Source organism: Desulfallas thermosapovorans DSM 6562 (assembly GCF_008124625.1).
Taxonomy (GTDB): Bacteria; Bacillota; Desulfotomaculia; order Desulfotomaculales; family Desulfallaceae; genus Sporotomaculum; species Sporotomaculum thermosapovorans.
In genome coordinates this window covers 1-54949 of sequence record NZ_VNHM01000017.1, presented here as the reverse complement: position 1 = coordinate 54949, position 54949 = coordinate 1, and the positions used below count along the sequence as shown (strand labels likewise).

The 54949-nt window shown below is 50.3% G+C and carries 47 protein-coding genes, 4 tRNA genes, 1 rRNA gene, 2 other RNA genes and 2 pseudogenes; 40 read left to right on the top strand and 16 right to left on the bottom strand.

Features of this window, described 5'->3' with window-relative positions:
- Nucleotides 1–209 precede the first annotated feature (209 nt).
- The 9 genes and pseudogenes from rrf (at nt 210) to LX24_RS12720 (ending at nt 7074) form a co-directional block, all read left to right on the top strand.
- A 5S ribosomal RNA gene (gene rrf / locus LX24_RS12765) occupies nt 210–324 on the top strand.
- Between the two features lie 302 nt (nt 325–626).
- On the top strand, nt 627–1085 hold the full coding sequence (locus tag LX24_RS12760) for a hypothetical protein (protein WP_166512533.1): 459 nt from the start codon (nt 627–629) through the stop codon (nt 1083–1085).
- 388 nt (nt 1086–1473) lie between these two features.
- Nucleotides 1474–2298, top strand: coding sequence for an electron transfer flavoprotein subunit beta/FixA family protein (locus tag LX24_RS12750; RefSeq protein ID WP_243131736.1), 825 nt, complete (start codon nt 1474–1476; stop codon nt 2296–2298).
- Nucleotides 2288–3298 (top strand): electron transfer flavoprotein subunit alpha/FixB family protein, encoded by a 1011-nt coding sequence (locus LX24_RS12745; protein ID WP_166512530.1) that lies wholly within the window; start codon nt 2288–2290, stop codon nt 3296–3298. The genes LX24_RS12750 and LX24_RS12745 overlap by 11 nt, the downstream gene beginning before the upstream one ends.
- A 1-nt stretch (nt 3299) precedes the next feature.
- Nucleotides 3300–4403 carry an FAD-binding oxidoreductase gene (locus LX24_RS12740; protein WP_166512529.1) on the top strand — a complete coding sequence of 368 codons (1104 nt, stop codon included), beginning with the start codon at nt 3300–3302 and terminating at the stop codon, nt 4401–4403.
- A gap of 240 nt (nt 4404–4643) precedes the next feature.
- A complete protein-coding gene (locus LX24_RS12735; RefSeq protein WP_341473575.1) occupies nt 4644–5429 on the top strand; it encodes a PAS domain-containing protein in 786 nt (261 codons plus the stop codon).
- A 125-nt stretch (nt 5430–5554) separates the two neighbouring features.
- A pseudogene (locus LX24_RS12730) lies at nt 5555–5641 on the top strand (acyl-CoA dehydrogenase family protein); the annotation flags it as partial.
- Nucleotides 5642–5680: 39 nt separating this feature from the next.
- Nucleotides 5681–6160 (top strand): annotated as a pseudogene (locus tag LX24_RS12725) (3-hydroxyacyl-CoA dehydrogenase NAD-binding domain-containing protein); the annotation flags it as partial.
- Nucleotides 6161–6363: 203 nt separating this feature from the next.
- Nucleotides 6364–7074: a Crp/Fnr family transcriptional regulator gene (locus LX24_RS12720; RefSeq protein ID WP_166512526.1), complete on the top strand. Its 711-nt coding sequence runs from the start codon at nt 6364–6366 to the stop codon at nt 7072–7074.
- Between the two features lie 142 nt (nt 7075–7216).
- On the opposite strand, the gene LX24_RS12715 is transcribed toward LX24_RS12720, so the two are convergent.
- The 4 genes from LX24_RS12715 to LX24_RS12700 all read right to left on the bottom strand — a co-directional run bounded on the left by LX24_RS12715 (nt 7217) and on the right by LX24_RS12700 (nt 11342).
- Nucleotides 7217–7918, bottom strand: coding sequence for a spore coat protein (locus tag LX24_RS12715; RefSeq protein ID WP_166512525.1), 702 nt, complete (start codon nt 7916–7918; stop codon nt 7217–7219).
- A gap of 210 nt (nt 7919–8128) precedes the next feature.
- Nucleotides 8129–8890: a fumarate reductase iron-sulfur subunit gene (locus LX24_RS12710; protein ID WP_166512524.1), complete on the bottom strand. Its 762-nt coding sequence runs from the start codon at nt 8888–8890 to the stop codon at nt 8129–8131.
- Entirely contained in the window at nt 8890–10713 is a 1824-nt protein-coding gene (locus LX24_RS12705; RefSeq protein ID WP_166512523.1) for a fumarate reductase flavoprotein subunit, read from the bottom strand. Before LX24_RS12705 ends, LX24_RS12710 begins: the two co-directional genes overlap by 1 nt.
- The gene (locus LX24_RS12700) at nt 10710–11342 is read right to left on the bottom strand and encodes a succinate dehydrogenase/fumarate reductase transmembrane subunit (RefSeq protein ID WP_243131735.1); all 633 of its coding nucleotides are present in this window, start codon (nt 11340–11342) and stop codon (nt 10710–10712) included. The genes LX24_RS12705 and LX24_RS12700 overlap by 4 nt, the downstream gene beginning before the upstream one ends.
- A gap of 593 nt (nt 11343–11935) precedes the next feature.
- Between LX24_RS12700 and spoVT the strand changes: the two genes are divergently transcribed.
- Nucleotides 11936–12469 (top strand): stage V sporulation protein T, encoded by a 534-nt coding sequence (spoVT, locus tag LX24_RS12695; RefSeq protein WP_166512522.1) that lies wholly within the window; start codon nt 11936–11938, stop codon nt 12467–12469.
- Nucleotides 12470–12854: 385 nt separating this feature from the next.
- Here spoVT and LX24_RS12690 read toward each other — a convergent pair whose 3' ends face one another.
- Genes LX24_RS12690 through LX24_RS12680 form a run of 3 tightly spaced genes read right to left on the bottom strand, consistent with a single transcriptional unit; the run spans nt 12855 to nt 16342 of the window.
- Nucleotides 12855–13019, bottom strand: coding sequence for a hypothetical protein (locus tag LX24_RS12690; RefSeq protein WP_166512521.1), 165 nt, complete (start codon nt 13017–13019; stop codon nt 12855–12857).
- A 39-nt stretch (nt 13020–13058) separates the two neighbouring features.
- Nucleotides 13059–15827 carry a 1,4-alpha-glucan branching protein domain-containing protein gene (locus LX24_RS12685; protein ID WP_166512520.1) on the bottom strand — a complete coding sequence of 923 codons (2769 nt, stop codon included), beginning with the start codon at nt 15825–15827 and terminating at the stop codon, nt 13059–13061.
- A 14-nt stretch (nt 15828–15841) separates the two neighbouring features.
- Nucleotides 15842–16342, bottom strand: coding sequence for a DUF4912 domain-containing protein (locus tag LX24_RS12680; protein ID WP_166512519.1), 501 nt, complete (start codon nt 16340–16342; stop codon nt 15842–15844).
- Between the two features lie 193 nt (nt 16343–16535).
- Between LX24_RS12680 and glgP the strand changes: the two genes are divergently transcribed.
- A complete protein-coding gene (glgP, locus tag LX24_RS12675) occupies nt 16536–19106 on the top strand; it encodes an alpha-glucan family phosphorylase (protein ID WP_166512518.1) in 2571 nt (856 codons plus the stop codon).
- Nucleotides 19107–19241: 135 nt separating this feature from the next.
- Nucleotides 19242–19820, top strand: a complete 579-nt coding sequence (locus LX24_RS12670; RefSeq protein WP_166512517.1) for a uracil-DNA glycosylase — start codon at nt 19242–19244, stop codon at nt 19818–19820.
- An 89-nt stretch (nt 19821–19909) separates the two neighbouring features.
- On the opposite strand, the gene LX24_RS12665 is transcribed toward LX24_RS12670, so the two are convergent.
- Nucleotides 19910–20320: a putative ABC transporter permease gene (locus LX24_RS12665; RefSeq protein ID WP_166512516.1), complete on the bottom strand. Its 411-nt coding sequence runs from the start codon at nt 20318–20320 to the stop codon at nt 19910–19912.
- A 124-nt stretch (nt 20321–20444) separates the two neighbouring features.
- Between LX24_RS12665 and LX24_RS12660 the strand changes: the two genes are divergently transcribed.
- The 3 genes from LX24_RS12660 to cooS are packed head-to-tail and all read left to right on the top strand — an operon-like array spanning nt 20445 to nt 24133.
- Entirely contained in the window at nt 20445–21692 is a 1248-nt protein-coding gene (locus tag LX24_RS12660; protein ID WP_166512515.1) for an NAD(P)/FAD-dependent oxidoreductase, read from the top strand.
- Nucleotides 21693–21730: 38 nt separating this feature from the next.
- Complete coding sequence (locus LX24_RS12655; protein ID WP_207706614.1) at nt 21731–22219, top strand: 4Fe-4S dicluster domain-containing protein; 489 nt, start codon at nt 21731–21733, stop codon at nt 22217–22219.
- A gap of 48 nt (nt 22220–22267) precedes the next feature.
- On the top strand, nt 22268–24133 hold the full coding sequence (cooS, locus tag LX24_RS12650; protein WP_166512513.1) for an anaerobic carbon-monoxide dehydrogenase catalytic subunit: 1866 nt from the start codon (nt 22268–22270) through the stop codon (nt 24131–24133).
- 58 nt (nt 24134–24191) lie between these two features.
- On the opposite strand, the gene LX24_RS12645 is transcribed toward cooS, so the two are convergent.
- From LX24_RS12645 to LX24_RS12630, 4 genes are all read right to left on the bottom strand, one after another.
- Nucleotides 24192–24368, bottom strand: a complete 177-nt coding sequence (locus LX24_RS12645; RefSeq protein WP_166512512.1) for a hypothetical protein — start codon at nt 24366–24368, stop codon at nt 24192–24194.
- 143 nt (nt 24369–24511) lie between these two features.
- Nucleotides 24512–24754: a hypothetical protein gene (locus LX24_RS12640; protein ID WP_166512511.1), complete on the bottom strand. Its 243-nt coding sequence runs from the start codon at nt 24752–24754 to the stop codon at nt 24512–24514.
- A 252-nt stretch (nt 24755–25006) separates the two neighbouring features.
- Nucleotides 25007–25672, bottom strand: a complete 666-nt coding sequence (locus LX24_RS14835) for a hypothetical protein (protein ID WP_207706613.1) — start codon at nt 25670–25672, stop codon at nt 25007–25009.
- A 103-nt stretch (nt 25673–25775) separates the two neighbouring features.
- The gene (locus LX24_RS12630; RefSeq protein WP_166512510.1) at nt 25776–27377 is read right to left on the bottom strand and encodes an ABC transporter substrate-binding protein; all 1602 of its coding nucleotides are present in this window, start codon (nt 27375–27377) and stop codon (nt 25776–25778) included.
- Between the two features lie 214 nt (nt 27378–27591).
- Here LX24_RS12630 and LX24_RS12625 point away from each other — a divergent pair, with 214 nt between their 5' ends.
- Nucleotides 27592–28446, top strand: coding sequence for a TIM barrel protein (locus LX24_RS12625; protein WP_166512509.1), 855 nt, complete (start codon nt 27592–27594; stop codon nt 28444–28446).
- Nucleotides 28447–28665: 219 nt separating this feature from the next.
- On the opposite strand, the gene LX24_RS12620 is transcribed toward LX24_RS12625, so the two are convergent.
- Nucleotides 28666–29139, bottom strand: a complete 474-nt coding sequence (locus LX24_RS12620; protein WP_166512508.1) for a general stress protein — start codon at nt 29137–29139, stop codon at nt 28666–28668.
- A gap of 178 nt (nt 29140–29317) precedes the next feature.
- Between LX24_RS12620 and LX24_RS12615 the strand changes: the two genes are divergently transcribed.
- The 18 genes from LX24_RS12615 to LX24_RS12530 all read left to right on the top strand — a co-directional run bounded on the left by LX24_RS12615 (nt 29318) and on the right by LX24_RS12530 (nt 42911).
- Complete coding sequence (locus LX24_RS12615; protein ID WP_166512507.1) at nt 29318–29776, top strand: pyruvoyl-dependent arginine decarboxylase; 459 nt, start codon at nt 29318–29320, stop codon at nt 29774–29776.
- 20 nt (nt 29777–29796) lie between these two features.
- Nucleotides 29797–30633, top strand: a complete 837-nt coding sequence (speE, locus tag LX24_RS12610) for a polyamine aminopropyltransferase (RefSeq protein WP_166512506.1) — start codon at nt 29797–29799, stop codon at nt 30631–30633.
- Between the two features lie 339 nt (nt 30634–30972).
- Nucleotides 30973–31833, top strand: coding sequence for an agmatinase (gene speB, locus LX24_RS12605; RefSeq protein WP_207706615.1), 861 nt, complete (start codon nt 30973–30975; stop codon nt 31831–31833).
- 115 nt (nt 31834–31948) lie between these two features.
- Nucleotides 31949–32025, top strand: a tRNA-Asp gene (locus LX24_RS12600).
- Between the two features lie 6 nt (nt 32026–32031).
- Nucleotides 32032–32107: transfer RNA gene (locus LX24_RS12595), tRNA-Phe, on the top strand.
- 3 nt (nt 32108–32110) lie between these two features.
- Nucleotides 32111–32185: transfer RNA gene (locus tag LX24_RS12590), tRNA-Gly, on the top strand.
- Nucleotides 32186–32206: 21 nt separating this feature from the next.
- Nucleotides 32207–32281, top strand: a tRNA-Cys gene (locus tag LX24_RS12585).
- A gap of 228 nt (nt 32282–32509) precedes the next feature.
- Nucleotides 32510–33670, top strand: a complete 1161-nt coding sequence (locus tag LX24_RS12580) for an isochorismate synthase (RefSeq protein WP_166512505.1) — start codon at nt 32510–32512, stop codon at nt 33668–33670.
- 15 nt (nt 33671–33685) lie between these two features.
- Nucleotides 33686–35338, top strand: a complete 1653-nt coding sequence (gene menD / locus LX24_RS12575; RefSeq protein ID WP_166512504.1) for a 2-succinyl-5-enolpyruvyl-6-hydroxy-3-cyclohexene-1-carboxylic-acid synthase — start codon at nt 33686–33688, stop codon at nt 35336–35338.
- 34 nt (nt 35339–35372) lie between these two features.
- A complete protein-coding gene (locus LX24_RS12570) occupies nt 35373–35555 on the top strand; it encodes an alpha/beta fold hydrolase (RefSeq protein WP_166512503.1) in 183 nt (60 codons plus the stop codon).
- A gap of 128 nt (nt 35556–35683) precedes the next feature.
- On the top strand, nt 35684–36523 hold the full coding sequence (menB, locus tag LX24_RS12565; protein ID WP_166512502.1) for a 1,4-dihydroxy-2-naphthoyl-CoA synthase: 840 nt from the start codon (nt 35684–35686) through the stop codon (nt 36521–36523).
- A gap of 26 nt (nt 36524–36549) precedes the next feature.
- Nucleotides 36550–37908: an o-succinylbenzoate--CoA ligase gene (menE, locus tag LX24_RS12560; RefSeq protein ID WP_166512534.1), complete on the top strand. Its 1359-nt coding sequence runs from the start codon at nt 36550–36552 to the stop codon at nt 37906–37908.
- Nucleotides 37902–39011 carry an o-succinylbenzoate synthase gene (menC, locus tag LX24_RS12555; protein WP_166512501.1) on the top strand — a complete coding sequence of 370 codons (1110 nt, stop codon included), beginning with the start codon at nt 37902–37904 and terminating at the stop codon, nt 39009–39011. The genes menE and menC overlap by 7 nt, the downstream gene beginning before the upstream one ends.
- A 162-nt stretch (nt 39012–39173) precedes the next feature.
- Nucleotides 39174–39635 carry a LysM peptidoglycan-binding domain-containing protein gene (locus LX24_RS12550; protein WP_166512500.1) on the top strand — a complete coding sequence of 154 codons (462 nt, stop codon included), beginning with the start codon at nt 39174–39176 and terminating at the stop codon, nt 39633–39635.
- A 253-nt stretch (nt 39636–39888) separates the two neighbouring features.
- Nucleotides 39889–41076, top strand: a complete 1188-nt coding sequence (locus tag LX24_RS12545; protein ID WP_166512499.1) for a THUMP domain-containing class I SAM-dependent RNA methyltransferase — start codon at nt 39889–39891, stop codon at nt 41074–41076.
- Nucleotides 41077–41109: 33 nt separating this feature from the next.
- Complete coding sequence (locus LX24_RS12540; protein ID WP_166512498.1) at nt 41110–41541, top strand: peptidylprolyl isomerase; 432 nt, start codon at nt 41110–41112, stop codon at nt 41539–41541.
- Nucleotides 41542–41625: 84 nt separating this feature from the next.
- On the top strand, nt 41626–42252 hold the full coding sequence (locus LX24_RS12535; protein ID WP_166512497.1) for a hypothetical protein: 627 nt from the start codon (nt 41626–41628) through the stop codon (nt 42250–42252).
- A gap of 395 nt (nt 42253–42647) precedes the next feature.
- Nucleotides 42648–42911, top strand: a complete 264-nt coding sequence (locus tag LX24_RS12530; RefSeq protein WP_166512496.1) for a hypothetical protein — start codon at nt 42648–42650, stop codon at nt 42909–42911.
- Between the two features lie 111 nt (nt 42912–43022).
- Here LX24_RS12530 and LX24_RS12525 read toward each other — a convergent pair whose 3' ends face one another.
- The gene (locus LX24_RS12525; RefSeq protein ID WP_166512495.1) at nt 43023–43172 is read right to left on the bottom strand and encodes a hypothetical protein; all 150 of its coding nucleotides are present in this window, start codon (nt 43170–43172) and stop codon (nt 43023–43025) included.
- 22 nt (nt 43173–43194) lie between these two features.
- Nucleotides 43195–44061: a Gmad2 immunoglobulin-like domain-containing protein gene (locus LX24_RS12520; protein ID WP_166512494.1), complete on the bottom strand. Its 867-nt coding sequence runs from the start codon at nt 44059–44061 to the stop codon at nt 43195–43197.
- Between the two features lie 234 nt (nt 44062–44295).
- Here LX24_RS12520 and LX24_RS12515 point away from each other — a divergent pair, with 234 nt between their 5' ends.
- Nucleotides 44296–45528, top strand: a complete 1233-nt coding sequence (locus LX24_RS12515) for a methyl-accepting chemotaxis protein (protein WP_243131737.1) — start codon at nt 44296–44298, stop codon at nt 45526–45528.
- A 90-nt stretch (nt 45529–45618) separates the two neighbouring features.
- Here LX24_RS12515 and LX24_RS12510 read toward each other — a convergent pair whose 3' ends face one another.
- Nucleotides 45619–45780, bottom strand: coding sequence for a hypothetical protein (locus LX24_RS12510; protein WP_166512492.1), 162 nt, complete (start codon nt 45778–45780; stop codon nt 45619–45621).
- Between the two features lie 195 nt (nt 45781–45975).
- On the opposite strand from LX24_RS12510, the gene rnpB reads away from it, so the two are divergent.
- From rnpB to LX24_RS12485, 5 genes are all read left to right on the top strand, one after another.
- Nucleotides 45976–46320: RNase P RNA component class B (rnpB, locus tag LX24_RS12505), an RNA gene on the top strand.
- Nucleotides 46321–46459: 139 nt separating this feature from the next.
- Nucleotides 46460–46640, top strand: a non-coding RNA gene (ssrS, locus tag LX24_RS12500) — 6S RNA.
- A gap of 66 nt (nt 46641–46706) precedes the next feature.
- Nucleotides 46707–50252 (top strand): helicase-exonuclease AddAB subunit AddB, encoded by a 3546-nt coding sequence (addB, locus tag LX24_RS12495; RefSeq protein ID WP_166512491.1) that lies wholly within the window; start codon nt 46707–46709, stop codon nt 50250–50252.
- Nucleotides 50245–54144 carry a helicase-exonuclease AddAB subunit AddA gene (gene addA / locus LX24_RS12490; RefSeq protein WP_166512490.1) on the top strand — a complete coding sequence of 1300 codons (3900 nt, stop codon included), beginning with the start codon at nt 50245–50247 and terminating at the stop codon, nt 54142–54144. The genes addB and addA overlap by 8 nt, the downstream gene beginning before the upstream one ends.
- Nucleotides 54145–54661: 517 nt before the next feature.
- On the top strand, nt 54662–54949 hold a 288-nt coding region (locus tag LX24_RS12485; protein WP_207706611.1), incomplete at its 3' end, for a transposase.

The following is a 54949-nucleotide window of genomic DNA, read 5'->3' as shown; positions in this document are numbered from 1 at the left end:
CCGGTACTAATAGGTCGAGGGCTTGACCAGCAAAAGGCGGAGGTTGGAAATTGGAGGTTAGAAGTTGGAAAGACTACTAGCGCCAAGGATAATCCAACTAAAGTGAAAAAGCCTGGGCTTTAAAAAAACAAATCGCTGTGCAGTTTTGAAGGGATAAGGAGTTTGGTTATCCAATTTCCAATTTCTAAATTCAAACGTCTAATAAGTTTTCCGGTGACCATACTGGAGAGGATACACCCGTTCCCATCTCGAACACGGAAGTTAAGCTCTCTAAGGCCGATGGTACTTGGGCTTATGCCCCGGGAGAGTAGGTAGTTGCCGGAATTAATTTTAGTAAGCCTCCTGGTTTTAGACCAGGGGGCTTATATATTATCCAGCACCTAAGTGTTTGACACATTAACTTTTATGTAAGCGTTAATTAGAAAAGTATAAAATATAAAAAGCCCGTCACACATCCCCGCAGGGACGAAAGCGACGGGCTGCTTCCGCGTTGCCACCCTGGTTGACCCACCAACAGCTTATAAATGATTCTTCAGCCATGTATTGAAAATCCGGGGTATGGCTATGATAAATATGGTTTGTAAAATTTGTTATGTTACGAATAGAAAAGGATTGGTGGGTTACAAATGAAAATTGAAAATGATAGGCTTGCCAGGGGTTTAATTGCGGGATTAGCAGGCGGTGTAATTATGAACATCATTAACCTAACGTCATATTATCTTAATATTGCTGAGTTGCGCTTTTTAGATTGGGCGTCACTTGTAATATATGGTACCAAGCCTTATAGTGTGTTAGAGGCAATTTTTGCCCAAATGGCACAGCTTGTATTTGTAGGTTTGCTGGGGATAATCCTGGCTTATCTGATACCCGTTGTAACAAGTAAAAACTATCTTTTGCGCGGCTGGCTATACGGTGTGTTGATATGGTTTTCATTATATGGGCTGTCTTATTTATTCAAAATACAGGCAACCATTCCGCTGCGCCTTGACTCTGTGTTAACAGATCTGATAGCTGCTTCGGCCTTTGGGTTGGTGACGGTAGAAATATTATGGCGGCTTGACGTGGACCGGGTCAATAAAGCCTGATAAGCTGATTTATATGTTTAACGATTTTGGCCATCGTAGTGTTCAGACATGTTCACCACTTGTAAGTTATTATTGATTAGAACTGTCCCGGTAAAGGGGTAGGAGAGCAGGTCGTTGCCGGAGATAATTCCAAATAGACCTCTTTCGAAAAAATGAGAGAGGTTTGGAATGGCTTGGGCCATTCCAAAACCTCTTGGAGAACTGGTGTACTGCGATATGCGTAAAATTAGTCAGTTAAAATACGTTCCTCCCCTGTAATAGATGGGCTGTGGTAAATATGTGATCAATATCATAGCAATCAGCTATAATATACTTTAAAATATTAGTGAATAGCGACGTGCAGCTCCCGGCTAAAAGAGCTAAAAACAAATTGCCGAAAGAGGTTTTGATGATGAAAATAATTGTTTTAATAAAACAAGTACCGGGAACGGCAAATACCCGCATGGATCCAAAAACCGGGGTAATGATTCGTGACGCGGGCGAAACCATATTAAACCCGCTGGATGAACATGCCCTTGCTGAAGCTGTTGTAATCAAAAAAAGGAATCCCGGTGCCGAAGTTATCGCCCTCACCATGGGACCTCCATCCGCGCAAAAAGTGCTCAGGGAAGCTTGCGCCAGGGGCGCCGATAAAGGAATTCTACTTTCCCACAAAGCCTTTGGCGGCTCTGATACCGTGGCCACGTCCCGGGTTCTGGCGGCGGCCATTGGTAAAATTGGCGCATTTGATATTGTTCTGGCTGGAGAAAAAGCCACCGACGGGGAAACCGGGCAAACAGGCCCCATGACTGCGGCATTGCTGGATATTCCGGTGGTAACCTTTGTGCACCGGCTGGAAGTAAATGATAATCATATAAACGCCCGGCGTATCTTGGAGGAAGGCGTAGAAGAAGTTAGGGTCAAACTGCCGGCACTGGTGACAGTGGTTAAGGATATTAACAACCCCCCGCTGCCTACCTTAAGGGGCTACATAACGGCCAAAAAATTATCCTTTCCGGTATGGGGGCCTGCCGAGCTGGGGGTTGAAGAGAATACCCTGGGTCTAAAGGGTTCCCCCACACGGGTGGTAAAAGTATTTACCCCCAAGCTATCCAGGCAGACTACCTTTTATACTGCCGATACGGAAGAAAAGATGTCCGAAGCGGCCCAGACCATATTAACGGCACTCCAAAGCCGTGGTCTAATGGGAGAGGGGGATAGTTATGGAAGCTAATCCGAATGTAATGGTGCTGGCGGAAATACGCAACGGAAAAGTGCACGACTTGACCTGGGAAATGATCACCTGGGGGAGAAAACTTGCCGGTAAACTTGGCGTAAAGGTGGACTGTGCAGTGCTGGGTGCCCGGCAGGATGATTTTCAAAAGCTGGTTCACTGGGGGGCGGACCGGGTGCTGGTGGTAACCGGCGGTAAGCCGGACGGTTTTCTGGTCACCTCTGCGGCCCGCCTGCTGCTGGAAACTATCCGCGCCGAGCAGCCCGGCATAGTAATAGCACCGGCCACCACTTTTGGGAGAACGGTTATGCCCATCACGGCGGCAAGGCTGGCTACGGGTCTAACCGCTGACTGCACCGAGCTGGATATAGACCCTAAAGACAATTTGCTGTTGCAGACTCGACCGGCTATTGGCGGTAATATTATGGCCACCATTAAAACCGCCCGTACCAAGCCCCAGATGGCCACCGTCCGGCCCCGCTCCATAAAACCCGGCGTATATGACCGGTCAAGGAGGGGTGAGGTGATTACCAGGCAATATAACACCGGTGATAATTGGCAGGAGAAATTAGTATCCTTTGTACGCCATGAGGAAAAGGATATTAACCTGGAAAATGCCGATATTGTGGTTACGGGCGGTAAAGGGATGAAAAATAAAGAGAATTATCTACTGTTGGGGGAGCTGGCCGATTTGCTGGGTGCCGGCCTTGGCGCCACCAGGGTTGCCGTGGAAGCCGGTTGGGCCCCCTTTGCCCGCCAGATAGGGCTTACAGGTAAAACTGTGTCTCCCAAAGTATATATTGCGGCCGGGGTATCGGGCAAAATACAGCACCTGGCAGGTATGATTACCTCGGAATATGTCATTGCCATCAATGAAGATGTCGACTCACAAATTTTTAATGTGGCCGACCTTGGTATAATTGGCGATGCCCCCACGGTGATCGCTCATTTAATCCAGGCCGTTAAAGCCCAAAAGAAAACAAACGGGAGGCACGGTTAAAGTGGATGATAAATTTGCTCACATAGCCCCAAAGCTCACAGCTTTACTGGGCCGGCAAAATGTTACCTTGGATAAGGAAAGGATTGTGGCCAGGCCGGCTTCAAGTGAAGAAATAGCGGCTGTATTCAACCTGGCCAGGCAATCGGGTATGACCGCCTGTGCGGCCAAATACGCAGTGGGTCCCGGCACAGGGGCCGCCCGCCAGGAAGATATTTTAATATCTTTGGATAGAATGGACCAAATCCGCCTGGACCTTGACCAGCTTATTATTGCTGCCCAGCCCGGTGCTGAGGTGGATGAAATTATTGACACGGCTCGAGAGACAGGATATTTTTTCCCGGGTAGAAATTGCCAGCATAAACAGGCAACCGTTGGGGACAACGTGGCCGCTTGTTTTACCGAAGGCGAACCCGACTTTAAGTGCCTCACCGCCTGCCTGTGCGGCCTGGAACTGGTACTGGCCAGTGGTAATATAATAACCGTGGGCGAACGATCAGCCAGGGATTTGGATAATTACCAGCTTACCTATATTTTAGGGGGCTATAGGTATGAATACGCGGTGATCAGCGGCATTTACCTGAAACTGCTGCCCGGGCGCAGGGAACAGTACTGGCTGGTCATGAAGTACCGGGATATGGATATGGTTCCCGGCGTGTGGCCATTGCTATGGCAACAATACCGCCGGGAACTGGATGCCGTTGTTGCCGTGAAACTGGACAATTACCCGGAACTGGCGGACATAATGCGCCGATGGGCACCCGATCTTGCACCTGAATTTTATGAAACCGGTGGGCCACCACCGGCAACTTGCATGCTGGTGTCCATAAACTGCCCGCCGGGGGAGTTGGAGCTGGTTATGGAGATGCTTGCCGGTGGCGGGGGCAGCTTTGCTGATGCTGTAATAGCCGGGGACACGTATCAGAGGCAATTGATGACCAGTTTTTACGACACCTTACTGGAAAGTCTTGAAGCGGATCCCGAGTTATCACGCAGTAGTGTAGAGGAACAGAATCACCAGCAAATTGAAACCGGGCGGTTGGCCGCCGCATACTGGCTTAAAGACGCGGGCAAAGTGCGGTTATTTTATAGGGGCGAAAGACCATGAAGATATTATAAGTTGATTTTTAAAAAGACCTCCTGGTTTTGTGCCGGGGGGTTTTTAGTATGACTGTGTATAGCAGGATTTCACGGTTTTTGTTTTTAAAGAAAGCATCATACTTGATAAATTTTGTTTAATGATCATAACCCCTACTTTTAAGTATAATATCATTGTTATACTGACCGGTATTTTTATGGATAAAATCAATTGTAGTTTTGCAAAGTTTTCTGTGCGGTATATTCACACATATTAATTGGGGGATTAGAAGATGCATATAAAAAAAGTTCCGTATCCATAAACGATATTTTAAACAGTACTAGCAACTCCATTGTTGCCATAGACAGAGATGGTGTTATTATTTACTGCAATAAAATGGTTGCTGATTTTTTGGAACTTCCCGTAAATAGTATTATAGGCAGGCACGTAAAAGAGTTTTTTCCCGCCACCGGTATTCTCGATGTCCTGCGGGACGGTATACCGCAATTGGGTCGCAGGTTGAAACTTAAAGGCGGCACCTATATTACCAACCGTAATCCAATTAGGATAAATGGTGAAATTTTGGGGGCTGTAGCAGTTTTCCACGATATTACCAATTTACAAGTACTAATTAACGAGTTACATAGCGAAAACGAAAGGGTACGGGAACTTCAGGAAAGATTGCAGACTATTCTGGAGCTCTCCACCGACGGAGTTATAGCTGTAAATAAAAATTACATCATTACCATGGTTAACCAGGCTTTTGCCAGTTTGTTAAATAAAAAGGCTTCCGATTTAATTGGCAGGAATGTTTATGATTGCTATCCTAACCCACAATTCCCCCGGGTTATGGAAAAGGGAGTGCCCGAGTATGGATACATTATGAATGTAAACGGGCATGATATTGTGGCCAACCGGGTGCCAATAAAAAAAGGCGACGAAATTGTCGGTGCCCTGGGTGTGGTGGCTTTTAAAAATGTCAACGACCTTTATGCCCTGGCGAAAAAAGGTGGACAGGCTCCGGGAGGAGTTGGATTATTACGAGGGCGAGCTTGACCGTGTATACAAGGAGAGGTTTGGTTTAGATAAAATCATTGGTGAAAGTCCGGAAATCAAATTATTAAAAGAAACCACTGGACGGGCGGCTAAAACCAGTTCTACGGTACTTATAAGGGGCGAAAGTGCGGGACGCCAAAATAACCCAAATTTATGAGGGTACTAACCAGATTCAGCGCAAAGTGATAGCGAAAAACTTGCTTAAAGATTGATAAGTAAAATAAGCATTATAAAGGGGAGAAAAGAACGGTATGCAAATAAATAAAGTAATGGTAGTAGGAGCAGGGCAGATGGGTTCGGGCATTGCCCAGGTAGCTGCAGTTGCCGGGTTGGAAGTGTTACTCAACGATATTAAAGATGAGTTTGTCCAGCGCGGCCTGGGTATTATAGAAAAAAACCTGAGTAAAAACGTTAGCAAGGGAAAAATGGACGCGGCGGAAAAGGAAGCTATTTTAAACCGGATCAGCCCCTCCACCAGCCTTCAAGATGCTGCTGGCATTGATATTGTAATTGAAGCGGCTGTGGAAAACATGGAAATTAAGGGCAAGATATTTAAAGAATTGGATGAGATTACACCCAAGCATGCTATTTTAGCCACCAACACTTCTTCCTTGCCCATTACGGAAATTGCCGCCGTCAATGGTCGCCCGGAGAAGGTAATCGGGATGCATTTTATGAACCCGGTACCTGTGATGAAGCTTGTTGAAACAATTTCAGGTCTAAATATTTCTATAAGTTATTGCTGAATGTTTACTTTGTCAAAGGTTAATTGTATTGTCACAAGTTGAAATATAGCAATGTCGCGCAATTGACAAATTATATGTCCGCCAAGAGACTGAATTCTTGTCACCAATGCGACATAATTAATTTGAATTATCTGATATTTTCATCACAGTTATAAGAAATAATAATTATTGAGTATAGGGGTACGGGTATGGGAATAGCAATACAAATAAACGAAACGGAATTTACCGGCAATACTGTATACAAAGCGGACCCTGTACTAACCGGTGCGGAAAAAACCTTAATCAGGCAGGCCGGGACAGTGGTGCGTTATCCCAGGGGGCATGTATTATTTGCAGCCGGGGATATTGCAGACAGGGTATACCTGCTGGAAAGCGGGTGGGTAAAGATATACAGAATCTCAGCCGACGGCAAGCGGGTGAATGTGGGCAGTATGCGAAGCCCGGGGGAGCTTATGGGACTGGCAGAAACTCTGTTGGGCGTTGAACGCCTTTGCTTTGCCGGAGCGATTAGTAACGTGACCGTGGTGGTGCTAACTAAAAATAATTTTGAAAGGCTAATGGCCAAACACCCTTCCCTGGCCGTGAAGGTAGCCACGTTATTAGCCATCAGAATGCGGGAGGCCGAGGGTATCATCCATGAGATGGTATGCCACCAGGCTCCCAGCAGGCTTGCCCATATACTGATCAAGATGGCGGAGCGGATGGGCGAGCAAACCAAGAATGGTATTAAAATCAATCTCCAGTTAACCCACGAGGAACTGGCCAGTATGGTGGGGACATCCAGGCAAACAGTAACCTCTTTGTTAAATACCTTCAAAAATGAGAATAGCATAGTTTACGAGGGGAGAACGATTAAAATTATTAACCCGGACAAATTGGCCAGGTGGCTTGATTGTTAATCCAATGTACGCAAGCGGAACTCGCGCTTAAATTTTCGACTTCCCGTGTATTTGGTTAACATTATGGCATCACCGGCAGTGGATAAAACAGCTGGTCCCCGCCAAAGGCGGTGACCAGCTGCTCTTTTTGTCGTAGGCCATGTTATTGTTGGGGGTACTGCTGTTGCTGCTGCATTGGTGCATGGGAAATAAAGTTTTGCGGAGTATCAGGCAGTTGATACCAGCCCCGCTGAGACATGTAGGTATAAAGTTCGTAAGACATTTCAATGCAGTTGCGGGCCATGCTGGTTAACGCAGTGCGGATATGCGGCTCCGAGCATTCCAGAGCGGCCCGGGTGACTGTACTGGCACCGTGCTTGTGGAGCTGCAGTGCCCCTTCCGCGATGGCACGGTCGTTGAAACTAGCGGTGGTGGGCTGGGTGCCGGTTTGAGTTTGCATACCCATCCGGACATCTGTGTGGGTGGGCGTTGACATGCTCATCCCCTGGTTGCCGGTGGTGTACTGCATGGAGTAGGGCGCGGCACCGGTTTGCCCGGTAGTGTACTGTGGCGCAGTCCACTGGGTGCCGTAGGTGGCCGGTGCGGAGGCGGTGGTAGTCATGGTGCCGCTTGTTATGGACATGGTGGTGGGCATGGGGATATTGCTGGTGTCCAGCCCGTGGTTTTGCATCATTTGGGTCAGTCTCTGGAAACTGTCCAGGGCATGCCTTTGCTGGCGGTCCAGTATGGAACGCAGTTGCTGGTCCTGGCAGTTGCCCATGTAGAGATTGTAATGGTCAATCATGCTGGCGCTGCTGCGCAATACTTCACTGATTACCATTGCTTCGCGGGTTCCTGTTTTCATGGAATTCCTCCCTTTGCATAGTGATAGCATTGTCGCTGTTTATTATTCAGGTATTTGCCGGAAATTATGCAGGGAAGGGAGAAGTTCACTGTGAGAGCAGTGATTTCGGGCTATATTTTATATATTGAACTATTAAGATAATGTGGTTACTTTAATAAACTTTAAGCCTGACCCCGTTACGGGAGCCAGGCTTTTTAAGGGGTGCGGTGATTAACCGATACCCATCTTGATTTTTTTCTCTTGCTTTATACCCAGGCCGATGGAGGCTATTTTGCGCCGGACAAAGGCCAGCTGCATTTGCAGGGGCAGTTCCATGGGACAGTTGTCGTCACAGGCCATCAGACCCATGCAGCCGAAGGCACCTTCCTCGGAACCCACCACTTCAAAATATTCCTCAGGGGTGCGCTCGTCCCGGGGGTCTACCATGAACCTGGCCACCCGGTTGATGCCTGCTGCGCCCAGAAACTCGTCCCGGATATTGGCGGTGGCGCAGCCTGCTATGCAACAGCCGCACTCAATGCAGCGCTCCGCTTCATAAATTTCCAGGGCGATTTTGTTATCCATGCGTTCTTCCTCTTTCGTGGGGTCAAAGGTCTTACTGGTATGCACCCAGGATTCGGTCCTTATGGACAGGTGCCTGAACCAGGTGCCGGTGTCCACGGACAAATCACCGATCAATTTAAACACTGGCAGCGGGAACAATTTAATTGTCCGGGGCAGTGTACTGGTCAAGGTTTTACAGGCCAGCCGGGGACGACCGTTTATAATCATGGCGCATGAACCGCAAATGGCGGCCCGGCACACAAAATCAAACATCAATGACGGATCCTGTTCTTCCCGAATCATATTCAGGGCCACAAATATGGTCATGCCCGTGGTTTCCTTTAGTTTATACGTTTGCATACGCGGCTTGATTTCGGGTTTGGCAGGATTATAGCGAAATATTTCAAAGGTTAACTCACGATCAGCCATTATTTGCCTCCTTTTGATTGAGCCGAGGATTCGCCGTAACCGCGGTCTCCCGGTGGCAGTTCGGTGATCTTGACAGGCTCATATTTCAATTCGGGCAGATCCGCGCCGTCCGGCCAGTAAGCCAGGGTGCGCTTCAGCCAGTTGACGTCGTCCCGTTTGGGGTAATCCTCCCGGGCATGACTGCCGCGGCTTTCGGTACGCATCAGCGCGCCGTAGGCTATGCACAATGCCAGGCGTACCATACCGGGCATGCGCAGCGCTTGAGCCAGTTCCGGGTTGGGTCCTTCTCCGTTGGACCTTAAGCCAATCTTCAGTGAGCGATGGTATACTTCCCGCAGGTTGTCGACTGCTTTTTGCAGGTCTTTACCGTTGCGGAAAATGCCCACGTAATCCATCAGGTTCTTTTCCATGGCGTTGCGGACTTCGTAAACGTTTTCTTTGCCGTTCCAACCGTGCACCAGTGCTTTGATGCGGTTTTCCTGTTCTTTAACGGCGTCATCAACCAGTTTGTAATTATATGATATGGTGGCGTCCTTGGTGTACTCGGCCACCTTTTTACCGATAATCCGGCCGGCGGTAATGGTTTCAGCCAGGGAGTTGCCGCCCAGGCGGTTAAATCCGTGCAGGTCCCAGCAGGCCGCTTCGCCTGCGGCAAACAGGTTTTTAAGGCCATAGGCCGCGCCGTCTTTGTTGGTACGCACGCCGCCCATGCTGTAGTGCTGGGTGGGGCGCACGGGTATTAAATCTTTCACCGGGTCTACACCGGCAAAGTTGCGGGCAATGTTGGCGATTTCCCGCAGGTTGGTATTAATGTGCTGGGCGCCCAGGTGCCGGATGTCCAGCCACAGGTGCGGCCCGTAGGGGCTGTCTACACCATAGCCGGCCCGCATGTGTTGAGTCATGCGGCGGGATACCACGTCCCGGGAGGCCAGTTCCTTTTTCTTGGGCTCGTAATCGGGCATAAACCGGTATAAATTTTTATCCAGCAGGTAACCGCCGTCGCCCCGGGCACCCTCGGTGATCAATATCCATACCGGCACCATGCCCGTGGGGTGGAACTGCACGGCTTCCATGTTTCCCAGGGGTACAACGCCCGTGTTCAAGGCCACGAACATACCGTTACCTTCGTTGATTACCGCGTTGGTGGAGGCGCTGTACAGCCGTCCGTAGCCTCCGGTACAGATGACGGTTGTTTTGGCAATGTATACCCTTAAGTCACCGGTGCGGAGGCAGCGGGCCACCACGCCGATGCACTGTTCTCCATCGTGAATAAGGGAGATGGCCTCGGTACGGTCATGTACCGTAATGCCCAGTTTGAGCACCATGCTGTCCATGGTGTACTGCAGGGTATGGCCTGTGCCGTCGGCGGTATAACAAGTCCGCCATTTGGCGGTGCCGCCGAAGTCCCGGGCAGTGATTAAACCCTCTTTTTCCTTTTTCTCTTCAATCACCCGTCCGTCGGGCAGTTTACGCTGGCCCGCCACCACCCGGCTCCAGGGTACGCCCCAGATGGCCATCTCCCGCACCGCCAGGGGTGCGTTTTCCACGAATAGTCTGGCCACTTCCTGGTCACAGCCCCAGTCGGAACCTTTGACGGTGTCTGCAAAGTGTACGTCGGGGTTGTCGCCTTCACCCATGGCGCAGTTGCCCAGAGAGGCCTGCATACCGCCTTGAGCCGCGGTGCTGTGGGAACGTCGCGGCGGTACCAGGCTGAGCAATATTACGTCATGTCCATGCATAGCCGCTTCCACGGCAATTCTCTCACCGGCCAGGCCCGCACCTACGATTAGTACATCTGTGATATGGGTTTGGTATATGCTCATAGGGTACCTCCTAACTGGACAAAGACCACCATTGCCGCCAGTCCCAGAACAAGTATAACGGCGGTGATAGCTTTGGAGACATAGCTGATGGGTTTGCGGGGGAACCAGCCCCACTTGACGAATTGACGGTAAATGCCGAACCCGGCGTGGTATTCACCTACAAGAAGCAGCACCAGGTAGAACCACCAAAAGGCTTCCATACGCTGGGCGCTGGTGAAATCGCGAATGGGCCAGCCTGTCACCACTAACCAGACGTGGATACTGGCCAGCACCAAAATGGCCATGCCTGTGATGGCTTGGAAAACCCAGGTCCAGGTGTCGGTGTGGCGCAGCATTTTAGCATGCTGCCAGATAATGCGCTGTTCCTGCATCCGGGTGGGTATACGGCGTCCCGCGATAACAAAATGCATGAGGGCAACCACAACAACAAACGGGATGCCGATGTAGGAAAGATAATAAGTATCCAAAAATTCGGATAATGAATTAAATGTTTCCGGTGAGATCAAAATAGTGGCTACGAAAAGCATATGGGTCCATAAAAATCCCACCAAGATAAGCCCGCTGGCCAATTCAACCAGATCGAGGTATAAATCGGTTTTGTTGCTTTTAGACAGGGTTCTTTGTAGCAACAGCTTCTTCTCCTTTCTTGTTGGGGTTATAGCCGTTTTAGGCAATTGGGGCTTAGTTGTTTTTTTCCTATATATATCGCCTCCTTGGAATGATTTATTAATTGTTTGATTTTTTAATCAATCTAAAAATTTTAAATCAACCCGCATTTAAAAATTAGACAACTGGTCAGCAAAGTCCTTTAATTATAATAACTTTTATTTTGACTATAAGTTTGCCCGCGCTGACAATGGTATTGGTTTTCTTTTATAGCAATTTCCATGCCCGTATGGGGGCATTGGTATCTCTGGTTTGGTAAAATTCAATAGTTTATAATTTTTAATAATTAGAAACTATTTTTAAAAAAAATTTTAATTTTAAGTCAATTCGCCTGCTTGTTTCCATAAATTTCAACTAAGTAAAAATTCACTCTTTTTTAAAAACTTCAGGGGCTGAAATGGTTATAAAATATGGCTTTGAGGCTATTCGGCCTCATTACTATGAAGCCGGGACGGCATTTTTTGCAATGGTTTCCTGTAATGGTTTGGTCATAATTAGGATATTACTAAAGCAAGATTCAATAAAAAAAGCAGATTTTAATAAAGGAGGTACATGGATGAAAGCCACAGGCATTGTGAGGCGTATAGATGACCTTGGCAGGGTCGTCATTCCCAAAGAAATCAGGCGCACCATGCGAATCCGTGAAGGGGAACCACTGGAGATATATGTAGACCGGGATGGAGAAGTAATTTTAAAGAAATATTCCCCCATTAATGAATTGGGTGAGTTTGCCAAGGAGTATGCCGATTCGCTGCATGAGGCTCTGGGGCATGTGGTGTGTATCGCCGATCGAGACGAGATAATCGCTGTTTCGGGTGGCTTTAAAAAAGAGTTAATGAAAAAGCCCATCAGCGGTATGCTTGAAGATATCATAAACAACCGGCAGACCCAGATGGTGGAAGAGGAACACAGCTTTACCACCGATGACCGGACGATGTTTAAAAACAGTGTGGTTTCCCCCATTATAGCCAATGGCGATGCCATCGGTGCTGTGATTATCACCTCCAGCGGCGATGAGCGTATGGGCGATTTAGAGAAAAAGCTCTCTGAGACTGCGGCCTCATTTTTAGCCAAACAGATGGAAGAATAACGCCTCTTGGGGGGGCGTTTTTTTTTGGCATTACCTTACAAACTTTTACTCTCAAATATGCTGCCAGTTAAAAATTACCAGAATAATTTATTTTAAAAGGGGCACATTATTAGCGTAAGGTTCGTAATGGCCGAGCCAAGATTGTTACAGGGTCACAAAGGCTCTGTAACAGTCGGCCAAAGATTAATACCGGGTCGTGGAAGGCTCGGTATTAGCCGGCGGGCAGATCGGTAATTGTTGCGGCAGGCTATATGATAATCCTAAAGATTATCATATGGTCGTAAGGGATGGTTACCGGTCGAGCTAAGATGATTATGGGTGCCGAATATTATAGCTTTGGGTTTGTTTTTGGGTTTGCAGCAGTCGAGAGATTGTTGCAGGCTCATCAGGTATCCATAATGGTCGAGCAAAGATCATTATGGGTGTCGTAATGGTTCATGGCAGCCGAAAGGTTGTCGTGGGCTACGTAGATACTCATGGTGGTTGTAGCGAAGGTCATTACGGGCTTGACAAGAAATCTCCTTCCTCTGTCGGGGGAAGGAGATTTCATTTTTTAAGTGCCGGTCAATAACCGGCACCATCACTATTTTTAAGAAATTTTAAGCCTGACCCTGCTATATACCTCCAGGGTGTCGGAGGCAATCTGCTGCCAGTTAAATTTAACCGCTACATTGCGCCTGGCTCGCCTGGTAAAGTGACGTGCCAACTCGGGATTATTGAGCAATTCGGCAATATAATGGGCCAGCATGGCGGGGTCGCCGGGCGGCGCGCAGTACCCGTCTATGCCGTGCTCAATGATATCCCGCAGTCCCCCGGTATCGGAAACCACCACCGGTATACCTGCGGCCATAGCCTCCAGGGCCACGATACCGAAAGGTTCGTAAAGACTGGGAAATACGGCTACGTCTGACCGGCCCAGCAGCTTGTTGCGGTCATGGTCATTGACAAACCCGTTAAAGTGCACCTGTCCGGCTACGCCCAAATCCCGGGCTAGTTTCGCCAGCTCCGATTGATACGGCCCTTTACCGGCGATGTGCAGTTTTACCGGTCCTGCTTGTTGTAATATTAAAGGCAGCGCTTTGATCAGCACCTGCACGCCCTTTTCCGGTACCAGCCGGCCCAGAAAAACAATACTTTTTTCCTCGCCGGGTGACTTTTTCTCCCGGTCCGGTGATATGCTATCGATATCTACTCCATTGGGAATAATGTTAATCTTATCAGCGGGCTGGTTGAATAAACGGGCTATCTCCCGGCCCATATACCGGCTGCAGCCGATAATTAAATCGGCCCGGTTGGCCAGTTCTTGTTCCAGGCTATGGATATGTCTTTGTAAATCGGTATAAAGCCCCTGGTTTCGCCCGTGCTCGGTGGCGTGGATGGTGGCTACCAGGGGTAGCGCCATTTGGTCACAGATTTTACCGGCCGCATCGCCCACCAGCCAATCATGGGCGTGCACCAGATCAAAGGTGCCGAACACCTCCGCCAGCTTGCCGGACCGTTCAACCATGGCGGTATTCAATTGTCCTACCCATTCCATAAAATTTTGGGCGGTAAGCCGGTCGGGGTGGATACGGTGAACGTGCACACCCCGTTCCAGGCTGTATATACCTCTGTCCGAAACCGGGCAGGTGATGACGTGAACTTCATCCCCCAGGGCGGCCAGGGCGCAGGATAGGTCATGGACGTGCCTGGCCAGCCCACCCACTGTTTTGGGAGGGTACTCCCACGACAACATTAAAATACGGTATCCCGAACGGGCGGTTGCGGGACGACGGGCTGTGGTGTGGCTGCGGTAAATATGGTAATCAATATCGGGCAGAAACTTGGAGCGGGTTTCGATAGCCTCCAGTATTTCAGGGTCGATATTACTGCTTTCCAACATTTGAGCCAGTATATTAAACCGTCCGATATGGTTCTTAAACCTCCGTACGGCGTATTCCACCGCCGTATTCGAATGGATAATAAATGGCCAGTCGCTGCTCTGGGCCAATAACAATTCCCGGGCGGCCTGGTTTAAACACCTGGCAGTCAAGTCTTTCGCTTTGGGGTGGCTGTCGGCCAGCTCAGTCATTTTGTCCTCGGCCCGGTGCAGGTGCTTGTAGAGCCAGTCGTTGGAAGGGTTGAGCCAGAATTCATTGTATCCCCCTGCACCCCAACTGCACATGGGTATGTCAACCGCCTGGTTATCCGGGTATTCTAACAAGTATTCGGCGGGGGTGACCATATGCAATATATCGCAGGCAGCTATTTCCCGGCAAAGAAAATTCAGCCAGGCCGGACCCTCGTACCACCAGTGCCCGAACAGTTCTGCGTCATAGGGCGCCACAACCAGTGGATGGCGATCCATGTGGCAAGCCGCCTGTTCTATTTGCCGGCAACGCTGGTGTAAAAAGTCCTCGGCATGACGGGCAGCCCGTTCCCGGGCCATGGCGGGCAAATATGGCTCCTTATGCTGGCCGTTGCCTGTAATACGGTGGTATTTAAAGCCGGTATCCACCCGGATGTTGTTCCCGGGTAGAAATGGCCCGATATAAGAAAGATCCAGGTCGTAGCCGATATCCCGGTAAAACTCCCTGTACCAGGGATCGCCCGGGTACCCGCTGTGCCGGTCCCATACCTGCCGGGATGAATCGGGGTCCCGGCCAAAGGCGGCCACCCCGGCGCGGGTGCAAACCGGTGCATAAGTACCATACAGCGGTGCCGGTCTGCTGTGGGTGATACCGTGGGTGTCCACAAAAAAGTAACTAATCCGGTATTCCTTTAACACCTCGTCCAGACCCGGTGTGTAAGCGCATTCGGGCAGCCATATACCGGCCGGTGGTTGGTCAAAATACCTGGTGTATAACTGCAGGGCGGTTTGGATTTGCGCCTGCCAGCTGGACCGGCTCGCCATCAACGGTAAAAATCCATGGGTGGCGCAGGTGGTGATTATTTCCAAAAAGCCTTCTTCCTGTAGCTGTTTCAGCGGTTTAATCAGGTTATATGAATACTGTTCATACTGTTCTTTAATCTTAACCAGTGTTTCCAGGTAAAAACCGGCTAGGTGCCTGTAATGCGGGTCATTTTGGAGGCGTTTTTGCTCCAGTTCGGCCAGTTTAATGGATTTATGCAGGTGTTTCAGGTAACGTTCCTGTAAGAGCTCATCGTCCAACATAGTGATTAAGGTCGGGGACAGGGAAAGGGTGAGGCGAAAATTTACCCCATCCCTTTGTAACGAATCAAAGACATTTAAAAGTGGTAAGTAACACTCTGTCAGCGCCTCAAACAGCCATCTTTCTTCCAGCATTTCGGGTACTTCCGGGTGACGCACGTAGGGGAGATGACCGTGCAGCACCAGGGCCAGATAACCTTTGTTCACGCCGCTCCTCCCATCTAAGATACTTCCTTTATGCCCATGTAAAAGGACATTTGCTGTATTAATTCATCAACCGAACCCACTGGCCGGTTGGCGTGGAGGGTGGGTTTTTCTGAAATATGATTTACGGGCTGCCATTTAACATTGCTTGGTACGGCCAGCGGTGTTGCCGGTGGCATGCTTATGGTGTTGGATCTGAGGATACTGAAAAAAACGTGGTTTTGCTCCCAGCCTATTTCCGCCTGGTATTGGCGTCCGCTTTGTAATTCATTAAAATACCAGTTATCCGTAAATGCCGGCAGTACTATACTTTTTACCAGCCGGGGTTGCTCAAAATGCTGCTGCTGGGCGGGAATTTCAAATAGACGCAGTGATGGCCGGTTACCCTGCAAAGCTTTGCACTGGCTAAAGGCCAGTTCCCAGTATAAATAAGCGGTTGTGGGGTTGACCACCATAAAAACAATTTTATTTTCATCGTACCAACGGGGTAATTCCATCCTATCAATGATAATTGACATAAACAATCACCTTCTAAGTAGGAAATCATTCACTTAATTATAACAGAAATATTTATTAATAGTACCATAATATGTTAAGATTGTGCAAATTAACGTAACTTGTGTTAAGATTGTATAAAACACCAATATTGCCAAACAACCGTATTATAATTCCAGTTTGATTATTTAATTTATGAGATTGGGGGTATGAAAAATGTTTGCCTTTCGCACTGTTACGGTTATCCCCCGTTTACCCCGGGAGATTAACCGCCTAAGGGAATTGGCCTATAACCTTTATTTTAGCTGGAATGATTGCGCCGTTGCCTTATTTAAATCCATTAATCCTGATTTATGGGAGGAGGTCTACCATAACCCGGTACAATTTTTGTTACAGGTGGATGAATCCGATTTGAAAAGGGCGGCCGCCAGTGAAAATTTTTTAAGCCAGTACAGGCAAGCAATTGACTCATTCGACATTTATATGCAGCAGGAAACCTGGTATGATAAAAATAAAGTAAAATTTAGCGGTGCCGGGCAAAACCAGCAAGATGGTTTGATTGCCTATTTTTCGGCTGAATTCGGCTTGCATGAATCATACCCCACATATTCCGGTGGTCTGGGACTATTAGCCGGGGATCACTGCAAAGCAGCCAGTGATCTGGGGCTTCCCTTTGTGGGGGTAGGGTTGCTTTATAAACATGGTTATTTCACCCAGTTAATTAACCAGGAAGGACGCCAGGAAGCCCATTACCGCTATCAAAACTTCAGTGCATTGCCCATTACTCCAGCCCTGGACGGCAGCGGCCGGGAGTTGTTGGTGGCGGTGGAATTACCGGGGCGGCAAGTGCATGCCCGGGTATGGCAAATTCAAGTGGGTAGAGTTACCATTTACTTTTTAGACGCTGATTTGCCCGTTAACAGCCGCGAGGACCGGGAACTCACGGGACAGTTGTATGGGGGCGACCAGGAGACGCGCATCGGTCAGGAGATTCTTCTGGGCATGGGTGGCGTACGGGCGCTCAGGGCACTGGGATATGCACCTACGGTGTGGCACATCAACGAGGGGCATGCCGCCTTTTTGCTGGTGGAACGGCTGCGGGAGTTCGTTGAAGATAAGGGATTGCCGGTGGGGGCGGCCCTGGAGGCATTACGGGCGGACACCTTGTTTACCACCCATACCCCGGTACCCGCCGGGCATGATATCTTCAACCCGGAAATGATTGATCGCTATTTTGGATATTTGTATCCCAGGCTGGGCCTTAACAGGGAGCAATTTTTGCAATTGGCCCATGACCAGGACCGCGGCGGGTTCAATATGACTTTGCTGGCCCTGAAACAGTGCGGGTTTTGCAACGGGGTCAGTCGCCTGCACGGCGAGGTAACCCGTTCCATGTTTCATACCCTTTACCCTGATATTCCCCTGGAAGAAGTTCCCATTGGGCATGTGACAAACGGTGTGCATACCCTGACCTGGCTGGCTCCGGAGATGCGCAAACTGTTTAACAAATACCTTGGTGAGTCATGGAGAAGATGTGTCTCGGATCTCCCCGATTGGGAACGGGTGGAGAACATACCCGGCCGGGAGTTGTGGGAGGTACATATGAGCCTTAAAGAGAAAATGGTGCAATTTGCCCGCCGCCACCTGGTTCAACAGCGGGTGCGTAACCATGAAACACTGGACCGGATAAAGGAAGTGGAAAATTACCTGCGTCCCGAGGTACTGACCATTGGTTTTGCCCGGCGGTTTGCCACTTATAAGCGGGCCGGGCTACTTTTCAGAGATAAAGACAGGCTTGCCGCGCTGGTTAATGACCAAAAGCGACCGGTGCAGTTTATTTTTGCCGGCAAAGCTCACCCTGCGGATAAGCCGGGCCAGGAACTAATCAAATTAATTAATGATGTGGCCGCTGATGAGCGCTTCAGGGGTAAGGTCGTGTTCCTGGAAAACTATGATATCAATATTTCCCGCTATTTGCTGCAGGGGGTGGATGTGTGGCTGAATACCCCCCGCCGCCCGCTGGAAGCCAGCGGCACCAGCGGCATGAAAGCAGCCGTCAATGGCGTGCTGAATTGCAGCGTGCTGGACGGCTGGTGGCCCGAGGCTTATAATGGGAGAAACGGCTTTGCCGTGGGCGAGGACTGGGATTTTCCCAGCGATGATGCCCGGGATCAGCATGATTACTATTCGTTGTTTGCGCTACTGGAAAAGGTGATTATACCGGCTTATTATGAGCAAACGGTGGGGGTGCCCAGGAAATGGGCGGAGTGGATGAAAGAGTCCATTAAAACCATCACCCCTTACTTCAGTACCCAGCGAATGGTGTTGGAGTACACGCAAAAATATTACCTGAAGGCCCACGAAAGAAGCCGGTTACTTAGTTCCCGCAGTTACCAGGTGTGCCATGACCTGTACCGGTTGAAAAATTTTCTGCGGGAAAACTGGCATCATGTGAAAATTTCCGGTGTGGAAACCAGCGGTGCCGAAAGCATGCATCCCGAAGAAAAGCTTACCGTGCGGGCCACCGTGGAACTGGGTCCGGTGCCCCGGGACAACGTGTGTGTGGAAATTGTGTATGGTGAGGTGGCTGTGCGTGGCCTAAAAGGGATTAAAGCAATCCCTTTGTCTGAGGCAAGTGTCGCCGGAGAGACGGACCGGGTTGTATACGCCGGAGACATCAGCCTGCCCCAGGGCACCTTTGGCTATACGGTGCGGGTGCGCCCCCACAGCCCCCATTTCGCCCACCATTTCGAACTGCCGCTGGTATGCTGGACATCGTCGTTGTAGAAAAGCAAGGGGAAGTACTTATAAAATCGCAAAACCACCGGTCCATGTTATGCAAGAGAGCGCTGTCCCAGCTTTGCCCGGGGCCGGTGGTCATGCCATTTTACAGCACATTTTATATTAACATCAGGGGTAGATATGAAAGAAAAAGCATTGCTGCAATTATATAATCGTATCACCGGTTGCCAGTGCCCGTGCCCCGGGGAAAGGACGGGGGCCGGGCTGGTTTGGGATCGCGGCTATCCGGGTTCCCGTATTGTTTTTTTGGGCGAGGCACCGGGGGGCGAAGAAATCAAGCAGGGCCTGCCCTTTGTCGGCCAGGCCGGCCATAATTTGGCCGGTCACCTTGGTTTGGCCGGTCTGGAGCGCCGGGACGTGTTTATTACCAATACGGTAAAATGCCGCCCCACAAAAAATAACGGGCGGGCCAATCGAAGGCCTGTGGCCTGTGAAGTAAAACACTGCGCCCGCTGGTTGGATGAGGAGCTGGCCATACTATCACCCCGGGTGATTGTCACCCTGGGTGATGTAGCCCTGAAAAGACTGGGCGGTAGTGATATGCGGGTAGGAAACTGCCACGGGCAGCCCTTTGAGCTGGAAAAATACACTGTTTTTCCCATGTACCACCCGGCGGCGTCGATTTATCGCCGGGCTTTAATTGAGGTCATCGAGAATGATTTTAAAAAACTGGGCGCCTGGCTGCGACAAAAGCGATAAAGCTGCAAGGATTCCTTCAAAGCTTCAATGATATAATCCCGTCTATTGTAAATATGAAGTTAGTATGTATACCGGCGTGCCCTTGCACTTCATTCAAAAGATAAAACACGCCTGCCCGCCAGCCGGTCATGAATGTGCTCAAATATCAATCCCACCATAAACCACAGCGGGGCCATATCCAGGCGGATCAGGCCTGCCACCTGCCATCCATCCTTATATATCCACGGGCTGGTGCCGACAATGGCGCGGATCAGCCCGCCCGTGGCTAGTTCCACTGTCCAGATGACCAGTACCCAGATCATCCCTCTCAGATACCAGTGCAGCGGGCGCATAGCATTGTGCAGCGGTTCCAGGAACACCGCCAGCCCGTAAATGGGCAGCATCCACAAATAAGTGTGGGCTGTCAAACGGACATTACCATTTAATCCGGACATGAAACCGGTAAAGATTATCTCCATATTCCAGCCCAGTAGGCCATAAATAACAAACCTGGTCCACATGGTAATATTTTGCGCGCTTTTCCTCTTAATATGTAAAAAAATAAAATATGGCGGAGCAGGAAAATAAATACCAATATTGAATGCCTTTTATTATTGTGATTTTACGTAAAAGGGGGTGTGCGCGTTGAAATATGTCATCATCGGTGGCAGTGCGGCGGGATTAACAGCCGCTGAAACACTACGGGCCAATGATAGCGAGGCATCCATTACTATTGTTACGGACGAGCCCGAATCCGGGTATGCCCGGTGTTTAATACCGGATGTACTGGCCGGTGCCAAAGAACTTGCCGGTATTACCTGGCGAGCGCCGGGTTTTGGCCGGAAAAACAATTTTTCCATTATTAAAGATACCCGGGTGGTGAGCCTGGAACCGGCGCAAAGGCAAGTTTTACTGCATGATGGACGGGCCATTGGCTATGACAGGCTTTTGGTGGCCACCGGGGCCGTTCCCGTGGCACCAACCGGGTCGGGTACCGGTGTTGAGGGCATATTTACCTTGCGTACTTACCGGCAGGCCCGGGCTATTGGTGAGGCGGCGGACAAGGGTAAACAAGCGGTGGTCGTCGGGGGCGGCCTGGTGGGGCTAAAGGCTGCAGTCGCCCTGCGCAAGCGGGGTGTGCAGCGGGTGACGTTGCTGGTTGAAAGCCCGCACCTTTTGGTGCGTCAATTGGATGAAGAAAGCGCCGCCATGCTGGAGCGGGAGTTAAATAATCAGGGTATTAACTGCATTTTTGGGGCCAGGCCGGCGGAGTATGTAAAGAATCCAGGTAAAGGCAGTTTGCGGTCGATAATACTGGTTGACGGGAGTGAAATACCTGCGGATTTAGTTGTGGTGGGTAAGGGAGTGCTGCCCAATATTACCCTTGTACGCAATGCGGGGGGCATGGTGGGTAAAGGGATCAAGGTTGACGAGCATATGCAAACCACTCTGCCCGGTGTTTTTGCTGCGGGGGACTGCATTGAGGTTAACGACCTCCTGACAGGCCGGCCTGTCCCTTCGGGGCTGTGGCCTTTGGCTGTGGAGCAGGGGCGCTGTGCAGCATTCAATATGCTGGGCAAGCCCCGGGTTTACCCGCCACCGGTTACCCGCCTCAATGCCACCCAGTTCGGCGGCCTGCCGCTGGTTTCGGTGGGGCAGGTGCGTATTGACGGCAAGGCTGCGGAATATACGGTACATGTATCCCGTACCTTACATTATTATCGCAAACTGGTTTTTAAACAAGACCGCTTGGTTGGCTTTATCATGCTGGGCAATATAGACCGGGCCGGCGTGTATACAGCTCTGGTCAAAAAAGGGATCCCGGTGTCCCAAACCCTTAAACAAAAGTTGCAGGACGGAACTGTATGTGTTTGGGATTTATTAACCAGCTGATTAAGTATATAGCGATCCACAAAGGGGGTGTCGGTCTTATGGAGGTATTGGTAAATATGGAACGCTGTTTGGGCTGCCGTTCCTGTGAGTTAGCCTGTGCAGTGGCGCATTCCGAGAGCAAAACACTGCTGGGGGCGCTGGGTGAAGACATAAAACCCCTTAAGCGTATTTTTGTGCACCAGGTGGGGGAGAAAAAAATACCTTTGAACTGTCGCCATTGCCAGGAAGCCCCGTGCATAGATGCCTGTATTACCGGGGCTATGCATCGCACGCCGGAAGGTGTGGTAACCAACGAGGGAGGCGCTGCTCCCTGTAACGGCTGCTGGATGTGTGTAATGGTCTGTCCTTACGGAGTTATCCGGAGCCGGGCAGCCGGCCGGGTGGCGGTTAAATGCGACCGGGGCTGCTTGGATGTTAACGGGATCCCGGCCTGTGTACGGGCTTGTCCCACCAAAGCGCTGGAGTTTACTGTGGCGGACGATTTCAGCCGGCGTAGAAGGCAGCAGTATTTGCAGACCGTTTTATAAATAGCCGGTAAAAATGATTTAACTTAGGGAATTGAGGAGGGATTTAAATTGTCCGAAAAAAGTGTGGACAAGGCCACCTTGAAAATGATAAAAAAGGCCGGCGATGATAATGTAAAACTGGCCTGGGACCGGTTGGTGGCTCAGCAACCCCAGTGCGGGTTTGGTCAACTGGGGGTTTGTTGTCGCAATTGCAACATGGGTCCATGCCGTATTGATCCCTTTGGTGACGGCCCGGATACCGGGGTATGCGGTGCTGACGCCGACACCATTGTAGCCCGCAATTTGTTGAGGGCTATTGCTGCCGGGGCCGCCGCCCATTCCGATCACGGGCGGGGTATTGCCGCCACCCTTTACGCATCGGCCAGGGGAGAAGCCCGTGATTACCCCATCAAGGATGAAGCCAAGTTAAAGGCTGTGGCCACTGAATTCGGTATTGTTGTGGAGGGCCGTTCCGTCCAGGAAATCGCCCTGGAACTGGCCGGGGCGGTGCTGGAGGAGTTCGGTACCAAAAAGGGGTCGCTGCAATTCATTAACCGCGCTCCCGTCCAAAGGAGAGAGCTTTGGGACAAGCTGGGCATAACACCGCGGGGTATTGACCGGGAAGTGGTGGAGAGTATGCACCGCACCCATATGGGGGTGGATAATGACTATACCAGCTTGATTTTGCAAGGTTTGCGAACAGCGTTGAGTGACGGCTGGGGAGGGTCCTGCATTGCTACTGAATTATCCGATATTTTATTTGGCACACCCCAGCCGGTAAAGGGCGTTTGTAATCTGGGTGTTTTAATGGAAGACCAGGTGAATATCATATTGCACGGCCACGAGCCCACCCTTTCCGACATTATCGTCTTTGCCGCCAGGGATGAAGAACTGCTGGCCGAAGCCAGGCAAAGAGGGGCCAGCGGCATCAATGTCTGCGGCATGTGCTGCACGGGCAATGAAGTACTTATGCGCCACGGTGTACCGCTGGCGGGCAACTTTTTGCAGCAGGAACTGGCCATTGTTACCGGTGCTGTCGAAGCAGTGATTGTGGATGTTCAGTGCATCATGCCTTCTCTGCCCCAAATTGCCGGCTGTTACCATACCAAAGTAATATCCACTTCACCCAAGGCTAAATTCCCGGGCGCTTTGCATGTTCCCTTTGACGAGCATAATGCCATGGAGGTGGCGAAAAAAATACTCCGCCTGGCCGTGGAAAACTATTCCAACCGCCGCCGGGAAAAGGTCAGTATTCCCTCGGACCGGATGGAATATATGGCCGGCTTTAGCGTGGAGGCCCTGTTGGCGGCGCTGGGCGGCACCTTAAGTCCCCTTATTGATGCTTTAAAGTCCGGTTCCGTTAAAGGTATTGCCGGCGTGGTGGGTTGCAATAATCCTAAGTACCGGCAGGATTACAGTCATTTAACCTTTATTCGTGAACTGATTAAGAACGATATCCTGGTGGTGGCCACAGGTTGTGCCGCCATCGCCTGTGCCAAGGACGGTATGCTGCTGCCCGGGGCTGCGGATGAGGCCGGAGAGGGATTAAAGGCTGTTTGTAAAGGCTTAAATGTACCTCCGGTACTGCATATGGGTTCTTGTGTGGATATAAGCCGCATTTTAACCGTTGCGGCGGCTATAGCCAATGCTTTGGGTGTTGATATCGCCGATTTGCCACTGGTTGGTGCGGCCCCGGAGTGGATGTCCGAAAAGGCGGTCTCCATAGGAGCGTACGTGATCGGCTCCGGTATTTTCACTATACTGGGTACTGTACCGCCCGTACTGGGTAGTAAAAATGTTGCTGCATTGCTTACCAGTGGCGCAGATGAAGTGATCGGTGCCAAATTTGCTGTGGAGGAAGATCCCGTTGCCGCCGCGGAGTTGGCTGTCAAACACATAGCCGGTAAAAGGGTGTCCCTTGGTTTAAAGGCTTAATGACAAATGAAAAAGCGACAAGCCTCCAGCAGGTCTTGTCGCTTTTTCACTAGTAGTGTTATTGCTGTCCTTCGGTTCTAACTGTGGGCCTGAACATGTCCAGGGCCCCCAGTAATATATGGGCCAGGCCGAAACCCAGGATTCCGGCCCCCCAGTTGCCTCCCACGTACCAACCAATCAAAGAAACAATAACCCCCAAACCGATAACGATCCAACTGGTTGAAACACCCTGCAATAGTAACGCCTCCTGTAATATTAAATTTGTCCGATAATTAATTTATTGCCTGGGGGAGTCTATTTTATACATCATTACATGGGATATTTTACTTGGAAGCCGGAGTTTAACCCTTTAACACCGGTGTAGCATATATAAATTTTTTATGATATTTTTTGTAAATTTTCAGTTTGTTTCTGTCGCTTGTTTATTAACTCCTCAGAATAATCCGTGGAGATCAGATATAAATTGACCCATAGTTCATGTTCGTTATTTTTTCCGTCCAGTTCATTAGCCAGTATCTTAAACTTTTTTTCCACCCGGTCTTTAAATGCGGAAAATTCCACCAGTAAATCAACAACTTCACGCTGACTGTAAGAGGCGCCCTCCTTTATAATCTTCGCCAAAACTTACCACCCCCTGAAAATACCCTTTTCCATATTATAAACCAACAGGTAAAATATGTTAACGGGGGATATTTGTCTATTTATACAGTATAAGGTTGAAGAAAATCTCAATATTTTGGAGCATAAAAACCCGAAGCGCCACAAGGGAGCTTCGGGTTTTGGTGAATCGACCTAAACCATTTATGTTCTTTGGCCACTGGTTAGCCGCAAAACAGGTTTGGATTAAAACGCAGGTGCGATTATGCCTGGCAATTAAAAACCGGAATAAATATTAGATGTTGTGGAAAACTGGTTGTTCAGGTTGGATAAGTTTTGGTTCATCCGGTTAGCCAGTGCTTGCTGGGCTTGCTGGCTGATTTGCTGGTTTTCCGCAAAGCTTTGGTTTTGCTGCTGGCCGCCGTATCCGTAACCCTGGGTGTAACTGTAAGACATCATATTGGGTGAGACATAACCCCCGCCAAAGGACTGGTTAAAGCTTTGGGCGTAACCCGATTGAACAGGTGCATAGCTACCTGTGTACTGGGTACCAAAGCGTTGCTGCTGAAAAGGCGTGCTGGATATATAGTTCGGCTGGTAATGCTGGTTTTGGCTGTACGCACCGGTGGTGAACTGGTTGCCGAAGGTGCCGAACTGTTGGCTATAGCCGCCGGTACCCAGCGGAGTAAAGCTTTGTGCCAGGGACTGGCTGGCCTGTTGGGCCGCATTGCTAACGCTGTTCAGGTCGTTGTTAATCTGGCCGCAAATCTGCTGAATTCTTTGTAATTGCTGGGTAGCATTTGCCTCTTGTTGCTGCAGGCGCTGCAACTGGGCTGCGTTGTTCTGTTCAAATTGTTGTAGTTGGGAAGTCATTTGGGAAATACTGTTGACTTCCTGGCGCAATCTCTGGATTTGTTGCTGCAGTTGATAAAATTGATCCATTGACTTACCCCCTTGGAATTGTTTTGGTTAAAATCTTTCAGGCATATTATGTGCCAAAAATCTACTAATATTTAAGGAATTTAATGGAATCAAATTTGGCCCATTAATTTTTGCTGACCCCATTTAAAAGCGGCCAATCCGTCGGGCTCAGTATAAAGCCCTTAACCAAGGGGGAGGTGGCGGCGTAATGGAGACTGTGATTGAGCACCAACCACGGTACGTCCCGGTTGATAACCTGCTGTGCGGCGCGATAAATTTGCTGCCGCATCTCCGGGTCGTTGGTATGGCGACCGCTCACCAGCAATGTTTCCAACTCTTCATTGTGATAACGGGTAATATTTAACCCGCTCTTTACCTGGTTTGCCGCCAGCAGGGTATATAAAAAGTTATCCGGGTCACCATTGTCGCTGATCCATCCGTACAAAAAAGCATCCCCTTCCCGGCGGCTCAGGGCCTGCTTGAATTGCTGCCAGGGATATGATCGTACCTGTACTGAAATACCGTGCCCGGCCAGCGACCGGGCCAGTGCTTCGGCTAAAACCTTACCGCCTCCGGGGGCGTAGGGTCGCTCCTGCTCGTAAGTAATCAAATCAAAGGATAATCCTTTGTCATAGCCGGCCTCCTTTAACAGCCGGGCACACTTATCGGGTGCATAGTCAATCTGGGTTATTCCCTTATCATAACCAAGTACCGTTGGCGGTAGTGGTCCATGGGCGGGTCGCGTTTCCTGGGGCCAGAGTTCCTCCAGGATTTCCCGGTAATTCAGTGCTGCTGCCACCGCCTGGCGCACGCCGGGCTCGTTAAATGGGCGGCGATCAGTGTAAAAGCCCAGATAACCGATATCCAGCCCGGTGGCCCGCAGCACCGGGTATCCCTTAAAACGTAACCGGGCTGTTTGGGCAAAGGTTAAATCCAGAGCTATGTCAACCTGACCGCTTAATAGTTGTTGCACTCTTTGATCAGCCTTGGGTATGGTTAAAAACAATATTTCCCCCCGGGCTGGCCCGGCCCAGTAATCTGGATTGGCCTGCAGAACCAGGCCGCCGTTTTTTTCCCCGGCATAAATGAACGGGCCGGTGCCCGCCGGGTGGGCCCCCAATTTGCCGCTTTGCAGGCGTGGTGCCGCCGGGCTGACCACCGGTGCCGCCATGGGCATGGCCAGGTTATTTAAAAAGGCGGCGTAGGGATATTTCAGATGAAACTCGATGGTATGCCGGTCAATTACCTTTACCTTGTCCAGCGGGGCGTACACAAAGCCGGCATAGGCTGTGTTTTTGGTTGATTTACCGGTTAATTGCCTCTGCACGCTGTATTGAACTGCCCGGGCGTCCAGTGGGGTGCCGTCGTGGAAACTAACGTTTCGCCGCAAGTCAAAGGTATAGATTAACCCGTCTTCGGAAACCTTCCACGATTGGGCCAGGCAGGGTTCAATTTTGGTCGTGCCCGGCTTAAATCTTACCAACCCTTCATAAATGTTGGCTATAACCCGAATTGATCCGGTATCAGCGGCGGCTGCCGGATCCAATGTGGACACAGTGTATTTCTGGGCGATAATTATGCTTGTACCGCCGGTGCCGGTGGTGCTGTTGTTGCCGGTGCGGCCCGTGGTCAGCCACCCTTGGGTTGGTAATTCAGGTTTTATAAATACGGCCAGTAACAATAGACAAAACAGGCTGATAACAAGCACACCCAGTGACCTTGTCATCCTTATACCTCCCATGCTGTAATTTTACTGAAAATCCATAATATACAAATACTGTAAAATTATAAAATATCCTTTTTTATATGGCCGGGTATCTATATAAACATATAAGTATTTCAGTAAGTATTTCAGCCGGGAAGTGGGAAAAGGCTGTTAATATGTTAAAATATAAACAATGTGGTAACTAGCATAAAAAGGATGGAGAAAGGACGGGAATATGAAAAAGGTGCGATTCGGTCCGGCGGGGAACGCTGATTCATTTTACGCGGCGGGCTTTAAATCATCGCTGGATATGCCCCGGTGGCTGGCCGGTATGGGGCTCAATGCCTATGAATACCAGTGTGTTCGGGGGGTACATATAAAAGAAGAAACTGCTACCAAACTGGGTCAGGCGGCCCGGGAGCATGATATTGCCTTAAGTATACACGCGCCTTACTATATCAGCCTGGGAACCATGGACCAGGCCATCCGGGAAAAAACCCGCAAGCATTTTTTGGATTCGCTGCGGGCTGCGGCTTGGATGGGGGCGCGGACCGTGGTTATGCATCCGGGTGGTAAAGTGGGGGATGACCGCTCCGCTGCGCTGGGCCGGGCCAAGGAACACCTGGCTGAATTATTGGATATAGCCCGGGCCGAGGGTTTGGGGGATATAGCGGTGGCGCCGGAAACAATGGGTAAACCGGCGCAACTGGGCAACCTGGATGAAATTCTTGAGTTGTGCACCGCAGGGGAAAATGTGGTACCGGCAATTGATTTCGGCCACTTGCATGCCGCCGGTGCGGGAGCTTTAGTAGACCGGGATGCTTTTGCCGCGGTGCTGGATAAAATCGAGGCGGTGCTGGGCGCGGGGGCATTAACAAACCTGCATATACATTTCAGTCCCATCGAATTTACCCGGGCGGGGGAACGTCGCCATCGTACCACGCTGGATGAAGGTTTCGGTCCCGATTTTGCACACCTGGCGCGGCTGCTGCGGGAAAGGGAAATGACTCCCACGGTAATTTGCGAGTCCGCCGGGCGGCAGGCTGAAGACGCGCTGGTTTACCGGAAGATTTACGAAAAAGCGTTGTAAAGCCCCGGCTTTGGCTGTGGGGAGATTGAGGAAGGCCCGGCGTGATAGTTTATAGTGTTTACAAGCTTTATTCATAGATGGCATATGTACAGAGGTTATAAAGGCTGCCCCGGGGCAGCCTTTATAACTGTTTTAGTATGCAAGCCTTGGCTTGTACCGGATATGCTATAAAAATGACGTCAAGACAACTGTCTTTTCAGGCTGTTTGGCCGCTTCCTATCAGTGGGTTTCCACATCCTGCGCGCCAAAGCGTCTCAGCGTGTCGGCGGCTTCGTTGACCCGGTTGTCATCGGTGCGAACAGAAACCAGAATGCTGCCCTGCTTCACCTTGTCTTCGTAATACTTGCTGCGGTCCTGGGGAATGCCATAGTCCACCAGACCGCCGGCTATACCACCGGTGGCGGCACCTGAGAGCAGCCCGGCGATAGGACCGGCGGCAATCAGCGGCCCGACACCCGGGATGGCCAGAGCCCCGGCCCCCATGGCCAGTCCGGCCAGCCCGCCCAGCACCCCGCCGGTGGTGGCACCGTCTGAGACGCTATCGGTTCCCATTGTGGTGTACTGGTTGTTCTCCCTGTTTTGATCGTCTTTGGCCACAATAGATATGTCTTTGTCAAACCCTTTCTGGCGCAGTTCGGCTACCGCCTTTTCCGCTGCATCCCGGTTGGGGAAAGTACTTAATACTGTTTTCATGGTATATAAACCCTCCTTTTTCCAATATTCTTTGATAATATGTCACGACACCCGGGATAATATGCGCAAGCGGTAAAATTTACGACAATGTGGAATTATACAGTTTATTTTTTTTCTGGGTTTGATATAATATTCTTTGTTATTTTGCAAAATATAGTATTGGAAGGGGATTATGAACATGCTACCTACCCCAAAAAAGTTTTTTTTAACGGCTGCTGCTGCGGAAGGTCACAGCGAACTGACCGCTTTTGATAATGCACTGCTGGCAGGCAAGATAGGCAATATCAATTTGCTTAGAGTGAGCAGCATATTACCTCCCGCTGCAGAATATGATCCGGATTTGATTATTCCCCCCGGTTCACTGGTACCCACAGCTTACGGTTTCATTTGCAGCGAAGTACCCGGCGAACTGATTGCCGCCGCGGTGGGTGTGGGTTTTTCCGAGGACACCTTTGGTGTAATTATGGAATTTGCAGGGCGCTGCAGCCGTGATGAAGCGGCGGCTAAAATTGAGTCAATGCTCCGGGAAGCATTTGCATCCCGGGGAATGGAGTTAAAAGATATGAAAATCGCCGCTGCGGAGCACCGGGTGGAAAAAGTGGGCTGTGCACTGGCAGCCGTGCCTATGTACTATTAATTGCTCAGGAGGGATAATAGTTGGAGGTTTGGTTCACCGAAGATCAAACTAAACATTTGCGGATTGGCTGCCGGGTACGGGAAGTGCTTTTCAGCGGCCAGTCACCTTTTCAAAAGGTGGCGGTATTGGATACGGTTGAGTTTGGGCGCATGCTTACCCTGGACAACGTAATCCAGACTAACATCAAGGATGAATTTGTTTACCACGAAATGATTACCCATGTGGGTTTAAACACCCATCCCGACCCCAAGAAAGTACTGGTCATCGGTGGCGGTGACGGGGGTGCGGTGCGGGAAATCGTCAAGCACAAGGGTATTGAAAAGGTAGTGCACGTGGAGATTGACCAGATGGTCATAGATGTAGCTAAAAAATTCTTTCCCGAATTGAGCTCGGGTTTCAATGACCCCCGGGTGGAAATAGTGGTGGATGACGGCATAAAACACGTTAAGGAAAACAAAGGTGTTTACGATATGATTATCGTTGACTCCACCGACCCGGTGGGACCGGCGGTGGGCCTTTTCAGCGAAGAATTTTACCGCAGTGTATTCGAAGCGCTGACCGGGGACGGATTGTTCGTGGCCCAGACCGAATCGCCCTTCTTTAACAGCGAGCTTATTACCCGGGTGAACACCACCATCAGTGGTATATTCCCGGTGACCAGGCTGTTTTGGGCGGTGGTACCCACTTATCCCGGCGGTTACTGGACATTTACCATGGGTTCCAAGAAACATGACCCGCTGGCGGTGGATGTGGACAAGGATAAAATTGAGGCCCTTGGGACCAAGTGGTATTCGCCCGAGGTGCACCGCACCGCCTTTGTTCTGCAGCCCTTTGTCAAAGAATTATTGCCGCGCTGAATAACACTATGCCGCCGTGCCCGTTCCATTGAAAAACCGGTCCGGCGGTGTTATTTAGACATCCATGTTGCCAACGCGGAACCAGCAGGGGATGAAAATTACCTAACAAGCTTCACCTCACATTAGGAAAGGGGATACACCTGCTCAAAGCCCGGGTATTTCTCCGGGGAAAGGAGTATCCCCGGCAAATGGAGTTTAAAGGCGATAAACTCGAAATAAGTGTGACTAAGGTTTAGTGGTCGGGGGACACACCTCCTGCGGAGGAATGTCCCCAACGTACGGGTCAAAATCCCATCTGAACCGTTTTCTATACTGGCGATACCTGTGGGGGTGGTTGCGCTGCACGAGTTTTTGGAAAGCTGCGGTGGCTTTATGGGGGCCGGTAATGATTACCGTTCCGCGCGCCTGGTGCTGGTGGGTGCGCCCATGGATTTTACCGTTAGCTTCAGGCCGGGCACCCGCTCAGGCCCCCGGCGCATCCGTGAAGTTTCGGTGGGGTTGGAGGAGTACAGCCCTTATCTGCAGCGGGATTTAAAGGATTATTGTTATTACGACGCCGGCGACGTGGTGCTGCCCTTCGGGCACGTGCCCCAGAGCTTGAACCGGCTGGAGAGTGTAGTGGGCCAGTTGCTGGCGGACGGTAAATTCCCGCTGGTTTTGGGCGGGGAGCATTTAATCGCCCTGGCGCCGGTGAAGCAAATGGCCCGGGCTTTTCCGGGCTTAAATGTGCTGCATTTTGACGCCCATGCCGACCTGCGGGAGGATTACCTGGGAGAAAGCCTGTCCCATGCCACCGTGATGCGCCGGGTGGCGGAAGTGGTGGGGAGCCGTAACCTTCACCAGTTCGGTATCCGTTCCGGCACTGCCGGTGAATTCGCCTATGGGCGGGAGAATACCGGGTTTTATCCATTTGAAATTCTTACCCCGCTACAGCAAGTCGTTGACCGGTTGCATGGCTGCCCGGTATATGTTACCCTGGATATTGACGTAGTAGATCCCGCCTTTGCGCCGGGTACCGGAACCCCTGAACCGGGCGGGTGCAGTTCTGCGGAAATAATGGCGGCGCTGCACATGCTTAAGGGGTTGAACGTGGTGGGTATGGATCTGGTGGAGGTTTGCCCGGTTTATGACCAGTCCGACCGCACTTCGTTGCTGGCGGCCAAGCTGGTACGGGAAGCAATTTTACTGTTCGGCGGTTAGAACAATAAAATGAGCCCAATGAAAAAAAATCTATTTGACATGAAAGCAATTTTTTTGTATACTTAACATTGTCAGCGGGCCGGGTGCCTTAAGGAAACCGGTTCGGGACAAATGCGGAGCTGTGGTGTAGCGGTCTAACATGTCGGCCTGTCACGCCGAAGATCGCGGGTTCGATTCCCGTCAGCTCCGCCAATACAAGCCACGATAGCTCAGTTGGTAGAGCAGAGGACTGAAAATCCTCGTGTCGCTGGTTCGATTCCGGCTCGTGGCACCATATGCGGAAGTAGCTCAGTGGTAGAGCATCGCCTTGCCAAGGCGAGGGTCGCGGGTTCGAATCCCGTCTTCCGCTCCATTTTATTTAAACAGCAATCATGGCGACATAGCCAAGTGGTAAGGCAGAGGACTGCAAATCCTTTATTCCCCGGTTCAAATCCGGGTGTCGCCTCCAATTTTTCAAAAAAGCTGAGGAACGAGTGTCCCCAGCTTTTTTGTTTTTTCTTATTGATGGTCCAAAATAGCCCTTACGTGATACTTGACATGGCAAATTGCAAAGGATAAAATCAAATACATAAAAACTGAACGGCGTTCATTTTATGAATTGGCCCTATTTTACGTTGGTCCACAGGATCCGGGGCAACGGGCTTGCGAAAGTAAATTGCGTAAGGCGGAGATAGGATTGATATATCAACAAAAAAAAATCCATTTAAAGAGTACATTATCATTTTGGCGTAATTTTGAAAATGAAGAGCGTGTTTTTTTTTATAACCCTTTGGAACAGGAACTTGTTATTGGGGCAAAGCGTGTAAAAAACTTTAAAGCGGGGGAAAGCCATCTTCAATTTCCCTATATATTTTCCACGAGAACCTTCTTGCCAACAGTCAAAGATCAAAAATGGGCCGGGATGGGCAATGAATCAATTGCCTTTGAATATTATCTTGTTGAAAAGAACGGTCGGCAAACCCTTTATTACTATCAAGATTGGTTTGGCATTCAAGACATTAGAGATGAGGAACCTGTATCCCGTAGACATGTTTACGAGATACTTACTGATGATTACGAAGAATGGCGGGTGCTGTTTAATAATGTCAAACAAGAAATATTATCGGGAAAGGTAAAAAAGGTTGTAATTTCCCGGGAAGTTAAAATTGAATGCGAGTCCTTCGTATCCATAGAAAGCCTGCTTAAAAATCTTTTAAAGAAAAACCCAAACTGCTTTGTTTTTGCATATTGCAAGGAGGGTAAAACTTTTCTGGGTGCTACACCCGAAGTTCTTGTGCGAAAAGAAAAAGAGCAGATCACCAGCTATGCCCTGGCCGGAACCATCGCGCGCAGTGAACAACTAGCGGATGAAAACCAAAAATCACTGCTGCTAAGCGATCCCAAAAACCGTCATGAACATCAAGTTGTACTTGATTACATAGTCAATGTGATGAAAACGTTTAACGGCGAAGTGACCATTGGAGAGACCAATATTTTGACGCTCAAAAATCTACATCATTTGCAAACATACATCAAAGCAAAGGCAGGGGATAACAGTTCTCTGATGGATTGGGTTGCACGGTTACACCCGACGCCTGCTTTAGGAGGATACCCGGTGCGTGATGCATTGGAAATAATTGCCCGCTTTGAAAAACATGAGCGGGGATTGTATGCTGCTCCCATGGGGATGATCAATGAATATGGGGACGGCATATTTGTGGCGGGCATACGATCGGCGCTTATTACCGGTAATATGGTTTATGCCTACACTGGCTGTGGTATTGTGGAAAAATCAACATGTGAGGAAGAATACCGGGAGTCCAATAATAAACTGAAATCGATCTTGGAAAGTTTGTAAGCGAGGGTGGAATCCATGACAAACTATATTGCCGCGTTAGTAGATGAGTTATACCGGTTGGGTGTGCGTGAAGTCGTCATCAGTCCAGGATCCCGGTCAACTCCTTTAGCTATATTATTTTGTGAACACGAGTTTGAGGTGTTCGTCAATATCGACGAAAGGTCTGCAGGATTTTTCGCGTTGGGAATAGCTAAAGAAAAAGAACGGCCTGTTGTTTTAGTGTGTACGTCAGGCTCTGCCGTGGTGCATTATTTTCCGGCTATTGTTGAGGCAAATTATGCAAAAGTGCCCTTAATTATTTTAACGGCGGATCGCCCCCATGAATTACGGCAAGTTGGAGCTCCTCAAACCATTGATCAAGTTAAAATTTACCATGGTTACGTTAAATATTATGAAGAATTGGCTCTGCCCGAAGAAACGGACAGCATGTACCGGTATGTTCGAACGGTGATGCAAAAGGCTTATGTTAGCTCAGTGTCCGGAGAATATGGCGTCTCTCATATCAATATACCCCTGCGGGACCCCCTGGTACCTGATTTTGGCATTTTGGATTTTAGCCTGGGCCGTCTTGAGTATCCTTTTCAATGGACAAAGAACGATAGTCAGTTAACAATGAATGACGCAGTCTTTCGTGACAAAAGGGGGATCATCATATGTGGTGGTGATGCTTATGCAAATTATCACCGGGAAGTTTTAGCATTGGCCGAACGCTTAAAGACACCTGTATTGGCAGATCCCATTTCAAATTTTCGTAATTACGGTCATGACCAGATTATTGATAGTTACGATGCTTTCCTGAAAAATGATGAAATAAAAAAAGAGCTGAAACCGGAATTTATAATTCATTTTGGTCAGGTTCCCGTATCGAAGCGCCTGCAGCAGTTTATAGCAATACACCGGGATGTATTGTATTTTCAAGTGAGCAGGACGTTTCAATACCGTAATCCCTCCTTATCCATCAACAGGCTTATAGTTGCTTCACCTGGCGATTTTGCCAGGTCGGTTCATGTTCAAAATGACAATGATGAATATTTAAGCCGGTGGTGGCATTACCAAAAAATAATGCGACGGCGGCTGAATCTAGCCGTCAACGAAGCTTCTTTATTTGAAGGAAAACTCGTGCAAAGGTTGCAGGATATGCTGCCCGAAGGGAGCCGTTTAGTCGTGGCCAATAGCATGGCCATACGTGACGTCGATTACTTCTGGGAAACGCGCCGGCAAAATATCAAGATATTATGCAACCGCGGCGCCAATGGAATAGACGGGGTGGTATCAACTGCTTTAGGTATCTCCACCTGTCAACAGCCAACGGTATTATTAACCGGCGATTTAGCATTTTACCATGATTTAAATGGCCTGCTGGTGGGCAAAACCCACCGTTTGAATTTGGTCATTGTTGTATTGAATAATAACGGGGGGGGAATTTTTCAGTATTTACCGCAAAGTAAAAGCAAATACTTTAAATTTTTATTTATGACTCCCCACGGCATGGATTTTGCCGGGCTGCAGGCTTTATATGATGTAACTTATTTTGAACCCGGGGATTATGATGCCTTCGAGCGTGATTTTCAGACTGCCCTGACATTAGAAGGGATAAAGGTTGTGAATATTATTATCGACGCGGAATTAAGTAAATCCTTGCATGATATATATACGTGTTTAAATTAGATACCGGAAGATAATTGCTTGGGAGAAGGAACATATGTTCATTACGATTGATGACATTCGATATTTTGTGGTTACCAGGGGTACTGGACAGCCCATCATCTGTTTACATGGTTTTGCCGAAAACTTGAGTACATGGGAATACATCTGTCTTGATCACTGCCAAATGGTTTTGGTTGATTTGATCGGACAAAAATGGGACGGGAGTTTGAACAATTAAACTCTAAAATTAAGAGAGAAATTATTTTGGGCGCCGGTCATAATACCCATATTGAAAATCCTCGTCTGTTTCATGATGTAGTTAATGCATGGCTAACTAATTCAATATAAATTTGGAGGGTAATTGTAGTGAATATATCTTGGGAGAAATCAAACTTTAATTATGAAGATATTATTTATGAAACTTATGCTGGAATAGCCAAAATTACCATCAACCGGCCGGAAGTCCGCAATGCATTCCGGCCCAAAACCGTTATGGAACTGATTGATGCTTTTACCAGAGCCCGTGATGATAGCCAGATCGGTGTGGTTATTTTAACGGGGGCCAATCACGGCCAGGGTCAGGACAAGGAAGCCTTTTGTTCCGGCGGCGATCAAAGGGTGCGGGGAAATGGGGGTTATGTTGGAGAGGATCGTATTCCACGGCTGAATGTTTTAGACCTGCAGCGTTTGATACGTATTATTCCCAAACCTGTCATTGCCATGGTCAACGGCTATGCCATTGGAGGCGGGCACGTACTGCATATTGTATGTGATTTAACCATCGCTGCGGAAAATGCCAGATTTGGCCAGACGGGTCCAAAGGTCGGTTCCTTTGACGCCGGTTATGGCGCCGGTTATTTAGCCCGTATCATCGGGCACAAAAAAGCACGGGAAATTTGGTATTTATGCCGTCAATATACAGCCAGGGAAGCGTTGGAGATGGGATTGGTCAACGCGGTGGTTCCCTTTGAACAACTGGAAGAGGAAACGGTCAAATGGGCTAAAGAAATTTTACAACATTCTCCCACGGCCTTGCGTTTCCTCAAAGCAGCGTTTAATGCCGATACCGATGGTTTAGCGGGCCTGCAGCAGTTGGCCGGAGATGCTACCCTGCTGTTTTACACCACACCTGAAGGCAAAGAGGGAAGGGATGCCTTTATAGAAAAACGCAAACCCAATTTTCAACAGTTTCCCAAATTTCCTTAAATTATGGCGGTGGCCAAAGAAGGTGCATATGCGTGAACTGGCTTAAATACCAGGCCCGGCAAAGGCCTGATAAAAAGTTTATCAATGAATTGACCTTCAAAGAGGTGGAGGCACGGGTAAATGACCTGGCCGGAAGGTTACATAAATTTATAAGGGGACAGCAAAGGGCAGCTCTTTATGCTAATAATTCCGTGGCAACGGCTTTATTTTACCTGGCCCTGCAATCCTTGCCAGTGGAAGTATTGATGCTGAACAGCCGTTTAACCCATCATGAGATAGCCAAAAAGTTAAAAACGCTAAATATCCAGGTGGTTTTTTCCCAGGATGATACCTTTATTTCATATAGCGAAGTATTCCAAAGTGATATCACGGAAAATATCAGGATGGCCGGTGAATATAACCCGGAACAAATTGCGGTAATTATGGATACCAGTGCCACCAGCGGTACATATAAGTCCGTCCCCTTGCGTTGGAAGCAGTTTTATGCCCATGTACAGGCGTCCCAAAAAATTCTGGGCGTAACTGAAGATGATAACTGGCTGGTGGTGCTTCCCATGTACCATATCGGTGGATTAGCGATACTGCTGCGCAGCCTGTACAATGGTACAGGTATTACCCTGATGGAAAGGTTCGACGAAGAACTTACCTTGCAATTAATTGAAAATGGCTCCATCAATATGTTATCGGTTGTACCCACCATGTTAAATAGAATTGTAGATCGTATCCATAAACATCATTTAAGGGTTGTGCTGGTGAGCGGTGAATTTATCCCTAGACCCCTGGTTGAAAAATGTTTGACCAAAAAGATCCCTATTTACAAAAGCTATGGTATGACAGAGACCACCAGTCAATCTACGACCTTTAGTGTTATGGATAATCCCCTGAAGATTGATTCCGTGGGATTACCCTTACCGGGAGTAACGATCCGCATAAATAATCCCGACGCAAACGGTATCGGTGAAGTTTTGATCCAAAGTCCCATGCTTATGGACGGGTATCTTGGACAAGAGCCGGTATCCGGTTTCTTTAATACCCAGGATATCGGATATGTCGACGGGGATGGTTATTTATACATCCTGGACCGGCGCAAAAACATCATTATTTCCGGGGGCGAAAATATTTACCCCCGGGAAATCGAAGATGTTCTGTACGCTCACCCTGCAGTATCGGAGTGTGCCGTGGTGGGGATGAAGGATGAAAGATGGGGACAGGTGCCTGTTCTATTCGTGGTTTCATCACTGGATGAGCATATTATAATTAGTTACCTGGCCGAAAGAATAGCAAGATATAAACTGCCCAGGAAAGTAATTCATCTGGCTGAATTGCCCAAAAACGCAATGAACAAAGTACTGAAAAAGGATTTGGTTGAAAAGTACTTATGTTGATTGAAAAAATTGAGCTGTTTCACTTGCATATGCCTTTAAAATTTACCTTTAAAACAGCTCAAACCAGCTTGAATCATCGAGAAAGCCTGGTGATTAAAGTAACGGATGAGCTGGGAAATACCGGATACGGGGAAGTTGTTGCCTTTAACGAACCCTTTTATACCAAAGAAACGCTTCCGGGTACCAAGCGCATGCTGGTCGATTGTTTTCTCCCCCGGCTGTTACGGAAAGAAATTAAACATCCCTTTGAAGTCCACCAGTGGATGGACTTAACCCACCCGATGGGAACGGCCGGATTGGAAAATGCCGTTTTGGACTTGTTTGCCAGGCGCCAACGGCAGTCAGTCATGGATATTGTATTTAATGAAGATACCTACGATGAGATCTATGCCGGTATCGTCCTGGGTGATTTGGATATCCAAAGCTTGCTGCGGCAAATTAAGGAATATGTAAATGAAGGGTATATCCGCTTTAAAATAAAAATCAAACCCGAAGATGGTTTTGAAAAATTAAAGCTAATTCGGGAAAAGTATCCGGATCTGATGTTATTAGCCGATGCCAATAACAGCTTTTACGCTGAACAGGGGCAAGAACTGAAGAATATCGATGAACTGGGATTACTGTGTATTGAGGAACCTTTAACTGCCGGAGATTTTTTAGCCTATCAAAAACTTCAAGCACAAATTAAAACTCCCCTGTGCATGGATGAAAGTATTCAGACCATAACGGATTTGAGAACCGCCATTAAGTTGAATGCCTGTCAGTGTGTCAATATTAAAGTTGGCCGTGTGGGCGGCATGTATTATGCGAAACAAATGATAGATTTATGCCGCCAGCATAATATCCTTTATTGGATAGGAAGCATGGTGGAAAGCGGTATTTCCAAAATACTGCATGTCCATTTGGCCAGCCTGAAGGATAACTATATTCCCGGAGACTTATCTCCATCCCGGCGCTATTTTCCCAAAGATGTCATTTGGCCTGAAATTACAGCCCGGCATGGCCTCATACTAGTGCCCAGGGGGCATGGTTTAGGGGTTGAAATAGATGAAGAGGTTCTAAATTATTTTGCCATCGATTATTTCATCACTGGTGGCCAATAAATTATAAAGCAAGCCAGGTTTTATTTGTAGACTCTATAAATATGTTTTTTTCAACTTCGAAAGTATAGTAAAAAATTATGAAAACCAAGAAAAAGTGGTGTAAAATCATGTTAAAGTATAACCATAATCTTTTTTTCACCTTTATACCTTCGGAGGAAAATCATGAAACTTGCTGATTATGAAGGAAAAACCATCAGGGAGATAGAGAGGCAAAACAACCGTAAGGCCGGCTTAAATCGGAGATTTGCCATAACCAATATTGCACTGGGACTTTTTTTGATTCTGCTGGGCTGTGGACTGGCCAGTTTTTATTATCATGGTCATTTAGATCGATTAAATGCGAGCATTGCCGACTTGCAAATAGAAAACGGCATCCTCAAAGAAGAAAAGGCTTCGCTGCAAAGTCAGTTGGCTGAAAAGCAGGATGAGATTGAAAGATTGGATTTTATCTTCCACGTTGTGAAATACCAGGACACCCTGAGTAGCATTTCGGTTAAGTATTACGGCACCATCGGTTATACCGCAGAGTTGGCCGAGTTAAACGATTTAACGACCAAAACCCCCCTTCGTGTGGGGCAGATAATCAAAGTCCCTCGAAAGCCGTATGCGGAATGGAAAAATTAATTTCCGGTATGCACAATATGTGCTAGTAAACATGGTGGGATGAAGGTGAATGTCATAATGGAATATAAAGAATAAAGCCCGGGTTATCCGGGCAAATAAAAAAATGGCATAAATGGTTATCATTATTTTACTACTTAAACAGATAAGTTACAACAAAAATCGACACCAAAAAGTATGTTTTATGCAGGTAATACGACAATGGGGGGGAATAATAAATTATTCACATTAAATTCATACATAAAAGGTGGTTTTGATGGCAGATGTTGAACTGATTGCCACAGCGACCTTTGGATTGGAATCCCTGGTGGCACAGGAAGTTAAAAATTTGGGCTATACCGGTGTGACGGTGGATAACGGCAAAGTTACCTTTGCTGCCGATCTTAGCGCTATTTGCCGGGCCAACCTGTGGTTGCGCACGGCGGACAGGGTGCGTTTGAAAGTGGGGGAGTTTAAAGCCACCACCTTTGAGGAGCTTTTTGAACAAACCAAAGCGCTGCCCTGGCCGGAGCTTATACCGGAAGAAGCCGAGTTTCCCGTGGAAGGCAAATCTGTAAAATCCACATTGTTCAGTGTTTCCGACTGCCAGGCCATTGTCAAAAAGGCAGTGGTGGAAAGTATGAAGAAAAAGTATAAACGACAATGGTTCCCGGAGCAGGGGCCGCTGTATAAGATTGAAGTGGCCCTGTTGAAAGATGTGGCCACCTTGACCATAGATACCAGCGGTGCCGGTCTGCATAAAAGGGGATACAGGGAACTGACCAGCCAGGCGCCCCTCAAAGAAACGCTGGCCGCGGCCCTGGTAATATTATCGCGCTGGCACCCGGATAGTGTATTAATGGATCCCCTGTGCGGTTCCGGTACCATTCCCATTGAGGCGGCCCTGATCGGCCAAAATATTGCTCCGGGGATGAATCGCGGGTTTGTTTCCGAACAATGGCCCACCATACCCAGGGAACTGTGGCGACAGGCCAGAAGGGAGACCCATGATTTGGCCCATTATAGTCGCCCCTTGAGTATCATTGGCACAGATATTGACGGTGAGGTATTAAAGCTGGCCCGGCAAAACGCCAGTGAGGCCGGAGTGGACGGGTGCATTCATTTCCAGCGCCTGCCGGTTGCCGAGGTGCGGTCCAGCAAAAAATACGGCAAAATTATCTGTAACCCACCCTATGGAGAACGGCTGGGGGAACTGCGTGAAGTGGAAAAGCTGTACAGGGAGATGGGTAGGGTATTTGCCCGGCTGGATACCTGGTCCTTTTATATTCTGGCTGCCCACCCGCGTTTTGAAAAATTGTTTGGCAGGCCGGCCACGAAAAAAAGAAAGCTGTACAACGGCAATATTAAGGTGGACTACTATCAATACTTCGGTCCCCGGCCACCCAAAAAAGGCGATAAAACACCGCATAATATGGATATAAAAAGTGCTGGCATTGGTATATAATAAGCATTGGATAAAATTATGAGGAGTGATAATTTGGCAACGCAGCAAGTAATTATCAAAACCGATAAGGGACAAATTGTAATGGAACTGTACCCGGAAAAAATGCCTGTTACGGTGGAAAACTTTTTAAAATTAACCAGCGATGGATTTTATAATGGGCTGACCTTCCACCGGGTCGAACACTGGGTGGTACAGGGTGGCGACCCTAAAGGCAACGGTACCGGCGGCCCAGGTTGGACCATTAAGCTGGAGACACACCCCGATTTGAAAAATGTACGGGGCGCGGTGGCCATGGCCCGAGCCGCTCATCCCGATTCCGCCGGCTCCCAGTTTTATATCCTGAAGACCGACGCTGACTGGCTGAATGGGCAATACGCTGTTTTTGGCACGGTCACGGAAGGTATGGATGTGGTGGATAATTTGGATGTTGGCGATAAAATGAATGAAGTGCAGGTGGCAGGTTAACTGTATTAAGCCAAAAGCCTGGGGCGCCGCCGCGGGCTTTTGTTGGTTTTAGGTAAAGCGGGAGGGCGAAAGGAGCAAATTAAGGTGCGGATAAAGTTTTTCCTTTTGGTTTTGTTGCTGACTTTGGCCTGCACAGGGTGCGGCCTGGTGGGGGGGCAAGCCGAACAAGGCGAACAGACCGAACAAACCAAACAAACCGGTAAGGAAAAGCAGGATAAAGGTGCTGCCGCAGGGGACATACTGGTGGTAGACCCGGTGGCGGGGCAAAGCAGTAATCCGGTACGGACGCCGGAGGACCACGGAAATAACATCAATGGCATTAATAATGCGCTGGATATGCTTATAGATGGTCTGGTATTGAATGACTTAAAAAACATTAGCAGCTGTCTGTACGGCCTGGAAGAAGGAAACAGCCCGCTATCTCTGGAGGAACTGCAAAGGGAGGTGGCACAGCTGCACCCGGTGCAGTGGTCAGTTACCAGCTACCGTCCGGTGGGGGAGAGCGGGGCGCTGGTGGCGGTGTCCTATACCATGCCTGATGGTACGATGCGGGAAACCGACCCCTTTAACATGCAAAAGGAGGGAACGCTGTGGGTAGCCCACTATAATTCATTTGCCCAATCGTTCCACAACATGGCCCGACATTTAATTAAAAATCAAAGTGATTCTGCTGCCGCAACCTCGTCAAAATCTGTATTGGAAGATAATTAACAAGGCCCATTGTCACCGGTTAGACATTGGGTTGTCGCAATAGTGACAGAGTTTTTGCACTTTTTATGGCAAAATCTAAGTCAAGGTTATTCCTGGTTTAACATATACCTCTTTTCCCAATTCCCCCTAACGGGGGTTTATTTTTTTGCCCCGAAGGTATAAGTATAAAAAAGGATAACCGTGTAATACTATAGATACTGCAGTGAGCAGTAACCAGCCTCCTAAATCTCTCTCAGCAATCCCGCCGGTTCAAGGCGGGGTTTTTTTTGCCTATTGAGAGAACATAAGATTTGGGGTGGATTTGAAATGGCTGGTTATTTGGCTGCAGGATTTTTCCTGCGTCGGGGTGAAATATGTAAAGATATACGGTATAAGCATAAAAGGGGGTTTTCCCGTTGACGGAGAAGAAACACAAAATGCCGCAGCCGGTACGCATTACCATGGCCATTGTCCTGTGGGGGCTGATCTTATGGGTGCTGACATTTAATTCGCCCCCCCTGGTGCCGGTAGCCCGGGCGATATTTATTGTGTTTGTGATTCCCAGCGGCTTGGGGGAATGGTTAAAATACAAGGGCCTGGTGGATGAAAGTAAAGCAATGGTATTAAAGCTGGTACTAATGATTGTGGCGGCAGTGGCATGGTATTTCTTTTACCGTTAGCAAGCCCCTGCGGCAAAATTAACCGGACACCGTTATCATGGTGCCCGGTCAGTCTTTATATGTTATTTTTAATTTTAAACGGTCTTGATGACCATACCTGTTCCTTGGTGCTTATTTGGTTATTGCCATATACGTCCCGGTGGCGGCGGCTAGTGCCACGGCCACACTGACCACAATCCAGGTCAGGTCTTTTTTGATTCTTTGGGCCAGTATCGTGATATTTCTCGTTTCCGAGGGATAATTACTGCCTGTTTTTGACATGTTGTTTTACACCTCCTGATAATTAAGGCCATTGTAGCGGAATGGAAACCTTGTCTCCGGGGGTGCCATCGGCCGGGTTGACCTGGTATACTTCCAGCACCCCTTCCCCGGCGGAGGGCGGGGTAAATTTAATGCTCATTTCAAAGTCGCCTCGTTTTGGTGCTACCGCAGTGGCGGTGGCTTGGTTCTCGGCCAGTATTTTACCACTGCTATCCAGCAATCTGGCTTTGACCTGTCCTTCAAATACCCTGGCGCTGCCCTTAACCATTAAAGGTACGCTGCACACCTGCTGTGGAGTGGGATGGGTCACCCAGATTGCCGGTTCGTAAACCATGGAATAATCCTTGGTAAATGGCTGCTCGTAAAGACCAACATGTCCCCACCAATCCTGGGCCCGGCCATCCGACCGGCCTTCCACTTGAAATGCTACCTTTTCGATATTGGGCAGGTCGGTTAATGTATTTACTATGCTTTTGATACCTAATAGCTCGCCGTCGGAGCCCACGTTGGGGTTATTTAGCACTTCTTTGGAAAAGTTTACTGTGGCCAAACCTTTTTCAATGGTTACACCCAGCAATTCAGTGCCGGGCGGTAAAATACTCCTTTTATCCTTAATTAATTGTTCTATGGCGGCTTCGGCAACTTGTTTGGTGTGGGGTACGGTATGTATTTCCCTGATCAAGTAAGCCTCGTCACCGGTGAATTTTACAAAATAAACAGGAAAGCTTATATCTGGCTTTTGGAGTTGTTCCCCGGTAGTTTGCGCGGGCTGGTCAGCCTTATTACTTTGACTGTTTGTTTGTTCACCGGAATTAGAACAGCCGGTGCTAATAATTATTAAAAATAAAAATAATAGCTTCACCAGCACCATCTTGCCTAGTGAATGCATTGTTTCACCGTTCCTTTCCCTATTTAGAAGCTTACTTTAGTATACCATTTATAGCAGTGCTTTTCCATAAACAATAAAGTACCGCAAACTATTTGAAAATTGTTGGCTTTGGGTCTGTATCGCTGCAGGATTTATTGTTGTATTTGTCCAATTTAACCATAATATATTAACTTTTTTTATTGTTAATAATGACTGAACAATCATTCATAAAAGGAGGGGAAAAGTTTGTCTGTAGTGGCCCGTACTATAATAATTTTTTTCACGGTGTTATTATTCTTTAGTGGCATAGGTGGGTTTATGGCCTATCAAATACAAAACTATGCCCAGGTTGTGGTGGAAATTACCGGGCATGTATTGCAGGCACTGGAAAATAAAGGTATTGATGCCGCAGTTAAGCGGGATCTGGAACAGCAAATAGCGGTATTTAGTGCCGGTATTGAAAGATTCAAGAACAATATTTATATCATGCTGGTAATGATGGTCATTATAAGTATAGTATTAACCACCTTGATAGCGCGCATGATTACCGGTCGCATGTCCAAAATTGGCGGTGTTGCCGGCGATATTGCAGCCGGGGACCTGACTAAAAGGATAGATATAAATACCAATGATGCATTGGGTAAAACCGCCAGAGGGCTGAATAAACTGGTGGACAGCCTGCAGCAAATGGTGCGGCGGCTGAAAGATGAGGCCGTAAACCTGGCCGATTACAGCGAGCAGCTTTCCGGTGTCAGCCAGGAAGTTACAGCGTCGGTAGCCGAAATAGCGGAACACAGTGAGCAGCTGGCGGTTGCGGTGGAACAGGAGGCAGGCAATTCGGGCACGGCGGTGCAAGCGGCGCACAGAGCAAGGTCCGCGGCTGAGAAAGGGTATGCAGTGGTGCAAAGTACTGTTATGGATATGCAGGTCATCGAGAGGGCGGTACAGGACAGCATGACCATTTTTCAAAACCTTACCGCGCATTCCCAAAGGGTGGGCCAGATGCTGGAGGTTATCACTGGCATAGCCGACCAGACCAATTTGCTGGCCCTAAATGCCGCCATTGAGGCGGCCCGGGCCGGCGAGCAGGGTCGCGGGTTTGCCGTGGTGGCCGAAGAGGTGCGCAGGCTGGCTGAACAATCGGCTGCCGCTGCCCGGCAAATTGCGGTGATTGTTCAGCAGGTTGCTGAAGATGTTACTCTGGCCGGCTCAGCCATGCAAGGGGTGGCACAGCAGGTGGCAGGAGGTGTGGAGAAAGCCGGTGTTGCCGGCGAGCGGTTGGAAGATATAGTGCGGGAAATTGAAATAACTGTTGGCTTAATCGAAAATATTTCAGCGGATATTGAAAAAACCAGAAACAGCACCATCGCTATGGTTTCCGCCAGTCAGGAGACCGGTGCCGCCATGGAAGAAGTAAGTAGCTCGGCGCAACGCCTGGCCAAAATGGCCGGCGAGTTTAGAGAGTTAACCGTGAGATACAATGTATAATGGATGTATGGAACGCTGAAAAAAAGAACGGTTTTGCCGTTTCCAACCTGGGAACGGTAAAACCGCCTGCTTCTTAAGACTTAAATTAAATCAATCGTATGGAATATATTGATGGTGATCGGTTACCTTGCCGGTTGAGAAGTATTCAAGATTGGCCATTGCTGCGTTGATGGATTTGGCAAATATACCGGAGAAAACCCCGATTACGGCCATTATACCCATAAAAATATAGAATGGTGTCCAGTTATCCATGGATATTTTCCCCCTCCCCATGTCAATAAATATAGATATACAACCTGTTTACTTAAATGTATCATTTAAGTGTCCGGTTAGTCAATGTCTACAAAGGTGGCCGGTAATGGCCGGCGAAGATACCTTATATTACATTTGCACACAGGCGGTAATTGGTTTATAATTACGTAATGTGAATATTGAATAAAACCAGAGTATGACGGGCAGTCGCTGCCGCGCGGGCACAGGCCGGGCGGTAGAGGAAAGTCGAGACACGCACACCGGGTGTCCAAAGGACATTTGGTGTAGTACGGTGCCCGGCGCAAGCCGGGGCAGGGCGACCTGACGACGGCCAAAGAAACCCACCGGGTTTTAAGTAGCTGTAAAGTGCCACAGAAACCAGGTCACCGGGCAACCGGTGAGTGCAAGGGTAAACTCCACCAGCGTGCAACCCAAATAGGCAGCCTTTGAGCTGCGGGTAGGGGCACCCCCGCAAGGGGGAGGTGAGCAGCAATGCTCGCCTAGATAGATGACTGTCTAGACAGAATCTCGCTTATAGTCATAGTCTGGTTTTTCATTATCAAAGTGCGGGGCAAGTTAGTTGGGAAAACCGCCCTTATTACACAAATCTTTAGCGGTTTAATAAAGTGATTTTTTGAAAAGTCAATATTGCTTTTGATAAATTTTTATGAGAATATAATATTACCTACTTGGTACGTGACCCCTTGTTTTTTTAACCTACACATGTATTACGGGAGCTTTTAGGTCCGGTTGTGTATGCCAGGCCGCCACGGGCGGAAGGCAAAAACAATTGGCGGGCACCCACCTGGGAGAGGTGGGTTGATAAAAAAACTGGTGGGTGACGGCCCGGTGGGAAAGACAGTTTTAATGGCCTTCGCATAATTGCGAAGGCCTTATATATTTGCCGGCAAGGGAGGCTAACAGGCTTGTATTTAAGGTTGATTACGGGACGGGCAGGGGCCGGTAAAACATCCCTTTGCCTGCGGGAAATAAACCGGGAACTGGAGCGCCGGCCTTTGGGCGCGCCTTTAATTATGCTGGTGCCCGAGCAGGTTTCCTTTCAAACAGAGCGGGCTTTGGCCCGGGTCACGGGTACAGGGGGCTTTATACGGGCCCAGGTGCTGGGCTTTAATCGCCTGGCTCACCGGGTGCTGCAGGAGGTGGGCGGTGCCACCCGGCTGCCCCTGGGGGAAATGGGCAAGCGGATGGTGTTGAGACGGCTGCTGGAAAGAAGACTGGGCGATCTGCGGGTATTTGGCCGGGCGGCCCGCCTGCCCGGTTTTGTAGACAAGCTGGCCCGGGCGCTGGGGGAAATGAAAACCTACCGGGTGGCACCAGAGGACCTGGGGCGCTGCCTGGCCGGTTTTGAGCGAGTGGGGGACACCGGGTTGCTGTTGGACAAATTGAGGGATTTGCAGTTGATTTTCAATGACTATACATATTTTTTGCAGAATCGTTTCATTGATCCCGATGATTACCTGGCCCTGGCGGCGGATAGGATTAAGAATTCCAACTGGCTGTCCCGAGCCCATATCTGGGTGGATGGATTTACCGGTTTTACACCCCGGGAATATGCCGTGCTGGAGGCACTGCTGCGGCATACCAGGGGTATTAATGTGGCCTTGTGTTTAAGCCCCGGTCAGCTGGACCGGGACGTCTCTGAAACCGACCCTTTCTACCCGGTGTGGGAGACGTTCTGTGTATTGAACAGCATGGCCCAAAGGATGGGGCTGCCGGTTTACCGGGTGCCAGTTGCCGAAAATGAGGCGCCTCCCCGGTTCGTTTCCCCGCACCTGGCCTATTTGGAACGGGTGTTGTTCGATCACCGGGCCGGTGGTGCACCGGGAGCGGAGGGTGAGAAAACGCCGCCACCCGGTGCGGTGGAAAACCGGGGTGGCAAAGAGCCGGCCCGGGACGTCAGTGTCGTGGTTGCTGCCGACCGCCGGGCGGAGGTGGAGGGAATGGCCCGGGAGATTATCCACCTGTGCCGTGACCGGGGTTATCGCTGGCGGGACATTGTGGTGTTGCTGCGGGAAGTTGATTTGTATGCCGGTTTGATTGAAGCAGTCTTTACGGATTACGGGATCCCCTTTTTCCTGGATCACAAGCGCACGGTATTGCATCATCCCGTGGTGGAACTGATTCGGGCCGCGCTGGAAACCGTGGCCGGGGACTGGCCCTGTGATGCCGTGTTCCGTTACCTGAAAACCGATCTTGTCCCGGTGAGCCGGGAGGAAGTTGACCTGCTGGAAAACTACGTGTTGGAGCACGGCATTCGGGGTAGTCGCTGGTTTGACGACAAACCCTGGATGTATCGCCGCCGGTTAACCTTGGAGGCCGATGTGGAGCCTGTGGAGCAGGAAAAACAATTCCTGGAGGAAATTAACGGTATCCGGTACTCCGCCGTGACCGCCCTGGCCGGTTTTTACCGGGCTGTGCAGGACGGTGCCACGGTGGCGGGCTATACCGGGGCGCTTTATGACTTGCTTGTGCAATTGCACGTGCCTGAACAATTGGAACGCTGGGCCTTGCTGGCCGGTGAGGAAGGAAGGTTGGAGGAGGCCAGGGAACACCAGCAGATATGGAAGGACCTGGTTACTTTGCTGGACGAGGTGGTAGAGGCGCTGGGCGAGGAAGAGCTGCCCTTGGACCAGTACGCTGTTGTTTTGGAATCCGGCTTGTCCGCTCTGCGCCTTGGTTTGATCCCCCCGGGGCTTGACCAGGTGATAGTGGGATCACTGGATCGCTCCCGTAGTCCCGCAGTACGGGCCGCCTTTATCCCCGGTGTCAACGATGGGGTGCTGCCGGCCCGGTTATCCGAACAGGGTATCTTTACCGAGTCCGAACGGGAGCGATTGCTGGAAAGCGGGCTGCCCCTGGCCCCTGGAGTGCGGCGGCGGGTTTTCGACGAGCAGTACATGGTTTACCAGGCCCTGACCCGCGCCTCGGAGCGGCTGGTGCTGTCCTATCCCCTGGCCGATGATGAGGGACGGGCGCTGCGCCCCTCACCGGTGATACACCGGGTGCGGGAGATATTTCCCCACCTGGAGGAAGGGACATGGCAGCAGGAACCGGGGGCGGACCCGGCGGCGGACCTGGGCTTTGTTGCCCATCCGGGCCGCTGTTTGACCTACCTGGCCGGGCGCTTGCGCGATGCCGGGGCCGGGCGGCCGGTAGAACCGCTGTGGTGGGACGTGTACAATTGGTTTGCCCGGAATAACCATGATGATCCCCTGTTTGTCCGGGTGATGGAAAGCCTGTTTTACCGCAACCGGGAAGGCCGGCTGCCCCGGTCGCTGGCCCGGCGCCTTTACGGCCAGCCTTTTAGGACCGGTGTGTCCGGCCTGGAGAAATTCCGTTCCTGCCCCTTTGCCCATTTTCTGTCCCACGGGCTGCGGCTCAAGGACAGGGCGGTATTTCGGCTGCAGGCACCGGATACGGGACAGTTTTTTCATGCCGCCCTCAAATTGTTTGCCCAGCGTTTGCAGGAGGATGGTTTGGACTGGGGTGAACTTCCCCCGGACCGGTGCCGGGAACTGGCCGGCCAGGTGGTGGACATGCTGGCCCCGCGGCTGCAGAGTGAAATACTGCTCAGTTCCGCCCGGCACCGTTACCTGACGGGCAGGTTAAAGCGGGTTGTGCAGCGCTCGGCGCTGGTGTTGGGCGAGCATGCCCGGCGCGGCCGTTTCCGGCCCGTGGGGCTGGAACTGGCCTTTGGCCCCGGCGGGGAATTGCCCGGCGTGGTGTTCAGCCTGCCCGGCGGTGACGAGATGGTGCTCACCGGTCGCATTGACCGGGTGGATGCGGCACGCAGTGAAGACATATTGTACCTGCGGATCATTGATTATAAATCCGGTGTTACCACTATTAAATTAAGTGATATCTGGCACGGGCTCAAGCTGCAGTTGCTTACCTACCTGGAGGTTGCGCTGGCCCACTCCCGGAAACTGGTGGGGGAGCAGGGGCTGCCCGGGGCCGTACTGTATTACCGCATTGCCGAGCCGCTGCTGCAGACGGACGGTACACCCCTGGCGGGTGAAGAGGCCGAAAGGCTGCTCTTAAAACAACTGAAAATGAAGGGTTTACTGCTGGCCGAACCCGCACTGGTGCGGCTGATGGACGGCCTGGCCGGATCCGCTTCGGATCTATTGCCGGTGGGTATTAAAAAGGACGGTACCCTTTCCGCCCGCTCCGCGGTGCTGGATCATGAACAATTCGCGCTGCTGAGGGCTTACCTGCGACACCAGTTGGCCGTTACCGGCGAAGATATCATGGCCGGAGTCAAGGATATCAGTCCATACCGGCAGGGGGAGTTTCGTTATTGTCGATTTTGCTCTTACAAGCCGGTATGCCAGTTCGACTTGCTGCTGCCGGACAACGCATTTCGGATCATTACACCGGAAAAGGACGCCCTGGTCTGGCTGCGTATTAAGGAACGGTTGGGGGAGGAGGCGGGTGTTGCAAATGACTGAAAGGTGGACTCAAGAACAACTTGACGCCATCACCGGCCGGGACCGCCGGATGCTGGTGGCGGCAGCGGCGGGGGCGGGTAAAACCGCCGTTCTGGTGGAGCGTATTATCAGGCGCATTACCGATCCGGCGGACCCGGTGGATGTGGACCGCCTGCTGGTGGTTACCTTCACCAACGCGGCGGCTGCGGAAATGCGCGAGCGCATTGGCCTGGCCATCAACCGGGCCCTGGAAAGTGAGCCGGGCTCGGGGCTGCTGCGCCGCCAGCTGGCTTTACTGCAGCGGGCCAGTATCAGCACCATGCACTCCTTTTGCCTAGAACTGGTCCGGCAGCATTTTTACCGCCTGGAGCTGGACCCGGCTTTCCGGGTGGCCGATGAGGCTGAAGCTGCTTTGCTGCAGCTGGATGTGCTGGAGGAGCTTTTTGAAAGCCGGTTTGCTGCCAACGACAGGCATTTTCTGGCCCTGGCGGACTGCTACGGAGGCCGGCTTGATGATACCGGACTGCAGGAACTGGTGCTGGAGTTATACAGGTTTTCCCGCAGCACACCCCGGCCCGGACAGTGGCTGCGCCGGTTGCCCGGTTGGTTCAACCTGGCCCGGGATGCGGCACCGGACGATTTACCCTGGTTTAACATTTTAAAAGAAAGTATTGCCAACGAGCTGGCCGGTGTGCGGGACTTGTTGGAGCGGGCCGTGCACCTGGCCGGCCGGCCCGGGGGACCGGGGCCGTACCTGGCCGCCCTTAAGGAGGATGTGCTGCTGGTGGATGACTTGCTCCGGGCGGCTGCCTCGGGCTGGGACAAGCTATACCGGCAGTTTAACGCAACGGTATTCAGTAAACTGGCCAGTTGTAAAAAGGGTGAAGCGGATGAGGATTTAAAAACAACCGTTAAAAAGCTGCGGGATAACGCTAAGAACCGGGTGCAGAAAATACGGGGCCGTTATTTTAACCGCCCGGCGGCGCAGCTGCTTGATGAAATGCGGCAGATGGCGCCCCTTTTGGGGACAATGGCGGAACTGGTGGAACAATTCGGGGAGCAGTACCGGCGGGCTAAACTGGCCCGCGGGATAGTGGATTTTAATGACCTGGAGCATTATGCACTGCAGGTTTTACAGGAAAACACCGCTGCTGGTGGTAACGGGGATGCCCCCAATGCCAGTGCCAGTGACGTGGTTGAGGATGCTTTACATGCCGGTGGCAAGGACGGCGGCGATGAAGTGCTGCGCCCTTCCGCCGTGGCCATGGAACTAAGGGAACGTTTCGCTGAGGTGCTGGTGGACGAGTACCAGGACATCAATGCAGTGCAGGAGAGTATTTTAAGCCTGGTGGCCGGCGGCGGGCAAACCGGGCCGGGTTTGTTCATGGTGGGCGATGTCAAGCAGAGTATTTACCGGTTCCGGCTGGCCGAACCCGGTTTGTTCATGGATAAATACCACCGGTTTGCCGCCGGTGACGGTACAGGCAGGCTGGTTGACCTGGCCCGTAACTTCCGCAGCCGCCGGGGGGTGGTGGATGCAGTCAATTTTATCTTCCGGCAGATTATGAGCCCCGCGGTGGGTGAAATGGTTTATGATGCCCGGGCCGAGCTGGCGTGCGGGGCCGAGTATCCCCCCCGGATGAAGGAGCCGGGGCAGGTGGAGGAAACTGAAGCGGTGGAACTGCACCTGATAGAGATACCGGCGGGTCCCGGTGCGGCCGGTGCCGGCGGGGACGAATCCACCGGCGAAGGTGATGAGGATGCCGGACCGGAGCCCGAGGAGGATTTGGATGCCCTGCAACTGGAGGCCCGGGCTGTGGCGCAGCGAATCACCCGGCTGGTGGAGGAGGGTTTTCCGGTATATGACCGGGAAAAGGGATACCGGCCGCTAACTTACCGGGATGTGGTGGTGCTGCTCCGGGCCACCACCGGCCGGGCCAATATATTTGTGGAGGAATTCGGCAGGCTGAGTATACCGGCCTATGCCGAGCTAAACACGGGTTATTTTGAGGCCACCGAGGTGGAGACCATGCTGGCGCTGCTCCAAATTATCGATAACCCGCGCCAGGATGTGTCGCTGGCGGCCGTGCTCCGTTCCCCCCTGGCGGGTTTTGACTCCGAGGACCTGGCTCAAATCAGGGTGCACGGTGGCCCGGGTGATTTTTACGAGGCCGTGGTGATGAGTACCATGGCAGGCCCACCGGAACTGGCGGAGCGGCTGACCCGGTTTTTGCAGCGGTTGGATGGCTGGCGCACCATGGCCCGCCGGGGCAGCCTGGCCGAGCTGCTTTGGGCTTTGTACCGGGAAACCGGCTATTATGATTTTGTGGGCGGCCTGCCGGGCGGCAGCCAGCGCCAGGCCAACCTGCGGGCGCTGTATCACCGGGCCCGGCAGTATGAGGCCACGGCTTACCGGGGTTTGTTCCGCTTCATGCGCTTTATTGAGCGTATCCGAGACAACAGCGGTGATATGGGGGCGGCCCGGGCCCTGGGGGAAAATGAAAATGTGGTGCGGATCATGAGCATTCACAAAAGCAAGGGGCTGGAGTTTCCGGTGGTAATTGTGGCCGGGCTGGGTAAAAGGTTTAACCTGATGGATTTAAATAAAACCATGCTGATGCACCGTAACCTGGGGCTGGGTCCGCAACTGGTGGATGTGGAAAAACGCATAGCCTACCCTACGGTGGCCAAGCTGGCCGTGCGGGAAAAACTGCGGGCCGAGGCGCTGGCCGAAGAAATGCGGGTACTATATGTGGCCATGACCAGGGCCAGGGAAAGGTTGATTCTGGTGGGGGCGGTGCGCCGTTTACAGGAATGTGCCGCCCGGTGGTGTGCTGCGGTGGGCGTTACCGGGAAGCAACTGCCTCCCTGGCTCACCGCCGGCGCAGCCCACTACCTGGACTGGCTGTGCCCGGCGCTGGCCAGGCACCGGGACGGTGCGCCGGTTCGGGAACTGGCCGGTATGGCAGGCAATCCCTTGCCGGTAACGGGAAAGACGGGAGCAGCGGAACCGGTGCCTCCGGGTATTTTCAATGATTCTTCCAGCTGGCGGGTGTTTATCCAGGATGATTGTACCCGGCAGCGGCAATCCGGGGCGTTGCCCGCCGTCGCCCACATGGAACACGTGCGCCGGCTGGAGCCCGTTCCCGGAGAAAGCCCCTGGAAGGGGGAGGTGGAGGCTCGCCTGGAATGGCGCTACCCACATCAACACTGGCAGGGCCTGGCGGCCCGGGCCACTGTAACCGGCTTGAAAAGGGCCATGTCAATACCCGGCGACCCGGACCGGGACCGGGAATTGTACCGGGACTTCCAAAGCAGCATGGTGGAAAGACCCCTGTTTGTCCAAAAGAGCTCCGGTCTCACCCCCGCCGAGCGGGGCCAGGCCCTGCACTTGGTTCTACAGTTGCTGGACCTGGGGGGGAAGCTGGATGTGGACGGTGTGGCCGAACAGATGGCTGCCATGGTGGAGCAGGAAAAAATCACCCGGGACCAGGCTGCGGCGGTGCCCCCGGAAACCGTGGCCCGCTTTTGGAGCGGCCCCTTGGGGCAAAGGATATTACAGAGCAGTCATGTTTACCGGGAACTTCCCTTTACCCTGGCTCTGCCGGCACAAATGGTCTATCCCTGGGTGGAGGCGAAGGATGATAACGGTGAAACCGTGCTGGTACAGGGAATTATTGACTGCCTGGCGGATGAGGGGGAAAGCCTGCTGCTGGTAGACTATAAAACGGATCGCTATACCCCGGCCACGCTGCTGCAAACAGCCCGGCGCTACCAAAACCAGCTTGATTTATATATCCGGGCGGCGGAAAGTATCACCGGACGGCGGGTGTCGGACGCTTTTTTATACATGTTTTTCGGCGGCGATGCCCTGGTGTACAAACAAGGGCGGGTTTATGAAGCCGGCCGGTGATGGTAGGCGATGGATGGTATGGCGGGGGTGCCTTTGGGGTGTCCCCGCGGCTGCCCGCTTTCTTTGAATCCTGTACCCGGGGTTTTTGCGGGCGGGAATTGGCCGCTATAACCGGGTTATGTATTGACAGAATACCTGGTTTTGCCTTAAACTGAATAAATAATAAATTATGGATAGTATGTTATTACCCGTTTAATGAATGAGCTCTCATTCAATGCCAAATAACGGCACAAAAGCCATTTTAATAATAAATAATTTAATGGCAGTTTTACTTGCTTTGATACAACTTGTTCCTGGCGAAGGATGTAGACGTGGATAAAATAGTTTACGAGCCAATTGCATAATTCCCAGCCCATGTATAACACTGGCTTAAGAAGCCAGGAAAAACCGTTTACCCAAAACTAAAAATCACAAATATCTCTTAAATATTACCAAAATGAAAAGGTTTCACCTCTTTGCTTGTAGAAATGTTCTTTGTACCCCTACAAATAACATACAAGCGAGGTGAAACCCTATAATGTATATTCTTGAAGGAGTACTTTTTCCCTTTGAGGTTTTTGCAAAAAATTTTAATGAGAACGATAAAGTTTATCAGGTTATCAAGCAAATTGACTGTAGGGGTATAGCTAAACTTAATACCAGTTGTAACGGTCCGGGACGCAAGGGGTACGATAGACAGGCTTTGTTTTGCGCCCTGGTGTTAAAGAAGCTTATGGGACTAACCACCACGAAATCACTGGTGAAGTGCCTGGCTTATTCCCCTTTACTATCCCACTGGTGTGGGTTTGACATTATGAAAAGGACG

Coding starts and splice junctions, on each gene's coding strand:
- LX24_RS12760 (WP_166512533.1), top strand. CDS start 627: ATGAAAATTGAAAATGATAGGCTTGCCAGGGGTTTAATTGCGGGATTA.
- LX24_RS12750 (WP_243131736.1), top strand. CDS start 1,474: ATGATGAAAATAATTGTTTTAATAAAACAAGTACCGGGAACGGCAAAT.
- LX24_RS12745 (WP_166512530.1), top strand. CDS start 2,288: ATGGAAGCTAATCCGAATGTAATGGTGCTGGCGGAAATACGCAACGGA.
- LX24_RS12720 (WP_166512526.1), top strand. CDS start 6,364: ATGGGAATAGCAATACAAATAAACGAAACGGAATTTACCGGCAATACT.
- LX24_RS12715 (WP_166512525.1), bottom strand. CDS start 7,918: ATGAAAACAGGAACCCGCGAAGCAATGGTAATCAGTGAAGTATTGCGC.
- LX24_RS12710 (WP_166512524.1), bottom strand. CDS start 8,890: ATGGCTGATCGTGAGTTAACCTTTGAAATATTTCGCTATAATCCTGCC.
- LX24_RS12705 (WP_166512523.1), bottom strand. CDS start 10,713: ATGAGCATATACCAAACCCATATCACAGATGTACTAATCGTAGGTGCG.
- spoVT (WP_166512522.1), top strand. CDS start 11,936: ATGAAAGCCACAGGCATTGTGAGGCGTATAGATGACCTTGGCAGGGTC.
- LX24_RS12690 (WP_166512521.1), bottom strand. CDS start 13,019: ATGAAATCTCCTTCCCCCGACAGAGGAAGGAGATTTCTTGTCAAGCCC.
- LX24_RS12680 (WP_166512519.1), bottom strand. CDS start 16,342: ATGTCAATTATCATTGATAGGATGGAATTACCCCGTTGGTACGATGAA.
- glgP (WP_166512518.1), top strand. CDS start 16,536: ATGTTTGCCTTTCGCACTGTTACGGTTATCCCCCGTTTACCCCGGGAG.
- LX24_RS12670 (WP_166512517.1), top strand. CDS start 19,242: ATGAAAGAAAAAGCATTGCTGCAATTATATAATCGTATCACCGGTTGC.
- LX24_RS12665 (WP_166512516.1), bottom strand. CDS start 20,320: ATGTGGACCAGGTTTGTTATTTATGGCCTACTGGGCTGGAATATGGAG.
- LX24_RS12655 (WP_207706614.1), top strand. CDS start 21,731: ATGGAGGTATTGGTAAATATGGAACGCTGTTTGGGCTGCCGTTCCTGT.
- LX24_RS14835 (WP_207706613.1), bottom strand. CDS start 25,672: ATGGATCAATTTTATCAACTGCAGCAACAAATCCAGAGATTGCGCCAG.
- LX24_RS12630 (WP_166512510.1), bottom strand. CDS start 27,377: ATGACAAGGTCACTGGGTGTGCTTGTTATCAGCCTGTTTTGTCTATTG.
- LX24_RS12625 (WP_166512509.1), top strand. CDS start 27,592: ATGAAAAAGGTGCGATTCGGTCCGGCGGGGAACGCTGATTCATTTTAC.
- LX24_RS12620 (WP_166512508.1), bottom strand. CDS start 29,139: ATGAAAACAGTATTAAGTACTTTCCCCAACCGGGATGCAGCGGAAAAG.
- LX24_RS12615 (WP_166512507.1), top strand. CDS start 29,318: ATGCTACCTACCCCAAAAAAGTTTTTTTTAACGGCTGCTGCTGCGGAA.
- menD (WP_166512504.1), top strand. CDS start 33,686: ATGACAAACTATATTGCCGCGTTAGTAGATGAGTTATACCGGTTGGGT.
- LX24_RS12570 (WP_166512503.1), top strand. CDS start 35,373: ATGTTCATTACGATTGATGACATTCGATATTTTGTGGTTACCAGGGGT.
- menC (WP_166512501.1), top strand. CDS start 37,902: ATGTTGATTGAAAAAATTGAGCTGTTTCACTTGCATATGCCTTTAAAA.
- LX24_RS12550 (WP_166512500.1), top strand. CDS start 39,174: ATGAAACTTGCTGATTATGAAGGAAAAACCATCAGGGAGATAGAGAGG.
- LX24_RS12545 (WP_166512499.1), top strand. CDS start 39,889: ATGGCAGATGTTGAACTGATTGCCACAGCGACCTTTGGATTGGAATCC.
- LX24_RS12525 (WP_166512495.1), bottom strand. CDS start 43,172: ATGTCAAAAACAGGCAGTAATTATCCCTCGGAAACGAGAAATATCACG.
- LX24_RS12520 (WP_166512494.1), bottom strand. CDS start 44,061: ATGCATTCACTAGGCAAGATGGTGCTGGTGAAGCTATTATTTTTATTT.
- LX24_RS12510 (WP_166512492.1), bottom strand. CDS start 45,780: ATGGATAACTGGACACCATTCTATATTTTTATGGGTATAATGGCCGTA.
- addA (WP_166512490.1), top strand. CDS start 50,245: ATGACTGAAAGGTGGACTCAAGAACAACTTGACGCCATCACCGGCCGG.